The following is a 57671-nucleotide window of genomic DNA, read 5'->3' on the forward strand; positions in this document are numbered from 1 at the left end:
AGTAGACGAAGCGACCTGGAAAGGTCCGTCAGAGAAGGTAACAACCCTGTAGTCGAAACTTCGTTCTCTCTTGAGTGGATCCTGAGTACGGCGGGACACGTGAAATCCCGTCGGAAGCTGGGAGGACCATCTCCCAAGGCTAAATACTCCCTAGTGACCGATAGTGAACCAGTACCGTGAGGGAAAGGTGAAAAGCACCCCGGAAGGGGAGTGAAAGAGAACCTGAAACCGTGTGCCTACAAGTAGTCAAAGCACATTTATGTGTGATGGCGTGCCTTTTGTAGAATGAACCGGCGAGTTACGATCCCGTGCAAGGTTAAGTTGAAGAGACGGAGCCGCAGCGAAAGCGAGTCTGAATAGGGCGAAATAGTACGTGGTCGTAGACCCGAAACCAGGTGATCTACCCATGTCCAGGGTGAAGTTCAGGTAACACTGAATGGAGGCCCGAACCCACGCACGTTGAAAAGTGCGGGGATGAGGTGTGGGTAGCGGAGAAATTCCAATCGAACCTGGAGATAGCTGGTTCTCTCCGAAATAGCTTTAGGGCTAGCCTCGAGTTAGAGTCTTGGAGGTAGAGCACTGATTGGACTAGGGGCCCTCATCGGGTTACCGAATTCAGTCAAACTCCGAATGCCAAAGACTTGATTCTCGGGAGTCAGACTGCGAGTGATAAGATCCGTAGTCAAGAGGGAAACAGCCCAGACCACCAGCTAAGGTCCCAAAGTATACGTTAAGTGGAAAAGGATGTGGAGTTGCTTAGACAACCAGGATGTTGGCTTAGAAGCAGCCACCATTTAAAGAGTGCGTAATAGCTCACTGGTCGAGTGACTCTGCGCCGAAAATGTACCGGGGCTAAACGTATCACCGAAGCTGTGGATTGTTCTTACGAACAATGGTAGGAGAGCGTTCTAAGTGCAGCGAAGTCAGACCGTAAGGACTGGTGGAGCGCTTAGAAGTGAGAATGCCGGTATGAGTAGCGAAAGAGGGGTGAGAATCCCCTCCACCGAATGCCTAAGGTTTCCTGAGGAAGGCTCGTCCGCTCAGGGTTAGTCGGGACCTAAGCCGAGGCTGAAAAGCGTAGGCGATGGACAACAGGTTGATATTCCTGTACCACCTCTTTACCGTTTGAGCAATGGAGGGACGCAGGAGGATAGGGTAAGCGCGCTGTTGGATATGCGCGTCCAAGCAGTTAGACTGGTAAGTAGGCAAATCCGCTTACCATAAGGTTGAGCTGTGATGGCGAGGGAAATATAGTACCGAAGTTCCTGATTCCACACTGCCAAGAAAAGCTTCTAGCGAGGTAAATGGTGCCCGTACCGCAAACCGACACAGGTAGGCGAGGAGAGAATCCTAAGGTGATCGAGAGAACTCTCGTTAAGGAACTCGGCAAAATGACCCCGTAACTTCGGGAGAAGGGGTGCTTTTTAGGGTGAATAGCCCTGAAAAGCCGCAGTGAATAGGCCCAGGCGACTGTTTAGCAAAAACACAGGTCTCTGCGAAGCCGCAAGGCGAAGTATAGGGGCTGACACCTGCCCGGTGCTGGAAGGTTAAGAGGAGGGGTTAGCGCAAGCGAAGCTCTGAATCGAAGCCCCAGTAAACGGCGGCCGTAACTATAACGGTCCTAAGGTAGCGAAATTCCTTGTCAGGTAAGTTCTGACCCGCACGAAAGGTGTAACGATCTGGGCACTGTCTCAACGAGAGACTCGGTGAAATTATAGTACCTGTGAAGATGCAGGTTACCCGCGACAGGACGGAAAGACCCCGTGGAGCTTTACTGCAGCCTGATATTGAATTTTGGTACAGCTTGTACAGGATAGGTAGGAGCCTTGGAAGCCGGAGCGCCAGCTTCGGTGGAGGCATTGGTGGGATACTACCCTGGCTGTATTGAAATTCTAACCCGAAGGCCTTATCGGCCTTGGAGACAGTGTCAGGTGGGCAGTTTGACTGGGGCGGTCGCCTCCTAAAAAGTAACGGAGGCGCCCAAAGGTTCCCTCAGAATGGTTGGAAATCATTCGTAGAGTGTAAAGGCACAAGGGAGCTTGACTGCGAGACCTACAAGTCGAGCAGGGACGAAAGTCGGGCTTAGTGATCCGGTGGTTCCGCATGGAAGGGCCATCGCTCAACGGATAAAAGCTACCCCGGGGATAACAGGCTTATCTCCCCCAAGAGTCCACATCGACGGGGAGGTTTGGCACCTCGATGTCGGCTCATCGCATCCTGGGGCTGTAGTCGGTCCCAAGGGTTGGGCTGTTCGCCCATTAAAGCGGTACGCGAGCTGGGTTCAGAACGTCGTGAGACAGTTCGGTCCCTATCCGTCGTGGGCGTAGGAAATTTGAGAGGAGCTGTCCTTAGTACGAGAGGACCGGGATGGACACACCGCTGGTGTACCAGTTGTCCTGCCAAGGGCATAGCTGGGTAGCTATGTGTGGAAGGGATAAGTGCTGAAAGCATCTAAGCATGAAGCCCCCCTCAAGATGAGATTTCCCATAGTGTTAAACTAGTAAGATCCCTCGAAGATGACGAGGTTGATAGGTCAGAGGTGGAAGCATGGTGACATGTGCAGCTGACTGATACTAATCGATCGAGGACTTAACCAAAAAAGAAAAGCGTAGGCGACTGTACTGCCTCGACAAGCGCTGGAACTTCTGACCGAAAAGTCGATAGACTTTGACAGAAGAAGTGAAGCGACCTCGAGAGGCTAGGAGCCGGAGCTAGACAAATGACTTCATGAATGTGCGTACGTTATCTAGTTTTGAAGGAATGAATCCTTCATAATAGTCTAGTGATGATGGCGAGAAGGTCACACCCGTTCCCATACCGAACACGGAAGTTAAGCTTCTCAGCGCCGATGGTAGTTGGGACTTTGTCCCTGTGAGAGTAGGACGTCGCTAGGCACTGGAAAAGATCAACCGATATGGTTGGTCTTTTTTTGTGAGGAAAACCGGAGGTTTTAGAAATCTTTAAAATAGGTACAGAAAGAAATCGATGAATGGCGGGTTTCGAGGAGCAAAGAGTTCAAGGAAGTAAGTGAGCGACAACCGGAATGTACAATGTACATGAGGATTGGAGGGAGTGCAGCTGACGCAGAAATCTGCCGCTCATCGGAAGCCGCCGACCGAACACGGAAGTTAAGCTTCTGCGCCGATGGTAGTTGGGGCATTGCCCCTGTGAGAGTAGGACGTCGATAGGCACTGGAAAAGATCAACCGATATGGTTGGTCTTTTTTTGAAGAAAACCGGAGGTTTTGAAGTATCTATAGTGCATGCATTTGGAAATATCTTGGGAACACTGGCCCAGTAAACTACGAAATAAGGTACGCACTTGGAAGAAACTAGGGAATAGCAAACCCACAAACCAGAAATACAGGTATACACTTGGAAGAATATAGGTGACAGTGAACCCGCAACCCACGAAATTAGGCATGCCCTTGGAAGAAAATAGGCAACACCGATCCCGCAACCCACCAAAATAAAACACTCACTTCGAAAATAAAGACAACATCAAACCCGCAAGCTCAATAAAAAAATTATGTACTAGAAAAAATACGGAAGATACCACTTACCCATACCTACAAAAGAAGCACAAAAACATAAAATTTTCATTGGAAACCACAAACCCACCAAATCCACACATCAAACTCATCCGACAACTGATCTCAATCATCATACTAATTCTTAACGATATATCAATATTTCAATATTTCAAATCTCAGCTATCCTTATATACTATAAACTCCCAGCAAAAGTATACTCTCACAGACCAATCTTTAATTTTAGTTAAATAGTCTATTATAAAAATGTCATATTACTAAGGCTAAAATACTATTCTAAAAAATGCGCGATAAGAAATCATAAATTTTGAGTCAAATCGTATAATTATAAAACACTATTTTTTTCTTTTTTAAAGGGGATTTAAATTACCTATCGAATATTTTAGTAATAGAAATAAAGAACGGGGGGATGTAATTTGGAACAATTTATTGCATCGTTCCAAACCCAAGAATTTTTAACGATGTCAATTCGGATTTTTATGGCAGCGTTATTATGTGGGTTAGTTGGTTTAGAAAGAGAAGTACATAAACACCCTGCTGGGTTTCGTACACATTTATTGGTTGGAGTCGGATCTTGTTTAATGATGTTGATGTCAATTTACGGATTTCAACCATATTTAGAAATGAGCACAAATGTCCGATTTGACCCTGCCCGCATACCTTCATATGTGATCAGTGGCATTGGATTTTTAGGCGCCGGTACCATTCTAGTAAGAGATGCAACGGTTAGAGGTTTGACAACGGCTGCATCTATATGGGTTGTTGCTGGCTTAGGATTAATTATTGGGCTAGGTATGTATGCTCCTGCCATTTTAACAACGATTGTCGTGTTACTTAGTTTAATCTTTCTTAACCGTTTTGAGGAATACTTTTTTAAGTCTACAAAAAGAAAAACAGTTCATATTATTATCAATGAGGATATTTCATCATTCTCATCCATAATAGGACTATTTAAAGAAAAAGGCTTTCGAGTAAGGGATTTTAACATTAAGTATTCGAAAGACAAGATTAATAATAATTGCCAATATACTATAGATATTGAAGTAGCTAGTAAAGACGAACGGTTGCGACTATATGAGGAAATGTCAAAACATGAAATGGTACAAAAAATATTTTAATTTAGCGTTTAGAGGTGTGCCTATGTTGGAAAGTATAGGATAGTGAGTACCTTGGAAATGATTGCCTACTTTCATCTAGAAGAACGTAATAGTTGAAAAATTAGTGCGGTCATTTTATATTATAACTATAGTCAAATATAGTCAAAGTCAAGGCGAGGTGTGGTCATAGTGAGGAATATATCCGATATCATCGAACATTATCTGAAAAGTGTTCTTGATACAAGTGATCGAGCTATTGTTGAAATTAAAAGAAGTGAGATTGCCGATAAATTTGAATGTGTCCCATCTCAAATTAACTATGTGATAAATACAAGATTTACTTTAGAAAGAGGCTATATAGTTGAGAGTAAACGTGGTGGTGGTGGGTACATTCGAATAATGAAGGTGAAAACGAATGATGACTCACAACTAATTAATCAACTAGTTCGTCTTATAGATAAACGAATCTCACAGTCAAGTGCAGAAGATGTTATTTTACGTTTAGTTGAGGAGGATGTCATTTCGAAAAGAGAGGCGAAAATTATGCTGAGCGTGATTGACCGATCTGTTTTGTTTATTGATCTTCCTCACCGAGATGAGTTGAGGGCACGGATGTTAAAGGCAATGCTTACATCCCTCATGTATAGATAATAACTTACCTTTAGCCGCCCAGGCTAAATATAGTTTAAAGTGTCCGGCGTATGCCGTGATTTTTCAAAGGAAGGTGTTACCAATGATATGCCAAGAATGCAATCAGCGCCCGGCGACATTACATTTTACAAAAATAATTAATGGCGAAAAAACAGAAGTTCATATTTGTGAACATTGCGCTCATGAAAAAAGTGAGATGTTTATGTTTCCAGGCACATCTGGCTTTTCGATAGATAACTTATTAGCAGGACTTCTTCAATTTGAACCACTTGCTGGTTCAAAGCAAAATGCATTTCAACAAAATGAAATATTACAATGTGAGAACTGTAAAATGACTTTTCAACAGTTTGCAAAGGTAGGTCGATTCGGATGCTCGAATTGTTACCCAACTTTTGAGAAAAAGCTTACCCCCATTTTAAAACGACTGCATAGTGGCAATACACATCATGCAGGTAAAATTCCTAAGCGTATCGGAGGCACCTTCCATATTCGGAAAGAGATTGAACAATTAAAGCAAAAGATGCAGGAATATATTTCTTTAGAGGAATTTGAAAAGGCTGCGGATGTTCGTGACCATGTAAGAGCTTTAGAAAAAAAGCTAATTGGTTACAAAGAGGGGGGTGTCTAGGCAATGTCACTTGAGCATTTTATCAATCAAGCCTTAAGTGCTTGGATGAGTCAAGAGGGTCCGGATTCTGATATTGTATTAAGTTCAAGGGTCAGGCTTGCTCGAAATTTGAAAAATGTTCCTTTCTCTACGGTTTATTCAAATGAAGAAGCTCAGCAAGTTGTTGATGTTTTCCAAAAAGGTTTTTCTGGGAAGAGCTTCCCCGCAATTGGAGAAATGGAATTATTAAAAATGGCTGAACTTCAGCCAGTAGAAAAAAGAGTACTTGTTGAAAAGCATTTAATAAGTCCCCATTTAGCTGAAGACTCTCCATTTGGTGCATGTTTATTATCTGAAAATGAAGAAGTAAGTATTATGATTAATGAAGAGGACCATGTTCGAATACAATGTTTATTCCCGGGGTTACAATTATCGGAGGCATTGCAGGTTGCAAATAATTTAGATGATTGGATTGAAGAGCATGTAGATTATGCGTTTGATGAAACAAGAGGATACTTAACAAGTTGTCCGACGAATGTGGGGACTGGGTTACGTGCTTCGGTGATGATGCATTTGCCAGCACTGATTCTTACTCAACAAATGAGTCGCATTATACCGGCAATCAATCAACTTGGTCTTGTCGTAAGAGGGATTTACGGAGAAGGCAGTGAAGCACTAGGGAATATCTTTCAAATTTCCAACCAGATTACACTAGGCAAAACCGAAGAAGACATTGTAGAAGATTTAAAGAGTGTAGTTGCACAGCTAATTGCACAAGAGCGTTCTGCTCGAGAAGCACTTATGAAGACCTCTAATATTCAGTTGGAAGATCGAGTATTTCGTTCTTATGGGGTTTTAGCTAATAGTAGGATCATTGAATCGAAGGAAGTGGCGAAATGTTTGTCTGACGTTCGATTAGGGATTGATCTAGGCTATATAAAAAATATATCAAGAAGTATTCTTAATGAACTTATGGTTTTGACTCAACCCGGATTCTTACAGGTATATGCGGGTGGGGCATTAAGACCAAATGAAAGGGACGTCAGAAGGGCGTCTATCATTCGAGAAAGATTGAAGCTAGAAAATAATAAGACTACTGACATGGAGGGTGATGGGTTATGATGTTTGGCAGATTTACTGAGCGCGCACAAAAGGTGTTAGCATTGGCTCAAGAGGAAGCTGTACGATTGGGACATAACAATATTGGTACTGAACATGTATTATTAGGTCTTATACGAGAAGGCGAAGGAATCGCTGCAAAGGCCTTACTTGCATTAGGATTAGGTCCTGAAAAAATACAAAAAGAGGTAGAGGCACTAATCGGAAGGGGCCAAGAAGGCTCACAGACCATCCACTACACACCGAGAGCAAAAAAGGTTATTGAACTATCAATGGATGAGGCTCGAAAGCTCGGTCATTCCTATGTTGGAACAGAACATATCCTTCTTGGATTAATTCGTGAAGGCGAAGGTGTAGCAGCTCGAGTTCTAAATAATCTTGGTGTTAGTCTAAATAAGGCACGCCAACAGGTTCTACAGCTATTAGGTAGTAATGAGTCTTCATCAGGGCATCATGGTGGAGGTTCTACGAATGCAAATACACCAACTCTTGATAGCTTAGCAAGAGATTTAACTGCAATTGCAAGAGAAGGAAGTCTTGATCCAGTAATTGGACGTAGTAAAGAAATCCAACGTGTAATTGAAGTACTAAGCCGTCGTACCAAAAACAACCCTGTGTTAATCGGAGAGCCTGGTGTAGGTAAAACGGCGATTGCAGAAGGGCTAGCTCAACAAATAATAAATAATGAAGTGCCAGAAACACTTCGTGATAAGCGTGTAATGACCCTTGATATGGGGACTGTTGTTGCGGGTACAAAATACCGTGGAGAGTTTGAAGACCGCTTAAAAAAGGTAATGGATGAAATTCGCCAAGCAGGTAATATTATTTTATTTATTGATGAACTTCATACATTAATCGGTGCAGGTGGTGCAGAGGGTGCGATTGATGCGTCAAATATCCTAAAACCATCACTTGCCCGTGGAGAATTACAGTGTATTGGTGCAACAACACTAGATGAATATAGAAAGTATATTGAAAAGGATGCTGCATTAGAGCGACGTTTCCAACCGATTCAAGTAGATGAACCAACTGTTGAAGAATCTATTATGATCTTAAAAGGATTGCGTGACCGCTATGAAGCACATCATAGAGTCTCCATTTCGGATGAGTCTATTGTTCAAGCTGTTAAGCTTTCCGATCGTTACATTTCCGATCGCTTTTTACCAGATAAGGCAATTGATTTAATTGATGAAGCAGGCTCAAAAGTGCGTCTTCGTTCTTATACGGCGCCACCAAATTTAAAAGAATTAGAACAAAAGCTTGAAGAGGTTCGTAAGGAAAAGGATGCGGCAGTACAAAGTCAAGAGTTTGAAAAGGCAGCCTCTTTACGAGATTCTGAGCAACGTCTACGTGAACAGTTAGAAGAAACAAAGAAAAACTGGAAGGAAAAACAGGGTCAGGAGAATTCAGAAGTCACAGTTGAAGATATTGCTATGGTCGTATCAAGCTGGACGGGTGTCCCTGTATCTAAACTAGCACAAACAGAAGCTAATAAATTATTAAACATGGAAGAAATCCTTCACTCGCGTGTAATTGGTCAGGAAGAGGCAGTTAAAGCCGTTTCAAAGGCAGTAAGACGTTCGCGCGCAGGGTTAAAAGATCCAAAGCGCCCAACGGGTTCATTTATTTTCCTTGGTCCAACTGGTGTTGGTAAGACGGAATTAGCTCGTGCGCTAGCCGAATCTATTTTTGGCGACGAGGATGCGATGATTCGTGTTGATATGTCAGAATACATGGAGAAGCACTCCACATCTAGATTAGTCGGTTCACCTCCAGGATATGTAGGGTATGAGGAAGGCGGACAGTTAACAGAAAAGGTGCGCCGCAAACCATATTCTGTCATCCTACTTGATGAAATTGAGAAAGCACACCCAGATGTATTTAATATCCTACTTCAAGTTCTTGAAGATGGTCGTTTGACTGATTCTAAAGGCAGAACAGTTGATTTCCGTAATACGATATTAATTATGACTTCAAACGTTGGAGCTAGCACTTTAAAGAGAAATAAATATGTTGGATTCGCGCTCGAAGATGAAAAGCAAGACTACAAAAACATGAAGGATAAGGTTATGGAGGAATTGAAAAAGGCATTCCGTCCAGAATTCCTTAACCGTATCGATGAAATTATTGTCTTCCACTCGCTAGAGAAGAAGCATTTGAAAGAAATTGTAACACTTATGTCGGATCAGTTAACTAAACGTCTTCAGGAGCAAGACTTTGAACTAGAGTTAACTGAGGCTGCAAAAAATCAAATCGCAGAGGAAGGTTATGACCCTGAATATGGGGCACGTCCATTGCGTCGTGCGATTCAAAAACAAATTGAAGATCGATTATCTGAAGAACTGTTACGAGGGACGATAGAAAAAGGCAAGAAAATCATAATGGATATCGAAAATGGAGAATTTGTTGTTCGTACGAGTGAAGCTAAAGAAACAGTGAAATAATAGTTATGCAAGTGAAAAAGAGGTATACAACAAATAGTCACAGCGTGTATACCTCTTTTTTTAGACACTAATTAACTCTAGGTGCCCTCTGGCCTTGCATTAACTAATCGTTGCTAAGGGAAACATGCCTTTGGTCAGTGATTCACTTGTGCTTATCGATTAAGCTTGTGCGCCTAGTGTTTTTAATTGAGAAAGGATTACTAATTATGGCAAAAACTAAGACAAAATTCACCTGTCAGTCCTGTGGGTATGAATCACCAAAATGGATGGGAAAATGTCCTGGATGTGGCGCGTGGAATTCATTAGTAGAAGAAACATTGAGTAAGCCTGCTAGAAAGGGAGCTTTTGCTCATTCAAGTCCTACAGTTCAGAGTAAACCTTCGCCTATCACTTCTATTGAATCAATAAATGAACCTAGAATGTATACAACAAATAAAGAATTTAACCGTGTACTTGGCGGTGGCATTGTAAAAGGTTCGCTTGTCCTTATCGGTGGTGACCCTGGTATCGGAAAGTCTACCTTGCTGCTTCAAGTATCCTCTCAAATAGCTACACAAAACAAAGTTTTATATATTTCCGGTGAAGAATCCGTCAAACAAACAAAACTACGCTCTGACCGACTTGGTGTTTCATCTGACCAATTATATGTATTAGCAGAGACAGACCTAGAATTTATTTCCCAGACAATTACCGAGTTAAAACCGTCATTTGTTGTTATAGATTCAATACAGACAATTTATCACTCGGAAATTACGTCTGCCCCTGGAAGTGTTTCACAGGTACGGGAATGTACGGCTGAATTAATGAGGATAGCGAAAACTAATGGTATTGCTATTTTTATAGTTGGGCATGTAACGAAAGAGGGGAATATTGCAGGTCCGCGTCTGCTAGAACATATGGTTGATACAGTTTTATATTTTGAAGGGGAACGCCATCATACATATCGTATTCTGCGTGCAGTGAAGAACCGATTTGGATCTACAAACGAAATGGGTATTTTTGAAATGAAAGAGACTGGGTTGGAGGAGGTAGCAAACCCTTCTGAAATTTTCCTTGAGGAACGTTCAGCTGGTGCGGCAGGTTCAACGGTTGTTGCCTCAATGGAGGGAACACGACCTGTCCTTGTTGAAATTCAGGCGCTCATTTCTCCAACGAGCTTTGGTAATCCTCGTCGTATGGCGACAGGAGTTGACCACAATCGAGTTTCTCTCTTGATGGCAGTATTAGAGAAACGTGCAGGATTCCTTTTACAAAATCAGGATGCGTATTTGAAGGTTGCAGGCGGTGTAAAGCTCGACGAACCGGCTATTGATTTAGCAGTAGCGCTTAGCATTGCTTCAAGTTTCAAAGACCAGTCGACAAATCCAACAGATATTATAATTGGTGAGGTTGGTTTAACAGGTGAGGTAAGACGAGTTTCACGAATCGAACAGCGAGTTCAAGAGGCAGCAAAGCTTGGATTTAAGAGGGTAATACTACCAGAGAGAAATTTAGGTGGTTGGACAGTTCCAAAGGAGATCGAAGTCATTGGCGTAAGTGATATTAGACAGGCCATTCAACATACATTAGGAAAATAACCTAAAATAATGAAACATTCTTGATGCTTTATTCGTATAGTAACTATGGATAGAGTTGGACATTCCTATATGTTTGTATACTCGCAAGAAAATATTTTTTCTAGAACCAGTAATAATTTTATTAGATTTAAAAAATAATATATGAGTATCGCTTTACACATCTGTGTCATTCTTTTTACATTTTAAAAAAGCTATTTAATGTAGGTTTCAATTGTTATAAAGTGTTTATAATGAATAGGAGGAGGTGAAGGAATGTTAAAACGTATTGTACAGCTGTTTTTTCTAATTGTCGGAGGAATGCTTGGTATTGTTTATCTTCCAGACTTGCTAAAGCTGTTAAATATTGAAAATGTTCCATATCTAAATAACTCATATACGCTTGCGATATTAGGTGCTATTATATTATTTATTGTTACTTTTTGGTTAGTCGATTATATCGTAGGTCTAATAAAATGGCTGGAAGAGTCATTGATCAAAGCCCCTGTTACAGATGTTTTATTTGGAAGCTTAGGATTAATTTCCGGGTTAATTGTTGCATTTCTAATTGTGATTCCATTGGACCGTATTTCATTTTCAGTTGTGAATACAGTGCTTCCAATATTTATTACCGTGCTTCTTGGGTACTTAGGATTTCAGGTTGGTTTTAAAAAGCGGGATGAGTTGATTAACCTATTCTCTATTAACCGAACAGGCAAGAAAAAGGGCTTAGAGGAAGATGAAATAGCCCATGAAGAAAAAAAATTAAAGATATTAGATACAAGTGTTATTATTGATGGGCGTATCGCGGATATATGTCAAACAGGATTCCTTGAAGGAACAATCGTGATTCCACGCTTTGTTTTAGAAGAACTTCAGCATATTGCGGACTCTTCAGATGTGTTAAAACGAAACCGTGGTAGACGAGGTCTTGATATCCTAAACCGAATTCAAAAGGAATTATCTATTAAAGTGGATATTTACGAAGGTGACTTTGATGATATTCAAGAGGTTGATAGTAAGTTAGTAAAGCTTGCAAAATTAACAATGGGTGTTGTAGTAACTAATGACTTTAACCTTAATAAAGTCTGTGAACTTCAAAATGTGGCCGTACTAAACATTAATGACTTAGCCAATGCTGTAAAACCAGTTGTTTTACCTGGTGAAGAGCTAAGTGTGCAAGTTATTAAGGATGGAAAAGAACATAATCAGGGTGTCGCATACCTAGACGATGGAACCATGATTGTAGTTGAGGAAGGGCGCGATTATATCGGGAAACGCATTGATGTCCTTGTAACCAGTGTTTTACAAACATCAGCGGGTCGCATGATTTTTGCAAAGCCCAAATTGCTTGAAAAGGCGTTATAATTGAATTATTGTTAGGGGCGTTATGGGTGAATTATCAAGTTATAATTCCTGCTGCAGGACAAGGAAAGAGAATGAAAGCGGGAAGGAATAAACAATTCATCGAATTGAATTCAATACCAGTAATTATTCATACATTACGAGTTTTTGAACACGATCCGATGTGTTCGGGTGTCATTTTAGTTATTAATAAAGATGAACAATCTATCTTTGAAGAATTGGTAAAAACGTTTAATATCCAAAAAAATATTTCCTTTATTGAAGGTGGAAGTGAGCGTCAGTATAGTGTATATAACGGCTTACAAGAAGTTAAAAATACGGATATTGTGCTAGTCCATGATGGGGCTAGACCTTTTCTGAAACTAGAGCGAGTTCATGAACTAGTCAAAATGGCAACTGAGAGAGGAGCTGCAGTTTTGGCAGTTCCCGTAAAGGATACAATTAAACGCGCCTCCAGTGATCAATATGTGGAAGAAACAGTTGAACGTTCTAGCTTGTGGGCTATTCAAACCCCACAAGCTTTTCATGTTTCTATCTTGCAGGAAGCGCACGAAATGGCCAAAAAAGACGGTTTTTTAGGTACGGACGAAGCTAGTCTCGTTGAAAGAATCCCAAAACAGGTATATATTGTTAAAGGTGATTACTTAAATATAAAACTAACAACTCCAGATGATTTAGTCTTTGCTGAGGCGATTTTACATAACTGGACAAAATAAAAAAGTACAATGTGCCTGCTTGTCGCCAATGGCACCTGGAACTAGATAACAAAAAACTATTTAAAAGGGGGAAATCCAGTGTTTCGTATTGGACAAGGCTTTGATGTTCACCAATTGGTTGAAGGACGCCCGTTAATTATAGGTGGAATCACAATTCCTTATGAGAAAGGGCTTTTAGGACATTCTGATGCGGATGTATTGCTACATACCGTTTCAGACGCGTGTCTCGGCGCAATTGGTGAAGGTGATATCGGCAAACATTTTCCGGATACTGACCCGAATTTTAAGGATGCTGATTCAGCAAAACTTCAACAACATGTTTGGGAATTAGTAAAGAAAAAAGGATACAAACTTGGTAATATAGACTGTACAATCATTGCCCAGATGCCCAAAATGGCACCATATATTGAACAAATCAAGGCTCGTATTGCTGAATTAGTAGAAGCAGATCCTTCCCAGGTCAATGTGAAAGCAACAACGACAGAAAAGTTAGGTTTCACCGGCCGAGGTGAGGGGATTGCTGCACAAGTAGCGGTGCTACTTGTAAAGGCTGATAACTAATTCTTTGCTAGTCACCGAAGTGGTGATAGAATAAATGATACTAAGCGTTGGAGTAACGGAGGGTACATAAATGTCAAATAACGTACGTGTGCGCTATGCACCGAGTCCGACAGGACATTTACATATTGGAAATGCAAGAACTGCTTTATTTAATTATCTATATGCAAGAAATCAAAACGGGAAATTTATTATCCGTATTGAGGATACAGACAAAAAACGAAATATTGAAGGTGGCGAAGAAAGCCAACTGAAGTATTTAAAGTGGCTTGGAATTGATTGGGATGAAAGTACGGATGTAGGTGGGGAGTTTGGACCATACCGACAATCGGAACGCAACGAAATCTATGAAAAACATTATACAGAGTTGCTTGAAAAGGAACTCGCATATAAATGCTATTGTACGGAAGAAGAGATTGAAAAAGAACGAGAAGAGCAAATGGCGCGTGGTGAGACACCACATTACTCAGGTAGATGCCGTCATCTGACAAAGGATCAACAAGAATCCTTAGAAAAAGAGGGCAGACTACCAAGCATTCGTTTTAGAGTGCCAGAGGGGAAAGTTTTCACGTTCACTGATATGGTAAAAGGAGAAATTTCCTTTGAGTCAGAGGGAATGGGGGATTTCGTCATTGTAAAAAAAGACGGAACACCAACTTATAACTTCGCGGTAGCCATTGACGATCACTTGATGGAGATTTCTCATGTGCTACGCGGGGAAGACCATATTTCAAATACACCGAAACAAATGATGGTTTATGAGGCTTTTAACTGGGATATTCCAACATTTGGCCATATGACATTGATAGTCAATGATAGTCGTAAAAAGCTAAGTAAGCGGGATGAGTCAATCATTCAATTTATTGAGCAATACGAAGAGCTTGGTTATCTACCAGAAGCTCTATTCAACTTCATTACGCTATTAGGTTGGTCACCAGGTGGAGAGGAAGAAATCCATACGAGAGATCAGTTCATTGAAATCTTTGATCCTTCACGTCTGTCGAAGTCTCCAGCTGTATTTGACACACAGAAGCTTACTTGGATGAACAACCAATATATGAAAAATATCGATATTGATCGCTTAGTGGAATTATCGTTACCACACTTAATCAAAGCAGGGAAGCTAAGTGAGCCTTTAAGCGATACTGACAAGAAGTGGGCTCGTGATTTAATTGTGCTTCATCAGGAAAAAATGAGCTATGGTGCAGAGATTGTTGAACTTACAGACCTGTTTTTCAAAGATGAGTTAGACCTTGAAGAAGATGCAAAAGAGGTCCTTGCTGGCGAGCAAGTTCCGCAAGTTTTACAAGCATTTTTACAAGAAGTAGAAGGCCTTGAATCATTTGAAGCAGATGAAATTAAAGCGGCAATTAAGGCAGTTCAGAAGGGAACTGGGCAAAAGGGGAAAAATCTTTTCATGCCAATTCGTGCAGCTGCTACTGGTCAGCTTCATGGGCCTGACCTGCCACAAGCGATTCACCTTTTAGGAAAAGAAAAAATTATTTCACGACTAAAAGGTTTAATTAGTTAACATCTTGCTGAAAATGTAATATAGTATAGTTAATCAATTATATAATCTAAAAGTGTTGATAAGGAGAGTAAATAAGTGATTGACCTTAAAGTATTTGCTTATTAGGGTGAATACGAAAGAGAGAACCATCACCGGCTGAAAGTGGTTTATGGGAAATGCTTATTGAAATGCACCTTTGAGTCTTTTATTGAACCGGATTTTTTCTGAAGTAGATAAAAGCGGCGTCTCACCGTTACGAGATTAAGTTGAGGTAGTGTTTTACATTACCTAAACAGAGTGGAACCGCGCCATAAAGCGTCTCTGTGTGTATACACAGGGGCGCTTTTTTTATATTTAGAAAATAAATTGATTAGTCTAAGGCGCCATCGTCTTCCGGTCTAAGATTATTGTTTCTGAAGGTATAATCCTTTCTTTCAGGCTTGACCTATATTTATTACCTAAAGTTCCGCGCCTTGCGCTTTTCTATCGAGGAGGGTTGAATGTGTTTAAACAATTGAAAGAGGATATCGAAGTTGTATTTGAACAGGACCCAGCTGCTAGAACTCATTTTGAAGTGATGTTGACTTATTCAGGGCTACATGCCATTTGGGCACACCGAGTATCACATTTTCTCTTTAAAAGAAGAATGTTTTTCTTAGCTAGAGTGGTTTCCCAAATTAGCCGATTCTTTACAGGAATAGAAATCCATCCTGGAGCTAAAATTGGCCGTCGCTTTTTTATTGACCATGGGATGGGTGTGGTAATTGGAGAAACGTGTGAGATTGGGAATAATGTGACCGTGTTCCAAGGTGTTACACTCGGCGGTACGGGAAAAGAAAAAGGAAAGCGGCACCCAACGATAAAGGATAATGCACTTATTGCAACTGGAGCAAAAGTATTAGGATCTATTACAATCGGGGAAAATTCAAAAATAGGAGCGGGGTCGGTTGTTCTGCAGGATGTTCCTCCGAATTCAACCGTTGTCGGAATACCTGGTAGAGTCGTCATTCAAGATGGTATTAAAGTCAGGAATAGTAAGGATATGGATCATCGAGATTTACCAGATCCAGTGTCAGATAAGATCAGAGAATTAGAAAACGAAATCAAGCGTTTAAAAGAAGAGATTCAACATAAGGAAGGAGCAGAGGACAATGCCCATTCACATTTATAATACAGTAACGCGAAAAAAGGAAGAATTCAAACCACTCGAAGAAAACAAAGTAAAGATGTATGTGTGCGGCCCAACTGTTTATAACTATATTCATATCGGAAATGCACGACCAGCTATAGTATTTGATACAGTACGTCGTTATTTTGAATTTAGGGGTTATGATGTAAACTACGTATCTAACTTTACAGATGTTGATGATAAATTAATTAAAGCTGCCAATGAGCTAGGTGAGGATGTACCGACCATTGCAGACCGCTTTATTGACGCATATTTTGAAGACGTGTCTGCATTAGGCTGCAAAAAGGCCGATGCCCACCCAAGGGTTACAGAAAACATGGATATTATCATTGATTTTATCCAGGCATTAATTGAAAAAGGATATGCCTATGAGTCTGAAGGCGATGTCTATTACCGTACTAGAGAGTTTAAGGAATATGGTAAGCTTTCTCACCAATCTATTGATGAGCTTCGACTTGGTACGAGAATTGAAGTGGGAGATAAGAAACAGGATGCACTGGATTTTGTTTTATGGAAGAGTGCGAAGCCGGGTGAAATATATTGGGAGAGCCCATGGGGCAATGGACGTCCAGGTTGGCATATTGAGTGCTCAGCAATGGCGAAAAAGTATTTGGGCGAAACAATTGATATTCATGCAGGTGGTCAAGACTTAGCATTCCCACACCACGAGAATGAGATTGCACAATCAGAAGCACTTAACGAAAAGACGTTTGCAAATTACTGGATGCATAATGGCTATATTAATATCGATAATGAAAAAATGTCCAAATCACTTGGAAACTTTGTATTGGTTCATGACATTATTAAAGATGTTGACCCACAGGTACTACGATTCTTTATGTTATCTGTTCATTATCGACATCCGATTAACTATAATCTTGAGCTACTTGAAAGTACAAAAAATGCATTAGAACGATTACGAACTTCTTATGCAAATCTAAAGCACCGATTACAAAGCAGTACCAATCTAACAAATGATGACGAATTATGGTTAGAAAAAGTAACATCTGCACGAAGAGACTTTGTTGAAGCGATGGATGATGATTTTAACACAGCGAATGCAATATCTGTATTGTTTGAACTATCCAAACAAGCGAACTATTATTTGCAGGAGAAAAACACATCAGAAAAAGTAATTGGTGCCTTTTTACAAGAGTTCGAAGTATTATTCGAAGCTCTCGGGCTTAAATTAGAAGATGAACAATTACTTGATGAGGAAATTGAAGAATTAATTGCGAAGCGAAATCAAGCTAGAAAAGACCGCGACTTTGCTTTATCTGATCAAATTAGAGATCAATTAAAGGCAATGAATATTGTTTTAGAAGATACTCCTCAAGGTACAAGATGGAAAAGAGGATAATGGATGACGTTTTTAACTGACAATCACATTGATAGCAACCAATTAAATAGCCTTGCACTCGCTTATATGGGGGATGCCGTATATGAAATGTATATACGGCATTACCTTCTTCAAAAGGGAAGTGTCCGACCGAATCAACTTCACAATAAGGCAAAGCATTATGTTTCAGCCAAAGCGCAGTCATCGGTGATTCATCAGATGCTAGATGAAGGTTTTTTTACCGAAGAAGAACAAGCTGTAATCAGGAGGGGGCGTAATGCTAAAAGCGGAACAGTTCCCAAAAATACAGATGTCCAGACATACCGTTACAGTACTGCATTTGAAGCCTTACTTGGCTTTCATTTTTTGCAAAAGAATACAGATCGTATCCATTCAATAATTGAAGAAGCAATTCAAATTATTGAATCTTAAGAAAGGAGGAAGAGCAAATGGCTAGTGATTATATTATCGGGAAGAACCCCGTTATTGAAGCTTTGAAGTCAGAACGTGATATCAATAAGATATGGATTGCAGAGGGATCTAACAAAGGGCAGATGAATCAGATTACATCTCTTGCAAAAGAGGGGAGTGTATTAGTTCAATTTGTTCCTAAGAAGAAAATTGACCAAATGGTAGAGGGTAATCACCAAGGTGTTGTTGCCCAGGTTGCAGCATATGAATATGCAGAGGTTGATGATATTTTAGAAGCAGCCGAAAAACGAAATGAAGCTCCATTTATACTATTACTTGATGAATTAGAGGATCCTCATAATCTCGGTTCGATACTTCGAACGGCTGATGCAGTTGGGGCACATGGTGTTATTATTCCAAAACGAAGAGCGGTAGGTTTAACCGCAACTGTTGCAAAAGCATCAACAGGTGCCATTGAATATATACCAGTTGCACGAGTAACAAATCTGGCAAGAACGATTGATGAATTAAAGGACCGTGGTGTATGGATTGTAGGAACCGATGCGAAAGGAAAAGAGGATTACCGAAATATTGATGGTAAGATGCCGATTGGCTTAGTAATTGGCAGCGAAGGCAAAGGTATGGGACGTCTTGTAAAAGAAAAGTGTGATTTTCTTCTACGTTTGCCAATGGAAGGGAAAGTAACCTCTTTAAACGCATCTGTTGCAGCAAGTCTACTTATGTATGAGGTATATCGTAAGCGGAATCCATTAGGAGAATAATACAAATGGATATCCTGCTGGTAGATGGCTACAACATAATTGGGGCTTGGCCAGAACTACGTCTTCTAAAAACAACGGACTTTTCAGCTGCGCGTGATTTATTAATTGAAAAAATGGCTGAATATCAGGCGTATACAGGATATAAGGTGATTGTGGTATTTGATGCACACCTCGTACCAGGAATTGAAAAGAAAACGAAAAGTCGAAAAATCGAAGTTATTTTCACACGTGAAAATGAAACGGCGGATGAGCGAATCGAAAAGCTTGCTAAACAATTAAGTAATATCAAAACACAAATCCATGTAGCTACTTCAGATTTTACCGAGCAATGGCAGATTTTCGGACAAGGAGCTTTACGTAAATCTGCAAGGGAATTATTGACCGAAATGGAAGTGGTGGAGTCAGGGATTCAAAAAGACGTCAAGAAAACATATCAAGAAAAAAGTGTTTCAAAAATCCCACTTTCTAATGAAATTGCTGAAATATTTGAAAAATGGCGCCGAGGACAATGAAGAGCGGTTGACGCTTGGAAAAGCACTCCTGTATAATATTGCTAGATAAAGAATTTTATGAACATTATTTATTCATTTATTACAGTAAGTTTTGTAGATAACAACTTCTAAGGTAGGTCGGAGGGATCGGTGTGAGTTCAAGCTTCGATGATTATGGCAACAGGTTAGAATATGACCGACTAGAGGATGAGGAAGTCGTGGAAATGGTCCATGCCGGTGAAAGTGAGGCACTGGACTATTTAATCAACAAGTATAAAAATTTTGTGCGTGCAAAAGCCCGATCATATTTCCTAATTGGTGCAGATCGTGAAGATATTGTTCAAGAAGGTATGATTGGCTTGTACAAGGCGATTCGTGATTTTAAAGAGGACAAGCTTTCCTCTTTTAAAGCGTTTGCAGAGCTTTGTATCACACGTCAAATTATTACTGCGATTAAAACAGCCACAAGACAAAAACATATTCCTCTTAATTCTTATGTTTCTTTGGACAAGCCGATATATGATGAGGAATCTGACCGTACATTAATGGATGTAATTTCAGGAGCAAAAATATTGGACCCTGAAGAATTAATCATCAACAGAGAAAAGTTTGATGATATTGAGTTAAAGATGGCAGAACTTTTAAGTGATTTAGAACGCAAAGTGTTGTCCTTATATTTAGATGGAAGGTCCTATCAAGAAATATCAGAGGACTTAAATCGTCATGTAAAGTCAATAGATAACGCGCTCCAACGTGTAAAACGTAAATTGGAACGCTATTTAGAAATTCAGGAAATCAAGTTATAAACCGTTTCTAACCATTATTTACAGTCGGGGGCTAGTATTGACATACAATTCAAGCCTGTGTTACATTTTTAAGGAAATTGAGACATTTTTTTAAAAATATAATGCGAGTAAGTGCATTTTACATGGATGGTGATAAAATGCGTAAAAAAGTAATTTTAGCCTGTGTGGAATGTGGCAATAGAAATTATACCACCATGAAGAATAGCACTTCTGGTGAACGACTTGAAATGAAGAAGTTTTGTAAGACTTGCAATTCTCACACGAATCATCGTGAAACGAAATAGATTAGGACTGTCTTGATAAAGTTGGAGGTTACATGGATGAAAAACATAACCAAGTTTTTTCGTGAAGTAGTTCGAGAAATGAAGAAGACTAGCTGGCCAAAGAGAAAAGAACTCACTCGTTATACTATTGTTACAATAACAACTGTTGTCTTCGTATCCGTATTCTTTGCTGTCGTTGATTTAGGAATTTCTGAATTAATACGTTTAGTACTTGAATAAACAAGGTATACTCATGGTATAATGATGGATAGAGATAAAGGAAGTAACAACAAGAGCCCGGTAACGGGTTTTTTTAATTGTAAAAAAATAGATGTCAAGACCCTAATAATACTATTGTTAAAGTGATAGATCCTAGCTAACTAACAAATGAGTAGTGTGGATTATGATCAGAGGGAGGGAAGGACAAGTTGTCCTAACTTATGGAAAAGAATTGGTATGTTGTTCATACGTATTCAGGGTATGAAAATAAGGTAAAAGCGAATCTAGAAAAACGTGTTGAGTCAATGGGTATGCAAGATAAAATCTTCCGTGTGGTTGTACCAGAGGAAGAAGAGACAGAACTTAAGAACGGAAAGAAGAAAATTGTTAAAAAGAAAGTGTTCCCAGGATACGTGCTAGTTGAAATAATTATGACCGACGATTCATGGTATGTTGTACGTAATACACCTGGAGTAACAGGCTTTGTAGGTTCAGCGGGTCATGGTTCAAAACCAACACCACTATTACCAGAAGAGGTTACATTCCTACTTAAGAGAATGGGGATGGATGAAAGACCAATTGAGGTTGATTTTGAATTAAAAGAAACAGTACGTGTAAAAGAAGGACCATTTACAAACTTTACCGGTGCAATTGAAGATATAGATGCAGATAAGCAAAAAGTAAAAGTACTAGTAAATATGTTTGGTCGAGAAACACCGGTAGAGTTAGATTTTACGCAAATAGAAAAAATCTAGAACGAAAAAGCGAAGTGTATAACAACCTCGTTTGGTTAGACAAATTTTTTTTAGAAAAACTTGATATTGTAAATTAAAAGTGGTAATATTGCATAGGTCAGTATGTCTTAAATGATATGAGACTAGCTATGCTAAACGTTCTTTATTGATATATAAAGAATAGATGAGTGGGAGGGTTAACCCCTATTACCACATCACGGACTTTAAGGAGGTGTGTCTCGTGGCTAAAAAAGTAATTAAAGAGGTAAAATTACAAATTCCAGCGGGTAAAGCAAACCCAGCACCACCAGTTGGGCCAGCACTAGGTCAAGCAGGTGTTAACATCATGGGATTCTGTAAGGAGTTTAATGCTCGTACAGCAGAACAAGCTGGTTTAATTATTCCTGTTGTAATCACAGTTTATGAAGATCGTTCATTTACATTTATTACAAAAACTCCTCCTGCTGCAGTTCTATTAAAGAAAGCGGCTGGAATTGAGTCTGGTTCTGGTGAACCAAACCGTAATAAAGTTGCAACAGTTAAGCGTGATAAAGTACGCGAGATTGCAGAAACAAAAATGCCTGATTTAAATGCAGCAAATGTTGAATCTGCAATGCGTATGGTTGAAGGTACTGCTCGTAGCATGGGAATTGTTATCGAAGACTAATTCCGATTTGTTACAATGTTCTCAAAGGGGTTGCGGATGGAACATATCATTTCTCTATTCGCAACCTTTGTTCTGTTTAGCTTCAGCTTAATTATATTTATGCTCTAGCTAGGCGTGGGAGGTTATTCCGTTAAAACCACAATCGAGGAGGAAATTATAATGGCAAAAAGAGGTAAAAAGTACGTAGAAGCTGCTAAATTAGTAGACCGTACAAAAGCTTACTCAGTTGCAGAAGCAATTGAACTAGTAAAGAAAACAAACACAGCTAAATTTGATGCTACTGTGGAAGTTGCATTTCGTTTAGGAGTTGACCCTAAGAAAGCTGACCAACAAATTCGTGGTGCAGTTGTTCTGCCAAACGGTACTGGTAAAACTCAACGTGTATTAGTTTTCGCTAAAGGTGAAAAAGCAAAAGAAGCAGAAGCAGCTGGAGCTGACTATGTTGGCGACAGTGAGTTCATCACTAAAATCAACCAAGGTTGGTTTGACTTTGATGTAATCGTAGCTACTCCTGACATGATGGGTGAAGTTGGTAAACTTGGTCGTGTATTAGGACCAAAAGGTTTAATGCCAAACCCTAAAACTGGAACTGTTACTTTTGATGTAACGAAAGCAATCAACGAAATCAAAGCTGGTAAAGTAGAATACCGCGTTGATAAATCTTCTAATATTCATGTTCCGATTGGTAAGATCTCATTTGATGATCAAAAATTAATTGAGAACTTCACAACAATCTATGAAACAATGCTTAAGGTTAAACCATCTGCAGCAAAAGGTACTTACATGAAGAATGTTGCTGTATCATCTACGATGGGACCTGGCGTAAAAGTTGACGCTTCTACTTTCTAATTAGAAAAAAGTGGATATTGACTTTTATGATAGCATTTCATATAATAAGTCATGTTGTTAACAAATGAATACATTTGTACCGTAGACAGTAGGTGCTTTAAGCTTAATTCCCTACCGAGGTGTAGTATATAATTACTTGATAATTACTACCTCTATGTCTACACGGCATAGAGGTTTTCTAATCTAGATACGTGTTCGTCATGGACACACTCTAACACCGAGCGGTTTCAAGTGTTTGTAATAACTCACAGGAGGTGTAATAGAATGAGTCATGCAGTAGAACAAAAGAAACAAATCGTAACTGAAATTGCAGACAAATTACGTGATAGTAAATCAACAATCGTTGTAGACTACCGTGGTCTTTCTGTAGCGGAAGTAACAGAACTACGTAAGCAACTTCGTGAAGCGGGCGTTGAATTCAAGGTTTATAAAAACTCTTTAACTCGCCGTGCTGCTGAACAAGCTGAACTTGCTGGTATAAACGATGCATTAACGGGTCCAAACGCAATTGCATTCAGTAATGAAGACGTAGTTGCTCCTGCTAAGATTCTAAATGACTTTGCGAAGAAGCATGAGGCATTAGAAATTAAAGCAGGTATTATCGAAGGAAATGTGGCAACTTTTGAAGAAGTTAAAGCTCTTGCAGATCTACCATCTCGCGAAGGTTTACTTTCTATGTTGCTTAGCGTACTTCAAGCACCTATTCGTAATCTTGCACTTGCTACTAAAGCAGTTGCAGATCAAAAAGAAGAACAAGGCGCTTAATCGTAGCACAACTATACAATACGAATTCCAAATAGGATAATTATTTAAGGAGGATTTTCTAATGACTAAAGAACAAATCATTGAAGCAGTTAAAAATATGACTGTTTTAGAACTAAATGACCTAGTAAAAGCAATTGAAGAAGAATTTGGTGTAACTGCTGCTGCTCCTGTAGCTGTAGCTGCTGGTGGCGGTGCTGAAGCTGCTGCTGAGCAAACTGAATTTGATGTTGTACTAGCAGATGCTGGTGGACAAAAAATCAAAGTTATCAAAGTTGTACGTGAAATCACTGGTCTTGGCTTAAAAGAAGCTAAAGAACTTGTTGACAACACTCCAAAAGCAATCAAAGAAGGCATTTCTAAAGAGGAAGCTGAAGAAGTTAAAGCTAAACTTGAAGAAGTTGGAGCTGGCGTAGAAGTTAAGTAATAACGTAAAAGAAAGCTCGCTATTAAGCGAGCTTTTTTTATCATTTTTGGAATGAAATGGGTAAACTGATCATATACTCTTATGTTGGGAGATACAGTAAATGGCCGAACATTATTATACTAGTAAACCCACCGTGGTAAGTAACCAAAAAACGTGGTCATTTGTTTTGAAAGGAAATCGTTTTTCATTTACAAGTGATAGCGGAGTTTTTTCGAAAAACGAAGTAGACTTCGGGTCGAGATTGCTAGTGGAGGCGTTTAAAACTCCAGAAGTGGCTGGTCCCTTTTTGGACATTGGTTGTGGATATGGTCCGATTGGTTTAGCACTTGCGAAGGTACATAACGAACGACATGTTGATATGATCGATGTGAATGAACGAGCAATTGAACTTGCGAAAAAGAATGCCGAAATGAATAAGGTGGCGAACATTGATATTCGTCAAAGCGACTTATTTTCACATGTTGAAAACAAAGGGTATGCCGCAATAATTTCAAATCCGCCAATTCGGGCAGGAAAAAAAGTGGTACATCGTATTTTAGAAGAAAGTTATAACTATTTGGTACCTGGCGGTGAACTATGGGTTGTTATTCAAAAGAAACAAGGGGCTCCGTCTGCAATCGAAAAGCTTGAAACGGTTTTTGGAGATGTTGAGATCGTAGAGAGAAAAAAAGGATACCATATTATTAAAGCTGTAAGAAAGTTAAACTAAAACATATTTTCACTTGACAAACACAAAAACAGGTTGACTGTCAATTTTACCTGTGGTAGCATTATATAATGCCGATATGTAATTTTTCCATGTATAACTAAAAAATTAAATATATGTATAAATATAGTATGTATGGAAAAACTAATAAAATCAATAGTTCGTTTTTTGAAAATGTGGTTTTCTTAGTAGAAACCCTTTTTCTTTTTGTCTATAAAAAAGAGGATGTATTGGCCTTACATAATAATTAAATGTACCTTAAAAGACAAAAGAAACGAGTGAAAGTGATTTAGAAATTGATAGGCTGCGATATGTGTCCTATCATTTTGATTTGCGGTTTACTTCTTACTGATTATAGAAGTTTATAAAGTAGACTTTTATAACTAGTAAGTATTTATAAATTAGCAAGATTAATAACGCTTGATATGAGGGGTGAATGGGTTGATAGGTCAACTAGTTCAGTATGGACGACACCGCCAACGAAGAAGTTATGCTCGTATTAGTGAAGTTTTAGAATTACCAAATCTTATTGAGATTCAAACCTCTTCTTATCAGTGGTTTCTTGATGAGGGTCTTAGGGAGATGTTCCAAGATATTTCCCCAATTGAAGACTTTACAGGTAACCTATCTCTAGAGTTCATTGATTACAGTTTAGGTGAGCCAAAGTATTCTGTGGAAGAATCAAAGGAGAGGGATGTTACTTATTCAGCGCCACTTCGTGTGAAGGTGCGTTTGATCAATAAAGAAACTGGTGAAGTAAAAGATCAAGATGTATTCATGGGTGACTTCCCACTCATGACAGAAACAGGTACATTCGTTATCAATGGTGCAGAACGTGTAATTGTTTCTCAATTGGTTCGTTCACCGAGTGTCTATTACAGTGGTAAAGTCGATAAGAATGGGAAACGCGGTTTTACTGCAACGGTAATACCAAACCGTGGTGCATGGTTAGAGTATGAAACAGATGCGAAAGATGTTGTTTATGTTCGTATTGACCGTACTAGAAAATTGCCGGTAACGGTACTTTTGCGCGCGCTTGGGTTTGGCTCTGATCAAGAAATCATCGATTTATTTGGTGAGAACGAATATCTACGTAACACACTTGAGAAAGACAACACAGAGAGCACAGAAAAAGCACTACTAGAAATATATGAGCGTCTACGTCCTGGAGAACCACCAACGGTCGATAACGCCAAAAGTTTGTTAGATTCACGCTTTTTTGATCCAAAACGTTACGATCTTGCAAGTGTAGGTCGTTACAAGATTAATAAAAAGCTTCATATTAAGAACCGTTTGTTTAATCAGCGTTTAGCAGAAACGCTTGTTGATCCTGAAACAGGTGAAATCATTGTAGAAAAAGATACTCTACTTGATCGCAGAACGCTTGACCGCATCATTCCTTATTTAGAGAATGGTATCGGATTTAAGTCCCTTCAACCTGTAGGCGGCGTTGTTGATGAAGAGATTACGCTTCAGTCAATTAAAATTTACGCACCGAATGATCCGGATGGCGAACATGTCATTAACGTTATTGGTAATGCCTATGTCGAAGAAGGTGTGAAGAATATTACACAAGCGGATATTCTCTCTTCTATTAGTTATTTCTTTAACCTATTGCATCAGGTTGGAGATACGGACGATATTGATCATTTAGGTAACCGTAGATTACGTTCAGTTGGTGAACTTCTACAGAATCAATTCCGTATTGGTTTATCAAGAATGGAACGTGTTGTTCGTGAGAGAATGTCAATTCAAGACACGAATACGATTACTCCACAACAACTAATTAATATTCGTCCAGTGATTGCTTCTATTAAAGAATTCTTTGGTAGTTCACAGCTATCACAGTTTATGGACCAAACGAATCCTTTGGCAGAATTAACACATAAGCGTAGGTTATCTGCTTTAGGACCTGGAGGACTAACGCGTGAGCGTGCAGGGTTTGAAGTTCGTGACGTTCACTATTCCCACTATGGTCGTATGTGTCCGATTGAAACACCAGAAGGACCTAACATTGGATTAATCAACTCATTATCTTCATACGCAAAGGTAAATCGATTTGGGTTTATTGAAACACCATATCGAAGAGTTGATCCAGAAACAGGTAAAGTGACTGGCAGAATCGATTACTTAACAGCAGATGAAGAGGACAACTATGTTGTTGCTCAGGCAAATTCTCGTTTAAGTGATGATGGTGCCTTCTTAGATGAAGATGTCGTTGCACGTTTTAAAGGTGAGAACACAGTAATTGATCGCGATCGCATTGATTACATGGATGTTTCTCCTAAACAAGTTGTTTCCGCAGCTACAGCTTGTATTCCGTTCCTGGAAAACGATGACTCAAACCGTGCGTTAATGGGAGCAAACATGCAACGTCAGGCAGTTCCGCTAATGAAGCCGGAAGCGCCTCTTGTAGGTACAGGTATGGAGTATGTATCAGGTAAAGACTCAGGTGCTGCCGTTATCTGTAAACATCCAGGTATTGTCGAACGTGTAGAAGCGAAGCAAATCTGGGTTCGTCGCTACGAAGAAGTAGATGGTCAAAAGGTTAAAGGTGACCTTGATAAATATCGTCTTCTTAAATTTATCCGTTCTAACCAAGGTACATGTTATAACCAGCGCCCGATTGTTACAGAAGGTGACGAAGTTGTAAAAGGAGAAATCCTTGCAGATGGTCCTTCAATGGAACAAGGTGAACTGGCATTAGGACGTAACGTTCTTGTAGGTTTCATGACTTGGGATGGATATAACTATGAAGATGCCATCATTATGAGTGAAAGACTTGTAAAAGATGATGTATATACTTCTATTCATATTGAAGAATATGAATCAGAATCTCGTGATACAAAATTAGGACCAGAAGAAATTACACGTGATATTCCAAATGTTGGTGAAGATGCGTTACGTAATCTTGATGAGCGTGGAATTATCCGTATTGGTGCTGAAGTGAAAGACGGAGACCTACTTGTTGGTAAGGTAACGCCTAAAGGGGTAACCGAGCTGACTGCTGAAGAACGTCTTTTACATGCAATATTCGGAGAAAAGGCACGTGAGGTTCGTGATACTTCCCTTCGTGTTCCTCACGGTGGAGAAGGGATTATCCTCGATGTGAAGGTGTTCAACCGTGAAGACGGAGATGAATTACCACCAGGTGTAAACCAGCTCGTTCGTGTTTATATCGTACAGAAACGTAAGATACACGAAGGCGATAAGATGGCTGGTCGTCACGGAAACAAAGGGGTAATTTCAAGAATCCTACCAGAGGAGGATATGCCATTCCTTCCAGATGGAACGCCAATCGATATCATGTTAAATCCACTAGGGGTTCCATCACGAATGAACATTGGGCAGGTTCTTGAGCTACACTTAGGTATGGCTGCAAGACAGCTAGGCATCCATGTTGCGTCACCAGTATTTGATGGAGCAACTGAAGAAGATGTATGGGATACTATAGAAGAAGCTGGTATGTCTCGTGATGCGAAGACAGTATTATATGACGGAAGAACGGGTGAACCGTTTGATAATCGTGTATCTGTCGGCGTAATGTATATGATTAAGTTAGCACACATGGTAGACGATAAGTTACATGCTCGTTCAACAGGACCATATTCTCTTGTTACTCAGCAACCACTTGGTGGTAAAGCTCAGTTTGGAGGACAACGTTTTGGTGAGATGGAAGTATGGGCACTTGAAGCTTATGGTGCTGCATATACTCTACAAGAAATTCTAACTGTTAAATCAGATGATGTTGTCGGTCGTGTTAAGACGTATGAGGCAATTGTAAAGGGTGAAAATGTACCAGAGCCTGGTGTCCCTGAATCATTCAAGGTATTAATAAAAGAACTTCAATCACTTGGTTTAGATGTGAAAATCCTTTCTGGTGATGAAGAAGAGATTGAAATGCGCGACCTAGAGGATGAAGAAGAAGCTAGCCAATCTGAGGGAATCTCTCTCGATTCTGACCAGCAAATCGATCCTGAACTAGAAAAAAATGCAGTTGTAAAAGAATAATTATAATGCCCGCGGCGGATGCCATTTCTTCCAAAGAGAGTATATCGAGATAAGTTTGATAAGCTCTGGCGTAAATCCGCCAAGGTGCATTTGGTTTGATTTAATTAACAAGCAAAGGTCAAATAGGGTAATCCTGTAGATCAAAAGGGAGGTAGGCCCCTTGTTAGACGTTAATAATTTTGAATACATGAGTATTGGCCTCGCTTCACCAGACAAAATTCGTTCGTGGTCATTTGGTGAAGTTAAGAAGCCAGAAACAATCAATTATCGTACATTAAAACCTGAAAAAGACGGGTTATTCTGTGAACGAATTTTTGGTCCGCAAAAGGATTGGGAATGTCATTGTGGTAAATACAAACGTGTTCGCTACAAAGGTGTCGTCTGTGACCGATGCGGCGTAGAAGTTACGCGTGCAAAAGTTCGTCGTGAACGTATGGGTCACATTGAACTTGCAGCGCCTGTTTCACATATTTGGTATTTTAAAGGGATTCCAAGCCGAATGGGTCTCGTCTTAGATATGTCACCAAGGGCTCTTGAAGAAGTAATCTACTTTGCTTCTTATGTTGTAACAGAGACTGGTGATACACCTTTAGATAAAAAACAATTACTCTCTGAAAAGGAATATCGTGCATACCGTGAAAAGTATGGCAACACATTCCATGCAGCAATGGGAGCTGAAGCGATCAAAAAGCTTCTGCTTGATATTGATCTAGAAAAAGAGGTCGATGGCCTTAAAGAGGAATTAAAAACTTCACAAGGTCAACGTAGAACTCGTGCAATTAAACGATTAGAGGTCCTTGAGGCATTCCGTAATTCAGGAAATGAGCCGTCTTGGATGATACTTGACGTTCTGCCGGTTATTCCTCCTGAACTTAGACCAATGGTTCAGTTGGATGGTGGTCGTTTTGCAACCTCAGATTTAAATGATTTATACCGTCGTGTTATTAACCGTAACAACCGTCTAAAGCGTCTTTTGGACTTAGGTGCTCCAAGCATCATTGTTCAAAATGAAAAGCGTATGCTTCAAGAAGCAGTTGATGCATTGATTGATAACGGACGCCGTGGCAGACCTGTTACAGGTCCTGGTAACCGTCCGTTAAAATCACTTTCACATATGTTAAAAGGTAAACAGGGGCGTTTCCGCCAAAACTTATTAGGTAAGCGTGTGGACTACTCAGGTCGTTCCGTTATCGTTGTTGGTCCAAACCTTAAAATGTACCAGTGCGGTTTACCAAAGGAAATGGCACTAGAACTATTTAAACCATTTGTGATGAAAGAGTTAGTCGAGAAAGGACTTGCTCACAACATAAAGAGTGCGAAACGCAAAATTGAACGCGTGCAACCTGAGGTTTGGGATGTGCTCGAATCAGTAATTAAAGAGCATCCGGTTCTATTAAACCGTGCTCCTACATTGCACCGTTTAGGAATCCAAGCGTTTGAACCAACATTAGTAGAAGGACGTGCAATTCGTCTACATCCACTTGTATGTACTGCATACAACGCGGACTTTGATGGTGACCAAATGGCGGTTCACGTACCACTATCAGCAGAAGCTCAAGCTGAAGCTAGAATTTTAATGTTGGCAGCACAAAACATCCTTAACCCGAAAGATGGAAAACCAGTTGTTACTCCATCACAGGATATGGTATTAGGTAACTATTATCTAACATTGGAGCGTCCTGGAGCAATCGGCGAAGGAATGGTGTTCAAGGATACGAATGAAGCAATACTAGCGTACCAAAATGGATATGTTCATCTTCATACAAGGGTTGCGGTTCATGCTGGATCATTGAAGAATCCTAACTTTACTGAAGAACAAAACAATATGTTGCTTATGACAACAGTAGGTAAGTTGATTTTTAATGAGATTCTTCCGAAATCATTCCCTTATATTAACGAACCTACAAAAACAAACCTTGAAGTAAAAACACCTGAAAGATACTTCATTCCTAAAGGTGCAAATGTTAAAGAAATTATTGCAAGCCAAGAACAGATTGATCCGTTCAAGAAAAAAATACTTGGTAATATTATTGCTGAAGTATTCAAACGTTTTAAAATTACAGAAACCTCAAAAATGCTTGATCGTATGAAAGATCTTGGATTTAAGTATTCAACAAAAGCTGGTATTACTGTTGGTGTATCAGACATTGTTGTACTAGCTGAAAAAGAAGAAATTCTAACAGAAGCACAATCAAAGGTTGATAATGTTTTAAAACAGTTTAGACGTGGTCTAATTACTGAGGATGAGCGTTATGACCGAGTTATCTCAATCTGGAGTGCTGCGAAGGATACCATCCAAGGCAAGCTTATGGCTTCACTAAATAAGCGTAACCCAATCTTCATGATGAGTGACTCCGGTGCCCGTGGTAACGCATCAAACTTTACTCAGTTAGCTGGTATGCGTGGACTTATGGCGAACCCGGCTGGTCGTATTATTGAACTTCCGATTAAATCAAGTTTCCGAGAAGGCTTGACAGTATTAGAGTACTTTATTTCAACTCACGGTGCACGTAAAGGTCTTGCGGATACTGCCTTAAAGACAGCTGACTCTGGTTATCTAACAAGACGTCTAGTTGATGTTGCTCAAGACGTCATCGTCCGTGAAGATGATTGTGGAACGGATCGTGGTTTACTTGTAAGCTCATTGAGAGAGGGGACAGAAATAATCGAACCTCTTGAAGAACGTCTAAACGGCCGTTACGCTAGAAAGAAAGTTGTACACCCGCAAAGTAATGAAGTATTAGTAGCGGAAAATGAGTTAATCACAGAAGATATCGCGAAAGCTATTATAGATGCTGGTGTTGAAGAGGTTACAATTCGTTCTGCGTTTACTTGTAACACACGCCATGGCGTATGTAAAAAATGTTATGGTCGAAATCTAGCAACAGGCTCTGAGGTTGAAGTTGGTGAAGCAGTAGGAATTATCGCTGCTCAATCAATCGGTGAACCAGGAACGCAGCTTACTATGCGTACATTCCATACAGGTGGGGTTGCTGGAGACGATATTACACAGGGTCTACCTCGTATTCAAGAGTTATTTGAAGCGAGAAACCCTAAAGGTCAAGCTGTTATTACTGAAATTAGTGGTGTAATAACCTCAATTAATGAAGTGAAAGACAGACAACAAGAAATTGTGATTCAAGGAGAAGTAGAATCTCGTTCTTACACTGCGCCATACAGTGCTCGACTGAAAGTAACAGAAGGTCAAGAGGTTGAAAGTGGTCAGGTATTAACAGAAGGTTCAGTAGATCCGAAAGAATTACTAAAGGTTACAAGTACAGCTGATGTTCAAGAATATCTATTAAAAGAGGTACAAAAAGTTTATCGTATGCAAGGTGTTGAAATCGGTGATAAACACGTCGAGGTAATGGTAAGACAAATGCTTCGTAAGGTTAGAGTTACCGATGCAGGCGATACAGATGTGTTACCAGGTTCATTACTTGATATCCATCAATTTACTGATGCAAACACTAAGGTTTTATTAGAAGGTAAAGCTCCTGCTACTGGTAGACCAGTACTCTTAGGTATTACAAAAGCTTCTCTAGAAACTGACTCGTTCCTATCAGCTGCGTCATTCCAAGAAACAACACGTGTCCTAACGGATGCTGCAATTAAAGGAAAACGCGATGAATTGTTAGGATTAAAAGAGAATGTAATTATCGGTAAACTTGTTCCTGCTGGAACGGGAATGAATCGTTATCGACGAGCAGAACCGGTTGTTGTCGAAGAAGAAGATACAGTAGTTGTTGAATAAAGGGTAGAAGAGCATATTTAAGATGTTTGGATGTCTACTATGAGTGAAATAATTTTATTTACTTGTAGTTGACATCCTTCTCTTAGGGTGTTAATATATCTAAGGTGCTCCTAAAACCTGATGCTTTGGAGGATATTTTATATGTCTTATGAAAAAGTATCACAAGCGAAGAGTATTATTATTGGTACAAAGCAAGCAGTAAAAGCATTAAAAACTACAAAAGTGTTGGAAGTTGTTGTGGCAGAAGATGCTGATCGGCGGGTAATCAATAAAGTATTGTTATTAGCTGAAGAACAACAGATTCCAATATCAAAAGTAGACTCAATGAAAAAGCTTGGTAAAGCTTGTGGAATTGAAGTCGGTGCCTCTACTGTTGCAATAATTAATTAATAACTGCCTTTGTGGAGAAATAACTCTGCAGAAGCGTTGTTTTTTGTAAAAAAATGAACCACCTGGATATGTGGTCTTGAAGAAAGAAGAAGGGAGGAAACAGATAATGCCTACTATTAACCAATTAATCCGCAAGGGTCGTGAATCAAAAGTTCAAAAATCAGACTCTCCTGCATTAAATAAAGGTTATAACAGCTTCAAAAAGTCACAAACTAACACTACTTCACCTCAAAAGCGTGGTGTTTGTACTCGTGTTGGTACAATGACTCCTAAGAAGCCAAACTCAGCACTTCGTAAGTATGCTCGTGTACGTTTAACAAACGGAATTGAGGTTACTGCTTACATCCCAGGGATTGGTCACAACCTACAAGAGCACAGTGTTGTACTAATTCGTGGTGGACGTGTTAAGGACTTACCGGGGGTACGTTATCACATCGTTCGTGGTGCGCTAGACACTGCTGGTGTTAATAATCGTATGCAAGGTCGTTCTAAATATGGTACTAAGAGACCTAAAGCACCTAAGAAATAATAGACTAACATATTTAAGATTGAAAGGAGGAAAAATCAATGCCTCGTAAAGGACCTGTTGCTAAAAGAGATGTATTACCAGATCCGATTTATAATTCAAAGCTTGTAACTCGTTTGATCAACAAAATGATGGTTGATGGAAAAAGAGGTAAATCACAAGCGATTCTATATAACGCGTTTGATTTAGTTCAACAACGTTCAGGTAAAGATGCAATGGAAGTTTTCGAACAAGCTATTAAAAACATCATGCCTGTCCTAGAAGTAAGAGCTCGTCGTGTAGGTGGTGCTAACTATCAAGTTCCTGTTGAAGTTCGCCCTGACCGTCGTACTACTCTAGGTTTACGTTGGTTAGTAAACTATGCTCGTCTTCGCGGAGAAAAGACGATGGATGAGCGTTTAGCTAACGAAATCCTTGATGCAGCTAACAACACTGGTGCATCAGTTAAGAAACGTGAAGATACACACAAAATGGCAGAAGCAAATAAAGCATTTGCTCACTACCGTTGGTAAGAAGTTCATTCAGTTTATACTGAATGAACGAACAACCTACGGCATCAGCCGTAGGTATAAACAGCTCTGTTAAGTAGATTAACAGAGCCATTACTACACTAAAAAACTATACTTACTCATAGGAAGGAGAAATACCCAATGGCAAGAGAGTTCTCCTTAGAAAAGACTCGTAATATTGGAATCATGGCTCACATTGACGCTGGTAAAACCACAACTACTGAGCGTATCCTTTATTACACTGGTAAAATCCATAAACTTGGTGAAACTCATGAAGGCGCTTCTCAAATGGACTGGATGGAGCAAGAACAAGAACGTGGTATTACGATTACTTCTGCAGCAACAACTGCATCTTGGAAGAATCACCGCGTTAACATCATTGACACACCAGGACACGTAGACTTCACAGTTGAAGTTGAACGTTCACTTCGTGTACTTGATGGTGCTGTAACAGTTCTTGATGCACAGTCTGGGGTTGAGCCGCAAACTGAAACAGTTTGGAGACAAGCAACGACTTACGGAGTACCACGTATTGTATTCGTAAATAAAATGGATAAGATCGGTGCTGACTTCTTATACTCAGTTGGTACTCTTCATGACCGTCTACAAGCGAATGCACACCCGATTCAATTACCGATTGGTGCAGAAGATCAATTCAGCGGTATTATCGACTTAGTTGAAATGAATGCAACATTCTATGGTAATGATTTAGGTACTGATATCGAAGTAGGTGAAATCCCTGAAGAATATCAAGATCAAGCAAACGAATACCGTGAAAAGCTTGTTGAAGCAGTAGCGGAATTAGATGAAGACTTGATGGAAAGATATCTTGGTGGAGAAGAAATCTCTAATGACGAACTGCGTAAAGCAATTCGTACAGCTACACTTAGTGTAGAATTCTACCCTGTAATGTGTGGTACTGCATTTAAGAACAAAGGTGTTCAAAAAGTACTTGATGCAGTAATTGATTATCTACCTGCTCCAACTGATGTTGCATCTATTCAAGGACATCTTCCTGATACAGGTGAAGAAGTTGAACGTCATTCTGACGACAGCGAGCCATTCTCAGCTCTAGCGTTTAAAGTAATGACAGACCCATATGTTGGTAAATTAACATTCTTCCGTGTGTATTCAGGTACTTTAAATTCTGGTTCTTATGTACAAAACTCAACTAAAGGAAAGCGTGAGCGTATCGGACGTATCCTTCAAATGCACGCGAATAGCCGTGAGGAAATCTCAACTGTATATGCAGGAGATATTGCTGCAGCTGTAGGATTAAAAGATACAACAACTGGTGATACATTATGTGATGAGAAAGAATTAGTAATTCTTGAATCAATGACATTCCCTGAGCCAGTTATTCAACTTTCTGTTGAGCCAAAATCTAAAGCTGACCAAGATAAAATGACTACAGCTTTACAAAAGCTTCAAGAAGAAGACCCAACATTCAGAGCACATACTGACCAAGAAACAGGTCAAGTTATTATCGCTGGTATGGGTGAATTACACTTAGACATTCTAGTTGATCGTATGAAACGTGAATTCAAAGTAGAAGCAAATGTTGGTGCTCCACAAGTTGCGTACCGCGAAACATTCCGTCAATCTGCTCAGGTTGAAGGTAAATTCGCTCGTCAATCTGGTGGACGTGGACAATACGGACACGTTTGGATCGAATTCTCTCCAAACGAAGAAGGAAAAGGCTTCGAATTTGAAAATGCGATTGTTGGTGGGGTAGTTCCACGTGAATATATTCCTGCTGTACAAGCTGGTCTAGAAGACGCTCTAGATAGAGGGGTTTTAGCTGGTTATCCATTAGTTGATATTAAAGCTAAACTTTATGACGGATCTTACCATGATGTTGACTCAAGTGAAATGGCGTTTAAGATTGCCGCTTCTATGGCACTTAAGAACGCTGCATCAAAGTGTCAACCTGTAATTCTTGAGCCTGTTATGAAGGTAGAAGTTGTAATGCCTGAAGAGTACATGGGTGATATTATGGGTGGTATTACTTCTCGTCGTGGACGCGTTGAAGGTATGGAAGCACGCGGTAATGCACAAGTTGTTCGCGCTATGGTTCCACTATCTGAAATGTTTGGTTATGCTACTTCTCTACGTTCTAATACACAAGGTCGTGGTGTGTTCACTATGCACTTTGATCACTACGAAGAAGTACCAAAGTCTATCTCTGAAGAGATTATCAAAAAAAATAAAGGTGAATAATTGATTTTCACCATTATATAAAGTATAACTACTTATGTAGGCCTTGAAAGTGGGACAACCCCCACTTTCGGGATTCCATACTTATTATTAAAATATACAAATACTTAAGGAGGCTTTTCAAATGGGAAAAGAGAAATTTGACCGTTCGAAACCACATGCTAATATTGGTACAATTGGACACGTTGACCATGGTAAAACAACTTTAACAGCTGCTATCACTTCTGTACTTGCTAAAAGAAGCGGTAAAGGTGTAGCAATGGGCTATGACCAAATCGATGGTGCGCCTGAAGAGCGTGAGCGTGGAATTACAATTTCTACTTCACACGTTGAATATGAAACTGACAACCGTCACTATGCACACGTTGACTGCCCAGGACACGCAGACTACGTTAAGAACATGATCACTGGTGCTGCACAAATGGACGGCGGAATCCTAGTTGTTTCTGCTGCTGACGGCCCAATGCCACAAACTCGTGAGCATATCCTTCTTTCTCGTCAAGTAGGTGTTCCTTACCTAGTTGTATTCATGAACAAATGTGACATGGTAGACGACGAAGAATTATTAGAATTAGTAGAAATGGAAGTTCGTGACCTTCTTTCTGAATACGAATTCCCTGGTGATGATATTCCAGTAATCAAAGGTTCTGCTCTTAAAGCTCTAGAAGGCGAAGCTGAGTGGGAAGAAAAAATTATCGAATTAATGGCTGCTGTTGATGAGTACGTACCAAATCCACAACGTGATACTGAAAAGCCATTCATGATGCCAGTTGAGGATGTATTCTCAATCACTGGTCGTGGAACTGTTGCTACAGGACGTGTTGAGCGTGGACAAGTTAAAGTTGGTGAAGTAGTAGAAATCATCGGTTTAACTGAAGAGCCAAAATCAACTACTGTAACAGGTGTTGAAATGTTCCGTAAGCTTCTTGACTTTGCTGAAGCTGGTGACAACATCGGTGCACTACTTCGTGGTGTTTCTCGTGAAGAGATCCAACGTGGACAAGTACTTGCTAAGCCAGGTACAATTAAGCCACACACAAAGTTCAAAGCTGAAGTATATGTATTATCAAAAGAAGAAGGTGGACGTCATACTCCATTCTTCTCAAACTACCGCCCACAGTTCTACTTCCGTACAACTGATGTAACTGGAATTTGTAACCTTCCAGAAGGCGTAGAAATGGTTATGCCTGGTGACAACATCGAAATGACTGTTGAACTAATCGCTCCAGTTGCGATCGAAGAAGGAACTAAGTTCTCTATTCGTGAAGGTGGACGTACAGTAGGCGCAGGCGTTGTAGCTTCTATCCAAGAGTAATAATATAAGTTACGATAAAAAACAGGCGGTTTGTCCGCCTGTTTTTTTATACTTATATAGAAAGAAATATATATTATTGAAAACAAATTAGTTTCCAGAATCTAACGATAAGATTAATAGATAAGGGTGTTGAATTGTTTGTTGTAGGTGTGTATAATTTAAAAAGTGCGAAGGACATGCATAATAATTAAAAATATGTTGCATTTCGTATTTGTTTTTTATATAATAGACAATGTTGGTCTTTGACTGCGATGATGTGGAAGGTTGCTGATACACCCGGCCGCTTTGCCATGGCGAGTGTAAGGAAATTTCCACGGAGAAGGTCTATTTAAAAAGTAGGCGAAAAAAGGAGGGAAAATAATGGCAAAACAAAAAATTCGTATTCGTTTAAAAGCATATGATCATAGAATTCTTGATCAATCTGCAGAAAAAATCGTAGAGACAGCAAAACGATCTGGTGCAGCCGTTTCTGGACCGATTCCACTTCCAACTGAGAAGTCTGTATATACGATTCTTCGTGCTGTTCACAAGTACAAAGATTCTCGTGAACAATTCGAAATGCGTACACATAAACGCTTAATCGACATCGTTAACCCAACACCACAAACTGTTGATTCTTTAATGCGTTTAGATCTACCATCTGGTGTTGACATTGAAATCAAACTTTAATATTAAAATGAAATAAATTGTAAATATATTAGGAGGTGTGACTAATGACCAAAGGAATCTTAGGAAGAAAAATTGGTATGACTCAAGTATTCGTAGGTAACGGTGAACTTGTTCCTGTAACTGTAATCGAGGCTGCTCCAAACGTAGTTCTTCAAAAGAAATCAGCTGAGACTGATGGCTACGAAGCAGTACAAATCGGTTTTGAAGATAAAAGAGAAAAGCTTTCAAACAAACCTGAAAAGGGTCATGCATCAAAAGCAAATACTGCACCTAAGCGCTTCGTTCGCGAATTACGCGGAGTTAACTTAGATGAGTATGAAGTTGGTCAGGAAGTCAAAGTAGATATCTTCGCTGAAGGAGATATTGTAGATGTAACAGGAAAATCAAAAGGTAAAGGATTCCAGGGTGCAATTAAGCGCCACGGACAATCTCGCGGACCTATGAGTCACGGTTCTCGTTATCACCGTCGTCCTGGTTCAATGGGACCTGTAGCTCCAAACCGTGTATTCAAAAACAAACTACTACCTGGTCGTATGGGTGGAGACCGTATTACAGTACAGAACTTAGAAATCGTGAAAGTAGATACAGAACGTAATCTTCTTCTAGTAAAAGGTAATGTACCTGGTGCGAGAAAATCATTAATTACAGTAAAGAGTGCTGTAAAAGTAAAATAATTGCTAGGAAAGGAGGACATTTGAATGCCTAAAGTATCATTGTATAACCAAACTGGTTCAGCTGTTGGGGAAATCGAGTTAAACGATTCCGTATTCGGTATTGAGCCAAACAAACAAGTTTTATTCGACGCATTAATTATGCAAAGAGCTTCCTTACGTCAAGGGACTCATAAAACTAAAATTCGTTCTGAAGTAGCTGGCGGAGGACGTAAACCATGGCGTCAAAAGGGTACTGGTCGTGCTCGTCAAGGTTCAATCAGATCACCACAATGGCGTGGCGGTGGAACAGTATTTGGTCCAACCCCAAGAAGCTATAGCTATAAATTACCTAAAAAAGTACGCCGTTTAGCAATCAAATCTGCATTATCTACTAAGGTATTAGAGGAAAACATTCTAGTATTAGAAAATCTAGTATTAGATACTCCTAAAACAAAAGAAATGGTTGCGGTACTGAAAGGATTAAACGTTGAACGCAAAGCGTTAATCGTAACTGCTGACAATAATGAAGCAGTAGAACTTTCAGCTCGTAATATTCCTGGAGTAACAGTTGTTGCTGCTGATGGAGTAAGTGTTCTTGATGTTCTTAACCATGATAAGCTTGTGATTACTAAAGCTGCGGTGGAAAAAGTAGAGGAGGTGCTCGCATAATGAAAGATCCTCGTGATATTATTAAGAGCCCTGTTATTACTGAACGTTCATCAGACTTAATGGCTGAAAAGAAATACACATTTGATGTTGATGTAAAATCTAATAAAACCGAAGTAAAGGATGCTATTGAGCAAATCTTCGGAGTGAAGGTTGAAAAAGTTAACATCATGAACTACAAAGGTAAGTTCAAGCGTGTAGGACGTTACAGTGGATATACAAATCGTCGCAGAAAAGCAATCGTTAAATTAACTGCTGATAGCAAAGAAATCGAATTCTTTGAAGTTTAATTTTATAGAGAAGGAGGGAAATAGAGATGGCGATTAAAAAATATAAACCAACCTCTAACGGTCGTCGTAATATGACATCACTAGATTTTGCTGAAATTACTACTGACAGACCAGAGAAATCATTACTTGCCCCTTTACACAGAAAAGGCGGTCGTAATAACCAAGGTAAAATAACAGTACGTCATCAAGCTGGCGGTCATAAGCGTCAATACCGTGTTATTGACTTTAAGCGTGATAAAGATGGTATACCAGGACGCGTTGCTACAATCGAGTACGATCCAAACCGTTCAGCAAATATTGCATTAATCAACTATGCAGATGGAGAAAAACGTTACATTTTAGCTCCTAAGAACCTACAAGTAGGCACTGAGGTATTTTCAGGACCTGAAGCTGATATTAAAGTGGGTAACGCACTTCCATTAGTTAATATTCCAGTGGGTACAGTAATTCACAACATTGAATTAAAACCTGGAAAAGGCGGACAATTAGTTCGTTCTGCTGGTACTTCTGCACAAGTGCTAGGTAAAGAAGGTAAATACGTACTAGTACGTTTAAATTCTGGTGAAGTTCGCATGATTCTTGCTACTTGCCGCGCTACTGTCGGTCAAGTAGGAAACGAGCAACATGAGCTAGTTAATATTGGTAAAGCAGGTCGTTCTCGTTGGTTAGGTAAACGCCCAACTGTACGTGGATCTGTAATGAACCCTAATGATCACCCACACGGTGGTGGTGAAGGTAAAGCACCAATCGGACGTAAGTCTCCAATGACTCCTTGGGGTAAACCAACTCTTGGATTCAAAACTCGTAAGAAGAAAAACAAATCAGATAAATTCATCGTACGTCGTCGTAAAAAATAACGGGATTGTGCTACGGTTCATCGGAACCGTAGGTCAATCACGAAGGGAGGTTCACTTATGGGACGCAGTTTAAAAAAAGGACCTTTTGTAGATGACCATTTAATGAAAAAGGTTGAAGATCTAAACGGAACTGAAAAGAAGCAAGTTATTAAAACTTGGTCACGTCGTTCTACGATTTTCCCTCAATTCATCGGTCACACAATCGCGGTATATGATGGTCGTAAACATGTACCAGTCTACGTTACTGAAGATATGGTAGGTCACAAACTTGGTGAATTCGCACCAACTCGTACTTATAAAGGCCACGCAAGTGATGATAAGAAAACAAGACGTTAATGAGAGGAGGATTATCTATGCAAGCTAAAGCTGTTGCGAGAACAGTTCGTATTGCTCCTCGTAAAGTTCGATTAGTAGCAGATTTAATTCGAGGCAAGCAAGTAGGTGAAGCAATCGCAATCCTACGCCATACACCAAAGGCTGCTTCTCCTGTTGTAGAAAAGGTATTAAATTCTGCGATTGCGAATGCAGAGCATAACTACGAAATGGACGCTAATAATCTAGTTATTACTGAAGCATATGTAAACGAAGGTCCAACATTAAAAAGATTCCGTCCAAGAGCTATGGGACGTGCAAGCCAAATCAACAAGCGCACTAGCCACATTACTATCGTGGTATCAGAAAAGAAGGAGGGATAAGTAGTGGGTCAAAAAGTTAATCCAGTCGGTCTGCGTGTTGGTATTATCAAAGATTGGGAATCAAAATGGTACGCAGGAAAAGACTATGCAGATTTATTACACGAAGACATTAAAGTTCGCGAATATATCACAAAACGTTTAAGTGATGCTTCTGTGTCTAAAATTGAGATTGAACGTGCGGCTAATCGTATTAACGTTACTGTCCATACTGCTAAGCCAGGTATGGTAATTGGTAAAGGTGGTACAGAAGTTGAAGCACTTCGTAAAGCTTTAAATCAATTAACGGGCAAAAGAGTACACATTAACATTCTTGAAATTAAAAGAGCAGATATCGATGCTACACTGGTGGCAGAAAACATTGCTCGTCAATTAGAAAATCGTGTATCTTTCCGTCGTGCACAAAAACAAGCTATCCAACGTGCTATGCGTGCTGGTGCAAAAGGTATCAAAACCCAAACATCTGGTCGTTTAGGCGGAGCTGATATCGCTCGTGCAGAACACTACAGTGAAGGAACAGTTCCACTTCATACACTTCGTGCGGATATCGATTACGGTACTGCTGAAGCAGACACAACTTATGGAAAAATCGGCGTGAAAGTATGGATCTATCGTGGAGAAGTCCTTCCTACGAAGAAGAAAACTGAGGAAGGAGGAAAATAATATGTTATTACCAAAACGTGTGAAATACCGCAGAGAACACCGTGGAAAAATGCGTGGTCAAGCAAAAGGTGGTACTGAAGTACACTTCGGTGAGTACGGTTTACAAGCTCAAGAAGCTTCTTGGATTACAAACCGTCAAATCGAGTCTGCTCGTATTGCTATGACTCGTTACATGAAACGTGGCGGTAAAGTTTGGATTAAAATTTTCCCATCTAAGCCATATACAGCAAAGCCTCTAGAGGTACGTATGGGTTCCGGTAAAGGTGCTCCTGAAGGATGGGTAGCTGTTGTAAAACCTGGTAAAGTTATGTTTGAAATTGCTGGTGTGTCTGAGGAAATCGCTCGTGAAGCTCTACGCCTAGCATCTCATAAGTTACCTGTTAAGACTAAGTTCGTAAAACGTGAAGAAATTGGTGGTGAATCAAATGAAAGCTAATGAAATCCGTGACCTTACCACTGCCGAAATCGAACAAAAAGTAAAATCATTAAAAGAAGAGTTATTTAACCTTCGCTTTCAATTAGCTACTGGTCAACTTGAGAATACTGCTCGTATTCGTGAAGTTCGTAAATCAATCGCTCGTATGAAAACAGTAGTCCGCGAAAGAGAAATCGGTCGTAAATAATCGATAACCAGGAAGGAGGTCTACGATAGTGAGTGAACGCAATCAACGTAAGGTCTACACTGGACGTGTTGTTTCTGACAAAATGGATAAAACAGTCACTGTTCTTGTAGAAACCTATAAGAAACATTCTCTTTACGGTAAACGCGTAAAGTATTCAAAGAAATTTAAAGCACATGATGAAAACAATGTTGCTAAAACTGGCGACGTAGTTAAAATTATGGAAACACGCCCATTATCTGCTACAAAACGCTTCCGTCTAGTTGAAGTAGTAGAAAAAGCGGTTATTATCTAATTAAATTTTGTTCGGATCAATCAATAATCCGAAGGGAGGTTTCATGAATGATTCAACAAGAAACTCGTTTGAAAGTTGCTGACAATTCAGGAGCACGTGAAGTACTAACTATTAAAGTATTAGGTGGTTCTGGTCGTAAAACAGCAAATATTGGTGATGTTATCGTATGTACAGTAAAACAAGCAACACCTGGTGGCGTTGTTAAAAAAGGTGACGTTGTGAGAGCTGTTGTTGTACGTACTAAGCGTGGAGTTCGTCGTAATGATGGTACTTATATCCGCTTTGATGAAAATGCTTGCGTTATTATCCGTGATGACAAGAGTCCACGTGGAACTCGTATCTTCGGTCCTGTGGCACGTGAATTACGTGATAGTAACTTTATGAAAATTGTTTCATTAGCTCCAGAAGTATTATAATTCGAAATCGATGGCCTTTAAGGAGGTGCGAAATAGATGCATGTAAAAAAGGGTGACAAGGTACAAGTTATCTCAGGGAAAGATAAAGGTAAACAAGGTGTGATCCTAGAAAGCTTCCCTAAGAAAGACCGTGTTCTTGTAGAAGGCGTTAATATTGTAAAAAAACACTCAAAACCGTCTCAAGCGAATCCACAAGGTGGTATTATTAGCCAAGAGGCACCTATTCATGTATCAAATGTTATGCCATTAGATCCTAAGTCTGGTACACCAACACGTGTTGGATACAAAGACGTTGATGGCAAAAAGGTACGTGTAGCAAAAAAATCTGGTGAATTATTAGATAAATAGTAAACAAAGAAAGGAGGTACTTACATGAGCCGCCTAAAAGAAAAGTTCCAAAAAGAAATTACACCTGCTCTAATGAGCAAGTTTAACTATAAGTCTGTTATGCAGGTTCCTAAAGTAGATAAAATCGTTATCAACATGGGTGTTGGTGACGCAGTTCAAAACTCTAAAGTATTAGATAACGCAGTGGAGGAATTAGCTGCTCTTAGTGGTCAAAAACCGGTTGTAACAAGAGCTAAGAACTCTATCGCTGGATTCCGTCTTCGTGAAGGAATGCCGATCGGTGCAAAAGTTACATTACGCGGTGAGCGTATGTATGAATTCTTGGATAAACTTGTTTCTATCTCACTACCACGTGTACGTGACTTCCGTGGTGTATCAAAGAAATCTTTTGATGGCCGTGGTAACTACACACTAGGTGTTAAAGAACAATTAATTTTCCCTGAAATTGATTACGATAAAGTAAGTAAAGTTCGTGGTATGGATATCGTTATCGTAACTACTGCAAATACTGACGAAGAAGCTCGTGAGTTATTAACAGCATTCGGTATGCCGTTCCAAAAGTAAAGGAGGCGAAAACGTGGCTAAAAAATCAATGATTGCGAAACAAAAACGCACACAAAAATTTAAAGTACAAGAGTACACACGTTGCGAACGTTGCGGCCGTCCACACTCTGTATTACGTAAATTTAAATTATGCCGTATTTGTTTCCGTGAACTAGCTTATAAGGGTCAAATTCCTGGTGTAAAAAAAGCAAGTTGGTAAACCCCGAATTGGGAAGGAGGTAAAAATACTATGGTGATGACAGATCCAATTGCAGATATGCTTACTCGCATCCGTAATGCGAACATGGTACGTCATGAGAAACTTGAAATCCCTGCGTCTAAGATTAAGAGGGAAATCGCAGAAATTTTAAAGCGCGAAGGTTTCGTTCGTGACGTTGAATATATTGAAGATGACAAACAAGGTATCATCCGTATCTTCTTAAAATACGGTTCAAACAACGAGCGTGTTATTACTGGTCTAAAACGTATTAGTAAGCCAGGTTTACGCGTTTACGCAAAATCTAACGAAGTACCACGTGTGTTAAACGGTTTAGGAATCGCGATCGTTTCAACTTCACAAGGTGTGTTAACTGATAAAGAAGCTCGTCAAAAACAAGCTGGTGGAGAAGTATTAGCTTACGTTTGGTAATAGCTTGATAAGAATGGAGGTGTAGTACATGTCACGTATTGGTAAGAAACCAATTGAAATCCCAACTGGTGTTACTGTATCTTTCAATGGTAATACTGTTACTGTAAAAGGACCAAAAGGCGAGTTAACTCGTACTTTCCATCCTGATATGCAAATCAATGTTGAAGAGAACGTAATTAGCGTTGCTCGCCCAACTGACAATAAAGAACACCGTGCTCTTCACGGTACAACACGTAGCCTTTTAGGCAACATGGTTGAAGGTGTATCCAAAGGTTTCGAAAGAGGCTTAGAGTTAATCGGGGTCGGATACCGTGCTCAAAAAGCTGGTAATAAACTTGTATTAAACGTTGGATATTCTCATCCAGTAGAAATCGTTCCAGAAACAGGCGTAGAAATCGATGTACCATCTAACACTAAAGTTATTGTTAAAGGTATCGATAAAGAGCGTGTTGGAGCATTAGCTGCTAATATTCGTGGTGTACGTCCGCCTGAGCCTTATAAAGGAAAAGGTATTCGCTACGAAGGTGAATTTGTTCGTCGTAAAGAAGGTAAAACTGCGAAGTAAGCCTTTTTAGGTAAAAGAAAGGAGAGACGTAAATGATTACGAAAAAGGATAAAAATGCAGTTCGTAGAAAAAGACATGCTCGTGTTCGTTCTCGTGTTTCAGGAACTGCTACTCGTCCTCGCTTAAATGTGTTCCGTTCAAACAAGCACATTTACGCTCAATTAATTGACGATGTTAATTCAGTAACAATCGCAAGTGCTTCTACATTAGACAAAGAACTTTCAGTTGAAGGTGCTGGTAACGTAGATGCTGCAATCAAAGTAGGCGAATTAGTTGCTAAGCGTGGTATTGAAAAAGGAATCAAAGAGGTTGTTTTCGACCGCGGGGGTTACTTATACCATGGACGTGTTAAGGCACTAGCAGAAGCTGCACGTGAAGCTGGATTACAATTTTAATAAAAAAGGAGGGACATTATAGATGCGTCGCATTGATCCAAATAAATTAGAACTTGAAGAACGCGTAGTTACCGTTAACCGTGTAGCTAAGGTTGTAAAAGGTGGACGTCGTTTCCGCTTTGCAGCACTAGTTGTTGTTGGTGATAAGAACGGTCATGTTGGTTTCGGAACTGGTAAAGCACAAGAAGTTCCAGATGCAATTCGTAAAGCAATTGAAGATGCTAAAAAGAATCTTATTTCTGTACCGAGGGTTGGAACAACAATTCCTCACCAAGTAATCGGACAATTTGGAGCAGGAGAAGTATTACTAAAACCTGCATCTGAAGGTACTGGAGTTATTGCTGGTGGACCAGTTCGTGCGGTATTAGAACTTGCTGGTATCGGTGATATCCTTTCTAAATCATTAGGAACAAATACTCCGATTAACATGATCCATGCTACATTAGAAGGATTAAGTCAATTAAAGCGTGCTGAAGAAGTAGCTAAGTTACGTGGTAAATCAGTAGAAGAACTGTTAGGATAGGAGGGAAAATATTATGTCAAAGAAATTAGAAATCACCCTCACTCGCAGTGTCATCGGACGCCCTGAAGACCAAAAAGTAACTGTTCGTACTCTTGGATTGAAAAAATTACATCAAACTGTTGTTCATGATGATAATGCTGCGATTCGCGGTATGATTAATAAAGTTGCTCACCTAGTTACGGTTAAAGAACAATAATTGAATTTTTTTCTGAAATAAGGAGGTGCCCAAATGAAACTTCATGAATTACAACCGGCTGAAGGATCCCGTAAAACACGTAACCGTGTAGGACGTGGAACAGGTTCAGGTAATGGTAAAACATCTGGTAAAGGTCATAAAGGTCAAAAAGCGCGTTCAGGTGGCGGAGTACGCCCTGGATTCGAGGGTGGTCAAACACCTTTATTCCAACGCCTACCAAAACGTGGTTTTACAAATATCAATCGCAAAGACTTTGCAATTGTTAACCTTGAAACACTAAATCGTTTTGAAGACGGAACAGAAGTAACACCTGAACTATTAATCGAAACTGGTGTTGTAAGTAAACTGAATGCTGGAGTTAAGGTTCTTGGAAAAGGTACACTTGATAAAAAGCTAACAGTTAGAGCTCACAAATTCTCCTCTACTGCTCAACAAGCGATTGAAGCTGCTGGCGGAACTACTGAGGTGATTTAATGTTTCAGACAATCTCCAATTTTATGCGCGTTGGTGATATAAGAAACAAAATTATATTCACCTTACTAATGTTAGTAGTATTTCGAATTGGCACCTTTATTCCAGTACCAGGTGTAAATGCTGACGTTTTAAAAGCTACTGATAGCAATACAGCGTTCGGCCTATTAAATACATTTGGTGGTGGAGCACTGTTTAACTTCTCTATTCTTGCGATGGGAATTATGCCTTACATTACAGCATCAATTATCATTCAATTGTTGCAAATGGATGTTGTTCCAAAGTTTACTGAATGGTCCAAGCAAGGAGAAGTTGGACGGCGCAAATTAGCTCAATTTACTCGCTATGGGACAATAGTGCTTGGATTTATCCAGGCATTAGGGATGTCTTACGGCTTTAACAATATGTCAAATGGCATGTTAATTGTTAATCCTAGCATTCCTACCTACCTTTTAATAGCTGTTGTATTAACCGCAGGAACTGCATTTTTAATGTGGTTGGGTGAACAAATAACAGCAAAAGGTGTAGGAAATGGAATTTCAATTATCATCTTTGCTGGTATTGTTGCTGCGATTCCTACAGCTATAAATCAATATTATATACAACAGTTTGAAGATGCTGGAGATCAATTGTTCTTAAGTATCGTTACGGCTGTTCTACTACTAATTGCTATTGTAGCTGTTGTCGTAGGTGTAATATTTGTACAACAAGCGTTACGTAAAATTCCAATTCAATATGCAAAGCGATCAGCTGCTAATAGCCCGGTTGGGGGACAATCCACACATCTACCTTTAAAAGTAAATGCTGCGGGTGTTATCCCAGTAATCTTTGCAGTTTCCTTCATTATCACACCACCAACGATTGCATCGTTCTTCGGTCCAAATGAAGTAACTGATTGGATTCAAACCTACTTTGATTATACTCGACCTGTTGGGATGATCATTTATATCGCGCTAATTATTGCGTTCACATATTTCTACACATTTGTTCAAGTTAATCCTGAACAAATGGCGGATAATTTGAAGAAGCAAGGCGGCTACATTCCAGGGATTCGTCCAGGAAGAAATACGCAAGAATATGTAACAAAGATTCTGTATCGTTTAACTTTTGTTGGTTCTATTTTCTTAGCAGTGATTTCTGTTCTTCCTGTATTCTTTATAAATTTCGCGAATTTACCTGAATCCTTACAAATTGGTGGAACTAGTTTGCTAATCGTTGTCGGTGTTGCACTTGAGACAATGAAGCAGCTCGAAAGTCAGCTTGTAAAACGACATTATAAAGGATTTATTAAATAAGGTTCTGGGAAGACGATTTCCCAGTACCTCTAGTTAAGAGGCTGAGGGGGCAAATCAATTGAACTTAGTATTAATGGGGCTACCGGGTGCAGGTAAAGGCACTCAAGCCGAAAAGATTGTAGAAAAGTACAATATCCCTCATATCTCTACAGGAGATATGTTCCGTGCTGCAATTAAAGATGGAACAGAACTGGGGCTTCAAGCGAAATCCTTTATGGATAAAGGTGAACTTGTCCCGGATGAAGTTACGATCGGAATTGTCCGCGAACGATTAAGCAAGGAAGATTGTCACCAAGGATTTTTACTTGATGGTTTTCCGCGTACCGTTCCACAAGCAGATGCACTTGAGGCAATCCTTACTGACCTCGACAAAAAGATCGACTATGTAATCAACATTGAGGTTGATTCTGAAATCTTACTTGAAAGATTAACAGGTCGTCGTATATGTAAGGACTGTGGTTCTACTTACCATCTTGTATTTAACCCACCTAATCAGGAGGGAACGTGCGACAAGTGCGGTGGAGAACTATATCAACGTGCTGATGACAATGCGGAGACTGTCGGAACGCGTCTACAAGTAAATATCGAACAATCTAAACCACTTCTTGACTTTTATCAAGAAAAGGGATATCTTCGCAATATCGATGGACAACAAGAAATAAACAAAGTTTTTGGTGATGTAGAGGAGCTCCTTGGGGGATTAAAGTAAATGATTATTTGCAAGTCGCCAAGAGAGATTGAAATCATGCGCGAGGCTGGCAAGATCGTTGCATTAACACACCAAGAATTGCAAAAATATATTACTCCAGGGATTTCAACGAAAGAACTGGATACAATTGCTGAAAAGATAATTCGTGGATATGATGCAATTCCTTCTTTTAAAGGTTATAATGGGTTTCGCGGTAGCATCTGTACTTCTGTTAATGAAGAGCTCGTACATGGTATTCCTGGTGAACGTGTACTACAAGATGGAGATATTATTAGTATCGATATTGGTGCGCAGTATGAAGGTTATCATGGTGACTCTGCTTGGACTTATCCAGTAGGAACGATATCATCGCAAAATCAAGATCTTCTTAAAGTAACAGAAGAATCTCTTTTTAGAGGGTTAGAAGAGGCAAAACCTGGTGAGCGTCTTTCTAATATATCTCATGCAATTCAAGTTTATGTCGAATCCAATAATTTTTCGATTGTTCGAGAATATGTTGGTCACGGTGTTGGCAAAGAGTTACATGAGGATCCACAAATTCCACATTATGGTCCGCCTAATAAGGGACCTCGTTTAAAACCAGGAATGGTACTTGCCGTTGAACCGATGGTAAATGCAGGTAGTCGATACGTGAAGACGTTAGCAGATAACTGGACTGTTGTAACAGTCGATGGCAAAACGTGTGCGCATTTTGAACATACGATTGCTATTACAGAAACAGGGTATGAGATCTTAACAAAATTGTAAGGCACAAACCCTATTCATTAGAATAACATTCATCTAATTTTTGATTACGTATCTCCGGAAGTTCAGAGCAGTATTAAAGAAACTGGTCGATGGCAAACGTAGAGGTTATTTGTGTGTATCGAAGTTTGTCAATGAGCAAGTTACTGATTTGAAGAAGGGAGAACATTCCAAATGGCGAAAGACGATGTAATTGAAGTTGAAGGTACTGTTGCTGAAACATTACCTAATGCAATGTTTAAAGTTGAATTAGAGAATGGTCATACTGTTTTGGCCCATGTTTCTGGTAAAATTCGCATGCACTTTATTCGTATTTTACCTGGAGACAAAGTTACGGTTGAATTATCGCCTTATGACTTGACTCGCGGTAGGATTACGTACCGTTTTAAATAAATGCGCTCCGTACTATCAAGGAGGTTTGAAAAATGAAAGTGAGACCATCAGTTAAACCTATCTGCGAAAAGTGTAAAGTTATTCGTAGAAAAGGTAAAGTAATGGTAATTTGTGAAAACCCAAAACATAAACAAAAACAAGGCTAATAAATAAGGAGGTGTACGTCTAAATGGCACGTATTGCTGGTGTAGATATTCCACGTGAAAAACGTGTAGTTATATCTTTAACATATATTTTTGGAATCGGACGTCCAACTGCACAAAAAATCCTAGCAGAAGCTGGTGTTTCTGAAGATACACGTGTTCGTGATCTTACAGAAGAAGAGTTAAACAAAATCCGTGATATTATTGACCGTTATAAAGTTGAAGGTGACCTTCGTCGTGAAGTTTCTCTTAACATTAAACGTCTAATCGAAATCGGTTCTTACCGCGGTCTACGTCATCGTCGTGGATTACCTGTAAGAGGTCAAAATACTAAAAACAATGCTCGTACACGTAAAGGACCTCGTCGTACTGTAGCTAACAAGAAGAAATAGTAAGGGAGGTAAAGAATAAATGGCACGTAAAACGAATACTCGTAAACGTCGTGTAAAAAAGAATATTGAAACTGGTGTGGCTCACATCCGTTCAACATTCAATAATACGATTGTAACAATTACAGATTCACACGGAAATGCAATTTCTTGGTCAAGTGCTGGTGCACTTGGTTTCAGAGGATCACGTAAATCTACTCCATTCGCTGCTCAAATGGCTGCTGAAACAGCTGCTAAAGCTTCAATGGAACATGGTATGAGAACTCTTGAAGTAACTGTAAAAGGCCCTGGTGCAGGACGTGAAGCTGCAATCCGTGCTCTTCAGGCTGCTGGTCTAGAAGTTACAGCTATTAAAGATGTTACTCCAGTACCACATAACGGATGCCGCCCACCAAAACGTCGTCGTGTGTAACATACGTACAAAATTAATAGAACGTATTTGAATTTTTTCTGTATAGAATATTTTATCCATGGCTATAATGGATTAATGGGTTTTGTTAAACTTTTTTACTTATGTAAGAAAGTTTCAATGCTTTCTTATCTTATAAGTGTAACAAAGGCGTGAGCGAGAATTGCTTGCGAATCGTCATGTTTTCTTTATAAGTTCATTACAGAATAATCGAGTTGTTGTGCACAGATAGGGAACTTAACTTTTGGGAATTTCGGTTAGACGTACCTGATCATGGTCTAGCCGAGGTTTCGACGTTTTGAAGGAGGGTTTATAAATGATCGAAATTGAAAAACCAAAAATCGAAACGGTTGAAATCAGCGAAGATACCAAATACGGTAAATTCGTCGTCGAGCCACTTGAGCGTGGATATGGAACTACTTTGGGTAACTCCTTACGTCGTATCCTATTATCTTCTCTCCCTGGTGCCGCTGTAACGTCTATCCAAATAGATGGGGTACTGCATGAGTTCTCAACAATCGAAGGCGTCGTCGAAGATGTAACATCTATTATCTTAAATGTGAAGAAACTAGCTCTTAAAATCTACTCTGATGAAGAGAAGACACTTGAGATTGATGTTCAAGGTGAAGGACCGGTGAAGGCTTCTGATATCACTCATGATAGTGATGTTGAAATCCTTAATCCAGATCTACACATTGCAACTCTTGCTAAGGACGCACATTTTCGTGTGAGATTAACAGCAAAGCGCGGACGAGGATATACTCCAGCTGATGCAAACAAGCGTGATGATCGACCAATCGGTGTTATTCCGATTGACTCTATCTACACTCCTGTTGCGCGTGTTAACTACCAAGTTGAAAATACGCGTGTCGGGCAGGTCGCGAACTTTGACAAACTGACTTTTGATGTATGGACAGACGGCAGTACTGGTCCGAAAGAAGCGATTGCACTAGGTGCGAAAATCCTTAACGAACATTTAAATATTTTCGTAGGATTAACAGATGAAGCTCAAAATGCAGAAATTATGGTTGAAAAGGAAGAGGATCAAAAAGAGAAAGTCCTCGAGATGACAATTGAAGAATTGGATCTCTCTGTTCGTTCATATAACTGTCTAAAGAGAGCTGGAATCAACACAGTTCAAGAGCTAGCTCATAAAACTGAAGAAGATATGATGAAGGTACGAAACCTTGGTCGTAAATCTTTAGAAGAAGTTAAGGCTAAACTAGAAGAACTTGGTTTAGGCTTACGTAAAGATGACTGACTCAATTTGAATTATGCGAACTAGAGGCATCTTTCACAACACGATAAGTCATACTTGTTACAAGAGCCTAGTTATCTAATGCTTTGTCTTTCATAATAATTCAACAAAGGAGGGAATACCTCATGTCATACCAAAAATTAGGACGTACAAGCGCGCAACGTAAGGCGTTATTACGTGACCTTACTACTGATTTAATTATCAACGAGCGTATCGAAACAACTGAGGCTCGTGCGAAAGAATTAAAATCAGTTGTAGAAAAAATGATTACATTAGGTAAGCGTGGTGACTTACATGCTCGTCGTCTAGCTGCTGCATACATCCGTAATGAAGTAGCAAACGAGGAGACTGGTCAAGATGCGCTTCAAAAATTATTCAGTGACATCGCAACTCGCTATGAAGAGCGCCAAGGTGGATACACTCGTATCATGAAAATTGGACCTCGTCGTGGTGACGGTGCACCAATGGTTATCATTGAATTAGTATAAATTTATTCAGCCTCAGCTGAATAAATTTATAGCCTCCGGCGGATGCGACAGATTTTACAATGAAACTTTTCGAGCGAGCTCGAAAAAATCTGGGCACAAATACGCCAAGGCGCATTTGATTTTTATTCTTTTATTTTAAGGGCGGGACAGTTTTTAAAACTGGTCTAAGCCCTTTTTATTTTAAATTAATTATTTTTCCAAAAAGATAGAATTATCTAAAAATAATTATCCTACACTCCTCAATGATTACACACGATGTACAAAACTTCTCCAATAATAGCGGAATAGCGCGCTCTTACTCCCTTGACAGTTGAGGAAGAATCGAATAGTTTGAAGGTAGTAAGAAGAGATTAGATATAGTTTTATTTCTACGGAAATAATTTAGTAGGTACAAAAAGGGGGATGAGTATGAGCGAAAACCTTTTAGTTGTTGATCAAATCAGCTATAGATACCCTGAAAATACGAAATCTGCATTGGAAGATCTATCATTCTCCGTTCAAAAAGGGGAGTGGCTTGCAATTGTAGGTCACAACGGTTCTGGTAAATCAACACTTGCTCGTATTCTTAATGGTTTGTTATTGCCTCATACTGGGACAGTAACAATTGATGGTATAAAACTAAGTGAAGATACGATTTGGGATATTCGGAGAAAAATCGGTATGGTATTCCAAAATCCTGATAATCAATTCGTTGGGACGACTGTAAAAGATGATATTGCCTTTGGTATGGAGAATAACGGAATACCAAGAGATACAATGGCTGCACGAATTGAAAGAGTCATTGACTTAGTTAATATGAATGATTTTCTTGAACATGAACCACATCAACTATCTGGTGGGCAAAAACAAAGGGTAGCGATTGCGGGGGTTCTTGCTGTGCAACCCGATTTAATTATTCTTGATGAAGCTACCTCTATGTTAGATCCACTTGGCAGGACTGAGGTTATAGAAACAATACGAGAAATTAAAAATGAGAGCCTTATTACGGTTATGTCCATTACTCATGATCTAGAAGAGGCCGCTCGAGCCGATCGGATTATTGTGATGAATCAGGGACAATTATTCGCTGAAGGTAAGCCAGAGGATATTTTTGCCTTGGGTGATAAACTAGTCGAAATCGGTTTGGACTTACCCTTTTCTGTAAAGGTTTCTAAAAAACTACGTGCAATTGGAGTTCCACTTTCAAAGAATCATATAACAGAAGAAGGTTTGGTGGATGAGCTATGGACATTACAATCGAGAAACTAGAACATCGCTATCAGATTCGTTCACCGTTTGAGAGACTTGCTTTGTATGATGTGAATGCTGAGATTACATCTGGATCTTATGTTGCAATCATTGGGCATACAGGTTCAGGGAAGTCGACAATCCTACAGCATTTAAATGGACTTTTGCAACCTACTTCTGGTTCAATTACAATTGGTGAACGTACTATAAATGCTAAGCAGAAGGAAAAGAACCTAAAACCACTTCGAAAGAATGTTGGAGTTGTGTTTCAGTTTCCAGAGCATCAATTGTTTGAAGAAACAGTCGAGAAGGATATTTGTTTTGGACCTTTAAACTTTGGAGTCCCGTTAGAAGAAGCAAAAGTAAGAGCAAAACAGGTGATTCAAATGGTAGGCTTATCTGAAGAATTTTTGTCTAAATCACCATTTGATCTAAGTGGTGGTCAAATGCGCCGTGTTGCGATTGCGGGAATCCTAGCGATGAATCCTGAAGTTTTGGTTTTGGACGAGCCTACAGCAGGATTAGATCCGAGAGGCCGATTTGAAATTATGGAGATGTTCTATAATCTTCATAAAGAACGTGGTCTTACAACAATCCTCGTAACACATAGTATGGAGGACGCTTCACGATATGCAGACCAGATACTTGTTATGGAAAAGGGTACGATAAAGTATAAAGGAAGACCTGATGAGATTTTCGCCAATCCCGAGCAGGTCCTTGGGTTAGGTTTAGATGTACCTGAGGCTGTTAGATTGAAAGGGATGCTAGAAAAGAGATTAGGTATTGATATTCCAGTTGCGGCAAGTTTATCAGTAGATGAAATTGTACGCTACGTAGGAGAAGCCCTTAAAGGTGAGGGGGGCAAAAAATGAACATTATAATAGGACGATATATACCAGGTAATTCCCTTATTCACCAAATGGATCCAAGGGCAAAACTTCTGTTAATATTCTTTTATGTGTTTATTGTTTTTATTGCAAACTCAGTTCTCACCTATGCCTTATTAGGTTTATACACATTATCAATTATGTTACTAACGAGGGTTCCAATACGTTACATCCTATCTGGATTAAAACCAATTTTATGGGTTATTCTCTTTACCTTTGTTCTTCATATCTTTTTAACAAAGGAAGGGAACCTGCTTGTAGATTGGGGATGGCTTCAGATTTATGAAGGCGGCGTGACACAAGGGATTTTTATTGCATTAAGGCTATTATTTTTAATAATTATGACGACAATATTAACATTAACAAGTACTCCAATTGAAATTACGGATGGTATGGAGAGCCTGTTAGCTCCATTTAAGAAAATCGGTTTACCAACGCACGAGCTTGCACTTATGATGTCGATTTCACTTCGCTTTATTCCAACTCTTATGCAAGAAACGGAAAAAATCATGAAGGCTCAGGCAGCGAGAGGTGTTGAATTCACGAGTGGACCGATAAAGGATCGAATGAAGGCTGTTGTTCCTTTATTAATTCCTCTGTTTATCAGTTCGTTTAAACGAGCGGAGGAACTTGCAATTGCAATGGAAGCAAGAGGTTACCGTGGTGGGGAAGGACGCACTAAACTTCGTCAATTACAGTGGCGAGGCCTAGATACACTTATGCTTATAGCACTTTGTGTTACAGCAGTTATACTATTTATATTACGTGGATAATGAGGGAAAAAATGAGTCGTTACAAATGCATCATCTCGTATGATGGTACCCAGTTTTCAGGGTATCAGGTACAACCAAATAAACGAACAGTCCAATCAGAGATTGAACGTGTCTTGCAAGGAATGCATAAAGGCTATACTGTAAAAGTCGTCGGTTCGGGGCGTACAGATGCTAATGTTCATGCATTTGGACAGGTTATTCATTTCGATTCTGATTTAACCATTCCGATTGAGGGGTGGAAGCGTGCATTAAATTCAATGCTTCCTCAGGATATTCGAATACAATCAATTGAGAAGGCTGATCCACAATTTCATGCGCGTTTTGATGTAAAGGCGAAGGAATATCGCTACAGGTTATTACTTAGTAAAGATCTATGTGTTTTTAAACGCCATTATATGTATCATTATCCATATCCATTAGATCTATCAGCTATGAAAGAGGCAGCCTTACGACTGATAGGCACCCATGATTTTACGAGTTTTTGTGCTTCAAAGACAGAGGTGCAGGACAAGGTTCGTACAATCTACCAGATTAATATAGAAAAACAAAATGATGAACTCTTATTTTCGTTTATTGGGAATGGTTTTTTGTATAATATGGTAAGAATTCTTGTAGGTACACTTTTGGAGGTTGGAAGTGGCCAAATTGCATTAGAAAAGATGGGTACAATTATAGCTGGAAAGGATCGTTCCTTAGCAGGAAAGACGGCTCCGGGTCACGGTTTATACTTGTGGCAGGTCTTTTATGAGGATTGGAAGTAATTAGTACAAAAAAAACGTTATAACAACTAATCCTGGTGTAACATTTTCTTGACATTGTACCCTGAAAGATATATTATATTTTAGGTATGATATTTTAAATCCCACGTTAAAGCCCCGGAACTTTAATCGTGATTGAATAAAATATGAACTGTAAGAATTTAGGAGGGAAACTCATGCGTACAACATTTATGGCTAATGCTAATAATATAGAGCGCAAATGGTATGTTGTAGATGCTGAAGGTAAAACTTTAGGTCGTCTATCAACTGAGGTTGCTACATTACTTCGTGGAAAACACAAACCAACTTTTACACCACATGTTGACACTGGTGATAATGTAATCATTATCAATGCTGAAAAGATTGAATTAACTGGTAACAAATTAAACGATAAAATTTACTACCGTCACAGCCAATTCCCTGGCGGTCTTAAATCAAGAACTGCATTAGAAATGCGTACAAACTATCCAACAAAAATGCTTGAACTTGCAATCAAAGGTATGCTTCCAAAGGGTTCACTTGGTCGTCAAATGTTTAAAAAATTGCACGTTTATGCTGGAAGCGAACATCCACATCAAGCTCAACAACCTGAAGTTTACGAACTTCGCGGTTAATTATTAAGGAGGGTATTAATTTGGCACAAGTACAATATTATGGCACTGGTCGTCGTAAAAGCTCTGTTGCACGTGTACGTTTAGTTCCTGGCGACGGACGCATTGTTGTTAACGGCCGTGACGTTGCAGAGTATATTCCATTTGAAGCTTTAAGAGAAGTTGTAAAACAACCTTTAGTTGCTACTGAAACTGTAGGACGTTATGACGTTCTTGTAAATGTTAATGGCGGTGGTTACACTGGTCAAGCTGGCGCAATTCGCCACGGTATCGCTCGTGCGTTACTACAAGCTGATCCTGAGTTCCGTCCAACTTTAAAAGCAGCTGGTCTACTAACTCGTGACCCACGTATGAAAGAGCGTAAGAAATACGGTCTTAAAGGTGCTCGTCGTGCACCACAATTCTCAAAACGTTAATTATATTATCGTTTCAAGGCTCTCAACCAATTTGGTTGGGGGTCTTTTTTATAGCCAAAACGACGTATAGCTATTTATTGTGCGAGATAATAGTTTGATTTGTTCGCTTATTAATAATTTTAT

The 57671-nt window shown here is 39.6% G+C and carries 68 protein-coding genes, 1 rRNA gene and 3 other annotated features; all 69 genes read left to right on the forward strand.

All coding sequences use genetic code 11. The features are described from left to right. Positions 1-238 precede the first annotated feature (238 nt). Positions 239-2585, forward strand: a sequence feature (most likely nonfunctional fraction of RNA operon). A gap of 193 nt (positions 2586-2778) precedes the next feature. The 69 genes from rrf to rpsI all read left to right on the forward strand — a co-directional run bounded on the left by rrf (position 2779) and on the right by rpsI (position 57548). After that, positions 2779-2894: ribosomal RNA gene (gene rrf / locus CZ490_RS18090) — 5S ribosomal RNA — on the forward strand. Positions 2895-3056: 162 nt separating this feature from the next. Beyond that, positions 3057-3188, forward strand: a complete 132-nt coding sequence (locus CZ490_RS23020; RefSeq protein ID WP_268762162.1) for a hypothetical protein — start codon at positions 3057-3059, stop codon at positions 3186-3188. A 778-nt stretch (positions 3189-3966) separates the two neighbouring features. Next, entirely contained in the window at positions 3967-4668 is a 702-nt protein-coding gene (locus CZ490_RS18095) for an MgtC/SapB family protein (RefSeq protein ID WP_077620185.1), read from the forward strand. Positions 4669-4836: 168 nt separating this feature from the next. Further along, the gene (locus CZ490_RS18100; protein ID WP_077620186.1) at positions 4837-5298 is read left to right on the forward strand and encodes a CtsR family transcriptional regulator; all 462 of its coding nucleotides are present in this window, start codon (positions 4837-4839) and stop codon (positions 5296-5298) included. 82 nt (positions 5299-5380) lie between these two features. Further along, positions 5381-5926, forward strand: coding sequence for a protein-arginine kinase activator protein McsA (locus CZ490_RS18105; protein ID WP_077620187.1), 546 nt, complete (start codon positions 5381-5383; stop codon positions 5924-5926). A gap of 3 nt (positions 5927-5929) precedes the next feature. Further along, positions 5930-7027, forward strand: a complete 1098-nt coding sequence (locus tag CZ490_RS18110; RefSeq protein WP_077620188.1) for a protein-arginine kinase McsB — start codon at positions 5930-5932, stop codon at positions 7025-7027. Then, on the forward strand, positions 7024-9468 hold the full coding sequence (gene clpC / locus CZ490_RS18115) for an ATP-dependent protease ATP-binding subunit ClpC (RefSeq protein WP_077620189.1): 2445 nt from the start codon (positions 7024-7026) through the stop codon (positions 9466-9468). Before CZ490_RS18110 ends, clpC begins: the two co-directional genes overlap by 4 nt. Positions 9469-9674: 206 nt before the next feature. Further along, positions 9675-11045 (forward strand): DNA repair protein RadA, encoded by a 1371-nt coding sequence (gene radA / locus CZ490_RS18120; protein WP_077620190.1) that lies wholly within the window; start codon positions 9675-9677, stop codon positions 11043-11045. Positions 11046-11297: 252 nt separating this feature from the next. Continuing rightward, positions 11298-12389 (forward strand): PIN/TRAM domain-containing protein, encoded by a 1092-nt coding sequence (locus CZ490_RS18125; RefSeq protein ID WP_077620191.1) that lies wholly within the window; start codon positions 11298-11300, stop codon positions 12387-12389. A 26-nt stretch (positions 12390-12415) separates the two neighbouring features. Continuing rightward, positions 12416-13102 carry a 2-C-methyl-D-erythritol 4-phosphate cytidylyltransferase gene (gene ispD, locus CZ490_RS18130; RefSeq protein ID WP_077620192.1) on the forward strand — a complete coding sequence of 229 codons (687 nt, stop codon included), beginning with the start codon at positions 12416-12418 and terminating at the stop codon, positions 13100-13102. Between the two features lie 78 nt (positions 13103-13180). Continuing rightward, complete coding sequence (gene ispF / locus CZ490_RS18135) at positions 13181-13663, forward strand: 2-C-methyl-D-erythritol 2,4-cyclodiphosphate synthase (RefSeq protein WP_077620193.1); 483 nt, start codon at positions 13181-13183, stop codon at positions 13661-13663. Between the two features lie 70 nt (positions 13664-13733). Continuing rightward, positions 13734-15191, forward strand: coding sequence for a glutamate--tRNA ligase (gltX, locus tag CZ490_RS18140; protein WP_077620194.1), 1458 nt, complete (start codon positions 13734-13736; stop codon positions 15189-15191). A 46-nt stretch (positions 15192-15237) separates the two neighbouring features. Next, positions 15238-15496: a binding site (T-box leader), on the forward strand. Positions 15497-15672: 176 nt separating this feature from the next. Beyond that, positions 15673-16341: a serine O-acetyltransferase gene (gene cysE / locus CZ490_RS18145; RefSeq protein ID WP_077620195.1), complete on the forward strand. Its 669-nt coding sequence runs from the start codon at positions 15673-15675 to the stop codon at positions 16339-16341. Beyond that, positions 16322-17719: a cysteine--tRNA ligase gene (gene cysS, locus CZ490_RS18150; protein ID WP_077620196.1), complete on the forward strand. Its 1398-nt coding sequence runs from the start codon at positions 16322-16324 to the stop codon at positions 17717-17719. Before cysE ends, cysS begins: the two co-directional genes overlap by 20 nt. Before the next feature lie 3 nt (positions 17720-17722). After that, entirely contained in the window at positions 17723-18130 is a 408-nt protein-coding gene (locus CZ490_RS18155) for a Mini-ribonuclease 3 (RefSeq protein WP_077620197.1), read from the forward strand. A 17-nt stretch (positions 18131-18147) separates the two neighbouring features. Further along, positions 18148-18891: a 23S rRNA (guanosine(2251)-2'-O)-methyltransferase RlmB gene (rlmB, locus tag CZ490_RS18160; protein ID WP_077620198.1), complete on the forward strand. Its 744-nt coding sequence runs from the start codon at positions 18148-18150 to the stop codon at positions 18889-18891. 5 nt (positions 18892-18896) lie between these two features. Further along, positions 18897-19403 carry an NYN domain-containing protein gene (locus tag CZ490_RS18165; RefSeq protein ID WP_077620199.1) on the forward strand — a complete coding sequence of 169 codons (507 nt, stop codon included), beginning with the start codon at positions 18897-18899 and terminating at the stop codon, positions 19401-19403. Between the two features lie 131 nt (positions 19404-19534). Continuing rightward, positions 19535-20188 carry an RNA polymerase sporulation sigma factor SigH gene (gene sigH, locus CZ490_RS18170; protein WP_077620200.1) on the forward strand — a complete coding sequence of 218 codons (654 nt, stop codon included), beginning with the start codon at positions 19535-19537 and terminating at the stop codon, positions 20186-20188. A gap of 137 nt (positions 20189-20325) precedes the next feature. After that, entirely contained in the window at positions 20326-20472 is a 147-nt protein-coding gene (gene rpmG / locus CZ490_RS18175; protein WP_077620201.1) for a 50S ribosomal protein L33, read from the forward strand. Positions 20473-20508: 36 nt separating this feature from the next. Continuing rightward, positions 20509-20691, forward strand: a complete 183-nt coding sequence (secE, locus tag CZ490_RS18180; protein WP_077620202.1) for a preprotein translocase subunit SecE — start codon at positions 20509-20511, stop codon at positions 20689-20691. A gap of 200 nt (positions 20692-20891) precedes the next feature. Beyond that, entirely contained in the window at positions 20892-21425 is a 534-nt protein-coding gene (gene nusG, locus CZ490_RS18185; protein ID WP_077620203.1) for a transcription termination/antitermination protein NusG, read from the forward strand. 220 nt (positions 21426-21645) lie between these two features. After that, complete coding sequence (gene rplK / locus CZ490_RS18190) at positions 21646-22071, forward strand: 50S ribosomal protein L11 (protein ID WP_010285014.1); 426 nt, start codon at positions 21646-21648, stop codon at positions 22069-22071. 159 nt (positions 22072-22230) lie between these two features. Then, positions 22231-22920 (forward strand): 50S ribosomal protein L1, encoded by a 690-nt coding sequence (gene rplA, locus CZ490_RS18195; RefSeq protein WP_077620204.1) that lies wholly within the window; start codon positions 22231-22233, stop codon positions 22918-22920. A 61-nt stretch (positions 22921-22981) separates the two neighbouring features. Then, positions 22982-23109, forward strand: a sequence feature (ribosomal protein L10 leader region). 75 nt (positions 23110-23184) lie between these two features. Continuing rightward, positions 23185-23685 (forward strand): 50S ribosomal protein L10, encoded by a 501-nt coding sequence (gene rplJ / locus CZ490_RS18200; protein ID WP_077620205.1) that lies wholly within the window; start codon positions 23185-23187, stop codon positions 23683-23685. A 61-nt stretch (positions 23686-23746) separates the two neighbouring features. Continuing rightward, positions 23747-24109 carry a 50S ribosomal protein L7/L12 gene (gene rplL / locus CZ490_RS18205; protein WP_077620206.1) on the forward strand — a complete coding sequence of 121 codons (363 nt, stop codon included), beginning with the start codon at positions 23747-23749 and terminating at the stop codon, positions 24107-24109. A gap of 100 nt (positions 24110-24209) precedes the next feature. Then, positions 24210-24818 (forward strand): class I SAM-dependent methyltransferase, encoded by a 609-nt coding sequence (locus CZ490_RS18210; RefSeq protein ID WP_077620207.1) that lies wholly within the window; start codon positions 24210-24212, stop codon positions 24816-24818. 438 nt (positions 24819-25256) lie between these two features. Next, positions 25257-28826 (forward strand): DNA-directed RNA polymerase subunit beta, encoded by a 3570-nt coding sequence (gene rpoB, locus CZ490_RS18215; protein WP_077620208.1) that lies wholly within the window; start codon positions 25257-25259, stop codon positions 28824-28826. 160 nt (positions 28827-28986) lie between these two features. After that, positions 28987-32580, forward strand: a complete 3594-nt coding sequence (gene rpoC, locus CZ490_RS18220; RefSeq protein WP_077620209.1) for a DNA-directed RNA polymerase subunit beta' — start codon at positions 28987-28989, stop codon at positions 32578-32580. Positions 32581-32721: 141 nt separating this feature from the next. Then, complete coding sequence (locus CZ490_RS18225; protein ID WP_077620210.1) at positions 32722-32970, forward strand: 50S ribosomal protein L7ae-like protein; 249 nt, start codon at positions 32722-32724, stop codon at positions 32968-32970. Positions 32971-33076: 106 nt separating this feature from the next. Beyond that, positions 33077-33499, forward strand: coding sequence for a 30S ribosomal protein S12 (rpsL, locus tag CZ490_RS18230; RefSeq protein ID WP_077620211.1), 423 nt, complete (start codon positions 33077-33079; stop codon positions 33497-33499). A gap of 38 nt (positions 33500-33537) precedes the next feature. After that, a complete protein-coding gene (rpsG, locus tag CZ490_RS18235; protein WP_077620212.1) occupies positions 33538-34008 on the forward strand; it encodes a 30S ribosomal protein S7 in 471 nt (156 codons plus the stop codon). A 138-nt stretch (positions 34009-34146) separates the two neighbouring features. Beyond that, positions 34147-36225 carry an elongation factor G gene (fusA, locus tag CZ490_RS18240; protein WP_077620213.1) on the forward strand — a complete coding sequence of 693 codons (2079 nt, stop codon included), beginning with the start codon at positions 34147-34149 and terminating at the stop codon, positions 36223-36225. 121 nt (positions 36226-36346) lie between these two features. Beyond that, complete coding sequence (tuf, locus tag CZ490_RS18245; protein ID WP_077620214.1) at positions 36347-37537, forward strand: elongation factor Tu; 1191 nt, start codon at positions 36347-36349, stop codon at positions 37535-37537. A gap of 360 nt (positions 37538-37897) precedes the next feature. Further along, positions 37898-38206, forward strand: a complete 309-nt coding sequence (rpsJ, locus tag CZ490_RS18250; protein WP_003354783.1) for a 30S ribosomal protein S10 — start codon at positions 37898-37900, stop codon at positions 38204-38206. A gap of 44 nt (positions 38207-38250) precedes the next feature. After that, a complete protein-coding gene (rplC, locus tag CZ490_RS18255; RefSeq protein WP_077620215.1) occupies positions 38251-38880 on the forward strand; it encodes a 50S ribosomal protein L3 in 630 nt (209 codons plus the stop codon). Positions 38881-38904: 24 nt separating this feature from the next. Further along, positions 38905-39528 (forward strand): 50S ribosomal protein L4, encoded by a 624-nt coding sequence (rplD, locus tag CZ490_RS18260; protein WP_077620216.1) that lies wholly within the window; start codon positions 38905-38907, stop codon positions 39526-39528. Then, positions 39528-39815 carry a 50S ribosomal protein L23 gene (gene rplW, locus CZ490_RS18265; RefSeq protein ID WP_077620217.1) on the forward strand — a complete coding sequence of 96 codons (288 nt, stop codon included), beginning with the start codon at positions 39528-39530 and terminating at the stop codon, positions 39813-39815. The genes rplD and rplW overlap by 1 nt, the downstream gene beginning before the upstream one ends. Positions 39816-39841: 26 nt before the next feature. Continuing rightward, positions 39842-40672, forward strand: coding sequence for a 50S ribosomal protein L2 (gene rplB / locus CZ490_RS18270; protein ID WP_077620218.1), 831 nt, complete (start codon positions 39842-39844; stop codon positions 40670-40672). A gap of 57 nt (positions 40673-40729) precedes the next feature. Further along, positions 40730-41008, forward strand: a complete 279-nt coding sequence (gene rpsS / locus CZ490_RS18275) for a 30S ribosomal protein S19 (protein ID WP_077620219.1) — start codon at positions 40730-40732, stop codon at positions 41006-41008. A 17-nt stretch (positions 41009-41025) separates the two neighbouring features. Beyond that, positions 41026-41367 (forward strand): 50S ribosomal protein L22, encoded by a 342-nt coding sequence (rplV, locus tag CZ490_RS18280; RefSeq protein ID WP_010285059.1) that lies wholly within the window; start codon positions 41026-41028, stop codon positions 41365-41367. A 3-nt stretch (positions 41368-41370) separates the two neighbouring features. Continuing rightward, complete coding sequence (gene rpsC / locus CZ490_RS18285) at positions 41371-42027, forward strand: 30S ribosomal protein S3 (RefSeq protein ID WP_077620220.1); 657 nt, start codon at positions 41371-41373, stop codon at positions 42025-42027. 1 nt (position 42028) lies between these two features. After that, the gene (rplP, locus tag CZ490_RS18290; protein WP_077620221.1) at positions 42029-42463 is read left to right on the forward strand and encodes a 50S ribosomal protein L16; all 435 of its coding nucleotides are present in this window, start codon (positions 42029-42031) and stop codon (positions 42461-42463) included. After that, a complete protein-coding gene (rpmC, locus tag CZ490_RS18295) occupies positions 42453-42650 on the forward strand; it encodes a 50S ribosomal protein L29 (RefSeq protein WP_010285065.1) in 198 nt (65 codons plus the stop codon). The genes rplP and rpmC overlap by 11 nt, the downstream gene beginning before the upstream one ends. Positions 42651-42678: 28 nt before the next feature. Beyond that, on the forward strand, positions 42679-42942 hold the full coding sequence (rpsQ, locus tag CZ490_RS18300) for a 30S ribosomal protein S17 (RefSeq protein WP_077620222.1): 264 nt from the start codon (positions 42679-42681) through the stop codon (positions 42940-42942). 47 nt (positions 42943-42989) lie between these two features. Then, positions 42990-43358, forward strand: a complete 369-nt coding sequence (rplN, locus tag CZ490_RS18305) for a 50S ribosomal protein L14 (protein ID WP_077620223.1) — start codon at positions 42990-42992, stop codon at positions 43356-43358. Between the two features lie 36 nt (positions 43359-43394). After that, a complete protein-coding gene (gene rplX / locus CZ490_RS18310) occupies positions 43395-43706 on the forward strand; it encodes a 50S ribosomal protein L24 (protein WP_077620224.1) in 312 nt (103 codons plus the stop codon). 24 nt (positions 43707-43730) lie between these two features. Further along, a complete protein-coding gene (gene rplE / locus CZ490_RS18315) occupies positions 43731-44270 on the forward strand; it encodes a 50S ribosomal protein L5 (protein ID WP_077620225.1) in 540 nt (179 codons plus the stop codon). Between the two features lie 13 nt (positions 44271-44283). After that, positions 44284-44469 carry a 30S ribosomal protein S14 gene (gene rpsN / locus CZ490_RS18320; protein ID WP_010285078.1) on the forward strand — a complete coding sequence of 62 codons (186 nt, stop codon included), beginning with the start codon at positions 44284-44286 and terminating at the stop codon, positions 44467-44469. A gap of 30 nt (positions 44470-44499) precedes the next feature. After that, a complete protein-coding gene (gene rpsH / locus CZ490_RS18325; protein ID WP_077620226.1) occupies positions 44500-44898 on the forward strand; it encodes a 30S ribosomal protein S8 in 399 nt (132 codons plus the stop codon). Positions 44899-44926: 28 nt separating this feature from the next. Further along, complete coding sequence (rplF, locus tag CZ490_RS18330; RefSeq protein WP_077620227.1) at positions 44927-45463, forward strand: 50S ribosomal protein L6; 537 nt, start codon at positions 44927-44929, stop codon at positions 45461-45463. A gap of 32 nt (positions 45464-45495) precedes the next feature. Continuing rightward, on the forward strand, positions 45496-45858 hold the full coding sequence (gene rplR, locus CZ490_RS18335; protein WP_077620228.1) for a 50S ribosomal protein L18: 363 nt from the start codon (positions 45496-45498) through the stop codon (positions 45856-45858). A 22-nt stretch (positions 45859-45880) separates the two neighbouring features. Next, positions 45881-46381 carry a 30S ribosomal protein S5 gene (gene rpsE / locus CZ490_RS18340; RefSeq protein WP_077620229.1) on the forward strand — a complete coding sequence of 167 codons (501 nt, stop codon included), beginning with the start codon at positions 45881-45883 and terminating at the stop codon, positions 46379-46381. A gap of 13 nt (positions 46382-46394) precedes the next feature. Next, entirely contained in the window at positions 46395-46577 is a 183-nt protein-coding gene (rpmD, locus tag CZ490_RS18345) for a 50S ribosomal protein L30 (RefSeq protein ID WP_077620230.1), read from the forward strand. Between the two features lie 33 nt (positions 46578-46610). After that, positions 46611-47051, forward strand: a complete 441-nt coding sequence (gene rplO, locus CZ490_RS18350; protein WP_077620231.1) for a 50S ribosomal protein L15 — start codon at positions 46611-46613, stop codon at positions 47049-47051. Further along, the gene (gene secY, locus CZ490_RS18355; RefSeq protein WP_077620232.1) at positions 47051-48343 is read left to right on the forward strand and encodes a preprotein translocase subunit SecY; all 1293 of its coding nucleotides are present in this window, start codon (positions 47051-47053) and stop codon (positions 48341-48343) included. Before rplO ends, secY begins: the two co-directional genes overlap by 1 nt. 58 nt (positions 48344-48401) lie before the next feature. Next, positions 48402-49052 (forward strand): adenylate kinase, encoded by a 651-nt coding sequence (locus CZ490_RS18360; RefSeq protein WP_077620233.1) that lies wholly within the window; start codon positions 48402-48404, stop codon positions 49050-49052. After that, entirely contained in the window at positions 49053-49799 is a 747-nt protein-coding gene (map, locus tag CZ490_RS18365; protein ID WP_077620234.1) for a type I methionyl aminopeptidase, read from the forward strand. A 171-nt stretch (positions 49800-49970) separates the two neighbouring features. Continuing rightward, a complete protein-coding gene (infA, locus tag CZ490_RS18370; RefSeq protein WP_010285101.1) occupies positions 49971-50189 on the forward strand; it encodes a translation initiation factor IF-1 in 219 nt (72 codons plus the stop codon). A gap of 32 nt (positions 50190-50221) precedes the next feature. Then, positions 50222-50335 (forward strand): 50S ribosomal protein L36, encoded by a 114-nt coding sequence (gene rpmJ, locus CZ490_RS18375; RefSeq protein WP_003156543.1) that lies wholly within the window; start codon positions 50222-50224, stop codon positions 50333-50335. Positions 50336-50358: 23 nt separating this feature from the next. Then, positions 50359-50724, forward strand: coding sequence for a 30S ribosomal protein S13 (rpsM, locus tag CZ490_RS18380; RefSeq protein ID WP_077620235.1), 366 nt, complete (start codon positions 50359-50361; stop codon positions 50722-50724). A 19-nt stretch (positions 50725-50743) separates the two neighbouring features. Continuing rightward, complete coding sequence (rpsK, locus tag CZ490_RS18385; RefSeq protein WP_077620236.1) at positions 50744-51133, forward strand: 30S ribosomal protein S11; 390 nt, start codon at positions 50744-50746, stop codon at positions 51131-51133. Positions 51134-51446: 313 nt separating this feature from the next. After that, positions 51447-52391, forward strand: coding sequence for a DNA-directed RNA polymerase subunit alpha (locus CZ490_RS18390; RefSeq protein WP_077620237.1), 945 nt, complete (start codon positions 51447-51449; stop codon positions 52389-52391). 122 nt (positions 52392-52513) lie between these two features. Further along, the gene (gene rplQ / locus CZ490_RS18395; RefSeq protein ID WP_077620238.1) at positions 52514-52876 is read left to right on the forward strand and encodes a 50S ribosomal protein L17; all 363 of its coding nucleotides are present in this window, start codon (positions 52514-52516) and stop codon (positions 52874-52876) included. Positions 52877-53284: 408 nt separating this feature from the next. Next, positions 53285-54124: an energy-coupling factor ABC transporter ATP-binding protein gene (locus CZ490_RS18400; protein ID WP_077620239.1), complete on the forward strand. Its 840-nt coding sequence runs from the start codon at positions 53285-53287 to the stop codon at positions 54122-54124. Then, positions 54100-54975 carry an energy-coupling factor ABC transporter ATP-binding protein gene (locus CZ490_RS18405; RefSeq protein ID WP_077620240.1) on the forward strand — a complete coding sequence of 292 codons (876 nt, stop codon included), beginning with the start codon at positions 54100-54102 and terminating at the stop codon, positions 54973-54975. The genes CZ490_RS18400 and CZ490_RS18405 overlap by 25 nt, the downstream gene beginning before the upstream one ends. Further along, entirely contained in the window at positions 54972-55763 is a 792-nt protein-coding gene (locus CZ490_RS18410; protein WP_077620241.1) for an energy-coupling factor transporter transmembrane component T family protein, read from the forward strand. The genes CZ490_RS18405 and CZ490_RS18410 overlap by 4 nt, the downstream gene beginning before the upstream one ends. A gap of 11 nt (positions 55764-55774) precedes the next feature. Further along, positions 55775-56524, forward strand: coding sequence for a tRNA pseudouridine(38-40) synthase TruA (gene truA, locus CZ490_RS18415; RefSeq protein ID WP_077620242.1), 750 nt, complete (start codon positions 55775-55777; stop codon positions 56522-56524). Positions 56525-56697: 173 nt separating this feature from the next. Then, positions 56698-57135 carry a 50S ribosomal protein L13 gene (gene rplM / locus CZ490_RS18420; protein WP_077620243.1) on the forward strand — a complete coding sequence of 146 codons (438 nt, stop codon included), beginning with the start codon at positions 56698-56700 and terminating at the stop codon, positions 57133-57135. A gap of 20 nt (positions 57136-57155) precedes the next feature. Next, entirely contained in the window at positions 57156-57548 is a 393-nt protein-coding gene (rpsI, locus tag CZ490_RS18425; RefSeq protein ID WP_077620244.1) for a 30S ribosomal protein S9, read from the forward strand. Positions 57549-57671 lie beyond the last annotated feature (123 nt).

The organism is Litchfieldia sinesaloumensis, assembly GCF_900156865.1.
Taxonomy (GTDB): Bacteria; Bacillota; Bacilli; order Bacillales; family Bacillaceae_L; genus Ferdinandcohnia; species Ferdinandcohnia sinesaloumensis.

Excerpts from the sequence above, each read along its gene's own strand:
- CZ490_RS18125 (WP_077620191.1), top strand. The coding sequence starts at position 11,298 with ATGTTAAAACGTATTGTACAGCTGTTTTTTCTAATTGTCGGAGGAATG.
- rplR (WP_077620228.1), top strand. The coding sequence starts at position 45,496 with ATGATTACGAAAAAGGATAAAAATGCAGTTCGTAGAAAAAGACATGCT.
- rplD (WP_077620216.1), top strand. The coding sequence starts at position 38,905 with ATGCCTAAAGTATCATTGTATAACCAAACTGGTTCAGCTGTTGGGGAA.
- rlmB (WP_077620198.1), top strand. The coding sequence starts at position 18,148 with ATGGCTAGTGATTATATTATCGGGAAGAACCCCGTTATTGAAGCTTTG.
- secY (WP_077620232.1), top strand. The coding sequence starts at position 47,051 with ATGTTTCAGACAATCTCCAATTTTATGCGCGTTGGTGATATAAGAAAC.
- radA (WP_077620190.1), top strand. The coding sequence starts at position 9,675 with ATGGCAAAAACTAAGACAAAATTCACCTGTCAGTCCTGTGGGTATGAA.
- rpmJ (WP_003156543.1), top strand. The coding sequence starts at position 50,222 with ATGAAAGTGAGACCATCAGTTAAACCTATCTGCGAAAAGTGTAAAGTT.
- rplA (WP_077620204.1), top strand. The coding sequence starts at position 22,231 with ATGGCAAAAAGAGGTAAAAAGTACGTAGAAGCTGCTAAATTAGTAGAC.
- rpsE (WP_077620229.1), top strand. The coding sequence starts at position 45,881 with ATGCGTCGCATTGATCCAAATAAATTAGAACTTGAAGAACGCGTAGTT.
- rpsJ (WP_003354783.1), top strand. The coding sequence starts at position 37,898 with ATGGCAAAACAAAAAATTCGTATTCGTTTAAAAGCATATGATCATAGA.
- rplB (WP_077620218.1), top strand. The coding sequence starts at position 39,842 with ATGGCGATTAAAAAATATAAACCAACCTCTAACGGTCGTCGTAATATG.
- rpsK (WP_077620236.1), top strand. The coding sequence starts at position 50,744 with ATGGCACGTAAAACGAATACTCGTAAACGTCGTGTAAAAAAGAATATT.
- rplW (WP_077620217.1), top strand. The coding sequence starts at position 39,528 with ATGAAAGATCCTCGTGATATTATTAAGAGCCCTGTTATTACTGAACGT.
- rplP (WP_077620221.1), top strand. The coding sequence starts at position 42,029 with ATGTTATTACCAAAACGTGTGAAATACCGCAGAGAACACCGTGGAAAA.
- rplN (WP_077620223.1), top strand. The coding sequence starts at position 42,990 with ATGATTCAACAAGAAACTCGTTTGAAAGTTGCTGACAATTCAGGAGCA.
- gltX (WP_077620194.1), top strand. The coding sequence starts at position 13,734 with ATGTCAAATAACGTACGTGTGCGCTATGCACCGAGTCCGACAGGACAT.
- CZ490_RS23020 (WP_268762162.1), top strand. The coding sequence starts at position 3,057 with ATGAGGATTGGAGGGAGTGCAGCTGACGCAGAAATCTGCCGCTCATCG.
- CZ490_RS18155 (WP_077620197.1), top strand. The coding sequence starts at position 17,723 with ATGACGTTTTTAACTGACAATCACATTGATAGCAACCAATTAAATAGC.
- CZ490_RS18165 (WP_077620199.1), top strand. The coding sequence starts at position 18,897 with ATGGATATCCTGCTGGTAGATGGCTACAACATAATTGGGGCTTGGCCA.
- rpmD (WP_077620230.1), top strand. The coding sequence starts at position 46,395 with ATGTCAAAGAAATTAGAAATCACCCTCACTCGCAGTGTCATCGGACGC.
- rplL (WP_077620206.1), top strand. The coding sequence starts at position 23,747 with ATGACTAAAGAACAAATCATTGAAGCAGTTAAAAATATGACTGTTTTA.
- rplF (WP_077620227.1), top strand. The coding sequence starts at position 44,927 with ATGTCACGTATTGGTAAGAAACCAATTGAAATCCCAACTGGTGTTACT.
- CZ490_RS18390 (WP_077620237.1), top strand. The coding sequence starts at position 51,447 with ATGATCGAAATTGAAAAACCAAAAATCGAAACGGTTGAAATCAGCGAA.
- cysS (WP_077620196.1), top strand. The coding sequence starts at position 16,322 with ATGCCCATTCACATTTATAATACAGTAACGCGAAAAAAGGAAGAATTC.
- rpsH (WP_077620226.1), top strand. The coding sequence starts at position 44,500 with ATGGTGATGACAGATCCAATTGCAGATATGCTTACTCGCATCCGTAAT.
- CZ490_RS18105 (WP_077620187.1), top strand. The coding sequence starts at position 5,381 with ATGATATGCCAAGAATGCAATCAGCGCCCGGCGACATTACATTTTACA.
- rplJ (WP_077620205.1), top strand. The coding sequence starts at position 23,185 with ATGAGTCATGCAGTAGAACAAAAGAAACAAATCGTAACTGAAATTGCA.
- CZ490_RS18400 (WP_077620239.1), top strand. The coding sequence starts at position 53,285 with ATGAGCGAAAACCTTTTAGTTGTTGATCAAATCAGCTATAGATACCCT.
- CZ490_RS18210 (WP_077620207.1), top strand. The coding sequence starts at position 24,210 with ATGGCCGAACATTATTATACTAGTAAACCCACCGTGGTAAGTAACCAA.
- rpsM (WP_077620235.1), top strand. The coding sequence starts at position 50,359 with ATGGCACGTATTGCTGGTGTAGATATTCCACGTGAAAAACGTGTAGTT.
- CZ490_RS18410 (WP_077620241.1), top strand. The coding sequence starts at position 54,972 with ATGAACATTATAATAGGACGATATATACCAGGTAATTCCCTTATTCAC.
- rplE (WP_077620225.1), top strand. The coding sequence starts at position 43,731 with ATGAGCCGCCTAAAAGAAAAGTTCCAAAAAGAAATTACACCTGCTCTA.
- CZ490_RS18110 (WP_077620188.1), top strand. The coding sequence starts at position 5,930 with ATGTCACTTGAGCATTTTATCAATCAAGCCTTAAGTGCTTGGATGAGT.
- tuf (WP_077620214.1), top strand. The coding sequence starts at position 36,347 with ATGGGAAAAGAGAAATTTGACCGTTCGAAACCACATGCTAATATTGGT.
- nusG (WP_077620203.1), top strand. The coding sequence starts at position 20,892 with ATGGAAAAGAATTGGTATGTTGTTCATACGTATTCAGGGTATGAAAAT.
- rplQ (WP_077620238.1), top strand. The coding sequence starts at position 52,514 with ATGTCATACCAAAAATTAGGACGTACAAGCGCGCAACGTAAGGCGTTA.
- map (WP_077620234.1), top strand. The coding sequence starts at position 49,053 with ATGATTATTTGCAAGTCGCCAAGAGAGATTGAAATCATGCGCGAGGCT.
- rpsS (WP_077620219.1), top strand. The coding sequence starts at position 40,730 with ATGGGACGCAGTTTAAAAAAAGGACCTTTTGTAGATGACCATTTAATG.
- secE (WP_077620202.1), top strand. The coding sequence starts at position 20,509 with ATGAAAAACATAACCAAGTTTTTTCGTGAAGTAGTTCGAGAAATGAAG.
- rplO (WP_077620231.1), top strand. The coding sequence starts at position 46,611 with ATGAAACTTCATGAATTACAACCGGCTGAAGGATCCCGTAAAACACGT.
- rplV (WP_010285059.1), top strand. The coding sequence starts at position 41,026 with ATGCAAGCTAAAGCTGTTGCGAGAACAGTTCGTATTGCTCCTCGTAAA.
- clpC (WP_077620189.1), top strand. The coding sequence starts at position 7,024 with ATGATGTTTGGCAGATTTACTGAGCGCGCACAAAAGGTGTTAGCATTG.
- rplC (WP_077620215.1), top strand. The coding sequence starts at position 38,251 with ATGACCAAAGGAATCTTAGGAAGAAAAATTGGTATGACTCAAGTATTC.
- rpsG (WP_077620212.1), top strand. The coding sequence starts at position 33,538 with ATGCCTCGTAAAGGACCTGTTGCTAAAAGAGATGTATTACCAGATCCG.
- CZ490_RS18225 (WP_077620210.1), top strand. The coding sequence starts at position 32,722 with ATGTCTTATGAAAAAGTATCACAAGCGAAGAGTATTATTATTGGTACA.
- rpmC (WP_010285065.1), top strand. The coding sequence starts at position 42,453 with ATGAAAGCTAATGAAATCCGTGACCTTACCACTGCCGAAATCGAACAA.
- infA (WP_010285101.1), top strand. The coding sequence starts at position 49,971 with ATGGCGAAAGACGATGTAATTGAAGTTGAAGGTACTGTTGCTGAAACA.
- rplX (WP_077620224.1), top strand. The coding sequence starts at position 43,395 with ATGCATGTAAAAAAGGGTGACAAGGTACAAGTTATCTCAGGGAAAGAT.
- rplM (WP_077620243.1), top strand. The coding sequence starts at position 56,698 with ATGCGTACAACATTTATGGCTAATGCTAATAATATAGAGCGCAAATGG.
- rpmG (WP_077620201.1), top strand. The coding sequence starts at position 20,326 with ATGCGTAAAAAAGTAATTTTAGCCTGTGTGGAATGTGGCAATAGAAAT.
- fusA (WP_077620213.1), top strand. The coding sequence starts at position 34,147 with ATGGCAAGAGAGTTCTCCTTAGAAAAGACTCGTAATATTGGAATCATG.
- rpsL (WP_077620211.1), top strand. The coding sequence starts at position 33,077 with ATGCCTACTATTAACCAATTAATCCGCAAGGGTCGTGAATCAAAAGTT.
- truA (WP_077620242.1), top strand. The coding sequence starts at position 55,775 with ATGAGTCGTTACAAATGCATCATCTCGTATGATGGTACCCAGTTTTCA.
- CZ490_RS18405 (WP_077620240.1), top strand. The coding sequence starts at position 54,100 with ATGGACATTACAATCGAGAAACTAGAACATCGCTATCAGATTCGTTCA.